We start from the raw sequence: 52,609 nt of genomic DNA, 5'->3' as shown, positions 1-52,609 counted from the left end.
ACGAGGCGTGTTCGTTCACTGCCTGCGCGCAGTTCGCACTCGTCGATCTTCTTCACGAAGAGGCGGACTCAGAGACGAGTCTCGTCCACGCCGGAGAGATCGACCCACTCGAGGCTCGATACCACCGGTGAGTTAACCAACATCAGGAGCGGTAAAGCTGCTGTTGTTGGTTAATAGTGGCGTCCGCTGGTGGTATTTTCTCGCCCCGAGAGCGGGCGCGGGGCGAGTACTCCCGCGTCTTCTGGGTGATTCGAGATGGCGCTTTCAGCACGTCCGACCAGCAGCATCGCGACTGAAATTACGGCAGCCCGGCAGGCCGACCACGTAGCATTCCTTCACCGCGTTCCCTTCGCGCTTGACGCATTCCGACTCGGGTTTCTCACGGGTTTTCGCGAGGACTGTACCTACCAACAGCACCAGTACACAAACTTGGAGTTACCAGTCGGGATGCTGGATAACGACTTTCGCAATCCTGACCTTGATCGGTACGTCGAGCGTTTCTTCGAGTACGAACCACAGGTCGGCGTGATCGGTGACGCCTACGACGTCGACGAGGTCAACGAATACGTTGCTGCCGCTCGCGAGATTCAGGGAAGCTATCCAGCGGCTGACCTCGTGATCGTCCCGAAGTGCCGTGCGGCGATTCACGCGATCCCTGATGACCTCGTCGTCGGCTACTCGCGCGGCTACGCTGATCGACTCGCCCACGAGTTCTCCGACCCTGTGGACTGGCGCGGGCGGCGAGTGGGTCAACGAGGAAGTCGTCGTCGACGAGGGACTGGTGACCAGCCGCAAGCCCGACGACATCCCCGCCTTCTGTGATAAAATCATCGAGGAGTTCGAGGAAGGTCGCCACTAACGGCGCGGTAGCGCGAAAGGGTCCATCGCCACGTCCGGCGTTCGTGAACGAGATGTGAGATTCGTCTTTGCTGCTTCTGTCTGTCCAATTTCAGATGTTAGGGGAGTTTGGCCTCCAGTACGTCGACTTCTTCTATCTCCGGCGGTTCTGCGAACAGCTCGTCCGCGTTTTCCTCCAAGGCAGCAGCGATTTCGCCCGAGAGATGCGCTTCCCGACCGGATTCATCCGGAAAGGTGTCGAAGATGCCGAACGTCGAATCGTCCATGCGGAGCGCGAACCACGTGGTGGTGTCCGGTTCTTCCTCGGCCATCGGCAGTGCCGAACGGAGGAATTCCTCGACATCGGATTCTTTGCCGGACTGTGCTTGGAGTCGAACGAGGAGGGCGACGTTTGCGTCGGTCATACCCAGTCCGTAGGTAGGTGCGCAACTCACATAACTATTTATGCTAGACGCTCAGGTGCTGAGGAGTACTCGGGTGAAACGCAGAGCCTTACCCGCTGCTTCCTCCTTCCGATTCTTACGCCGCCTGAGTTACGTGATCTTCTTTCCGGGGCGGTAGCGGCTGTGTCGAGGACTCACCCAACACCTGCTCAAAGCTAAATGAGCCGTGGCGGTGAGCGAAGCTCTCCGCCGGCTCGCCGTTTGTGAACGTCGACATCGATTCACGCAGCGCCAACAACGATGTACGCGCGCGTGCCGCATGGCACCGCGCGTACGGGACTCCAAGGCCGTATTTCAGCCGCCAGTTCCCCCCTTCGATTGCATTCGTACTCACTGGCCCATTGAACTCTTCTTCGTCCTCGTCCCAGAACGATGGGTGCTCCTCACGGAGTGTCGCCACTATCTCCTCGTACGCAGTCTCGTACTCGTCTTCGAGATACTCCCGCAACTCCTCTAACTCGCCCGCCTCGTGCAGTTCGGACACGCGCTCGTCGCTGCGAGCGCGTGTCCGGAGCTTGTGGACGAGACACTTCACCCGATCCGGCAAGATGTCGTTGTAGCAGTCGTTGTCGTCGGTGAGCCAATAATCCACACCCAAGAGCGGGAAGACGAGCGCGAGCGCCAGCGCTCGCGCGAAGGCGGTGTTCCGACACTGGAGTCCGGCGAAACAACCCAGCTGAGTCAGATAGGAACATCCGACAGTGAACCCTTCCGGCCACTTCTTCGGGTTTTCTCCCTCCTGTTTCCGGCGCATATTTTCCTCGTAGAGGTCTTTCTTTGCGCCCTTCTTCGCCGGATAGGTCTCGTCGGCGACCCCGACGAGACCGTCGATGTCCTCGGCAGCGAGTTCGTCGGCGAACTCGGTTTTGAGTTCGTCAACGGTGCTGACACCGAACAACAGCGAGAGGAAGTTCATCGAGAGGATGCAGCCGGCAATCGTGACGCTGTGCTGCTCGGCGACTTCGTCGCCGAACAGCTCGGCATAGCGTTGGATCGTATCGCGGTCAACCTGGAGACCGTACTGATTCTGAAGAATCCGTTCGCACGCGTGGAACGGATTCTTCGCCGCATGGAACAGGCAGAGATCAACGACTGGTTTGGCGTATTCACAGTCCTCGTAGAACAGCTCCCCGATATCGCCATCGTAGGAATGTCTGCACTCGGAGCACTGATACCGCTGAATCTCGACAGTGATCTCGTCGAAGCCATCCTCGGTGATGAGGATGGCGAAGAGCCGATCCGTTCGGTAGCCGTTCTTCCAGACCGTGGTTTCACCGCACTTCGGACAGGGCCGCGGGTCTCCGACCCGCTGGCCCTGAAACCCGCGAAACCAACTCTGAAACGCATGAATTAGACCGAGTGGTACGAGGCTGTTCAGCGTCTTTTCTTCGGTTTCGTGCATGAGTAGTGGCCAGTAAGAGAGGGTGGTATTTCACTCCCGTTGCAGACACCACCCCAAGAGGGGCACGAGCGTATTCTATGACAGGGTGCGACGGAGTCACTCCGTAACCCTGAGCGGATTCTTCCTGCCGGTGTGACGCCGTCGTCCAGTTTTTCGAGCCCCCGAAGAGGGCGAAGGCTCGATAACGAGTCTTCAGACTGAGGTGAATTCCCGTGAGTCAACAACAACGTGTGAACGACGTCTCGATCGATGCGATTCCAGTCGATATCACGAACACACAATCCGGCGAGGTCGAGCCCGCCGAAGTTCCCGAGGAGATCCGGTCAATCACTCGTGGACTCGCAAGTGAGCAGCCGCCGACGAACCCGCTCGTCGTCTTGAAAGCGGCTCGCTGGTGGTACATCCACGGGAAGGGCGGGACTGATCCCGCGTTCCAGTGGGCCACCGAGTGGGCGCGACACCTCGCGACCGACACGCCCAGCGACGTGGAGCAGTTCGATGAGTTCCTCGAGTACCTCGTCGCGGTCGGCTTCGCTGACGAGAAAGCAGTCCTGCGGTGACCGCCGCCGCGAGTTTTTTGTGCGCCCCAAGGGGTGCGGCGCGTCCTGAACTGACGCAATCGCCGTGAACTCGATTCGGTGAATATTATGGCTACGGCCAGTGACTCGTCGGTCTCGTTCGAGGAGACCGACGCCCGACACGACGAGATGCACAGTACCATCGAAGACTGGATCGACGACCTCGTTGCAGACGTCGAGGACGCGCAGTCCAGCTCAGAGTTCCAGGAGTGGCTTGATGTTCAATCCCGGTTCCACGACTATTCGCACCGGAATACACTCCTCATCAATCTCCAGTGCCCTGACGCGACGAAGGTCGCGGGGTACAACACCTGGCGGAATGAGTTCGACCGGCACGTCCAGGAGGGCGAGCAGGCGATCTGGATCTGGGCCCCGATCATCACCACGCAATGTCCTGAGTGCGAAAATTCGCCCAGCTACCACGAGCAAAGCGGCTGTGAGTACGACGAGACGGCGCCGGACGAGTGGTCGAAAGGGCTTGTCGGGTTCAAACCAACGGCTGTCTTCGACGTGTCCCAGACCGAGGGTGAGCCGCTTCCCGAGTTGGAGACAGAGGCGACTGGCGATGCCGACGACCTAGTACCCGCACTCGAGGATGCAGCCGCTGAGATCGACGTGACGGTCCGTATCGTCGACGCTGTCGACTGGGAGCATGGCGACGCCAAGGGCGTCTGCAAATACCGGAGTAAGCGTGATCTCCAACCAGTCGTTGAGGCGAAAGCCCGCACGAATCAGGCCGATCTCGCCGTGACGCTCATCCACGAGTTCGCTCACGCGCTCCTCCACGCAGACGTCACCGACGAGACCGAGCGGGCGAAACGCGAGGTCGAAGCCGAAGCCGTCGCGTACATCGTCGGTCGGTATTTCGATCTCGACACGAGCGGATCCGCATTCTACTTAGCCGCGTGGCAAGGTGATGAGCCGGACGTGATTCAGGATCGTCTCAGTCGGATCAGTTCGACGGCTCAGGAAATCATCGGAACGGTTACAGAGAGCTGAACGCGCGGTTCTCGCCTGTTAACCAACATCTGGACGCTAATACCGTTCTGCGTTGGTTAAGTTTTTAGCGCCCGCCGAGGGGCGGAGGCGCATTCCGGTCTCCACGAATCATGACTGACCAGTATGTAACCGCCGTCCTCGACGAGGCGGAACGAGTTGCAGACCAGCACGACCAGGTCGCCCGGTCGACGGACAATCCAGCGCACGAGTATCTCAGATACGCAATCCTTCGGTTGCTCGAAGGCGAGTCTGACGATGCACCAGCAGACGTGCCGCAGATCGACGGCGTGACCGTCGGGTACGGGGAGGACGAGGCAATGTTTGATAGTTGGAGCGCCGACGTCGAGTGGTGGGAGACGGTACCGGCGCAAGAAGCGTGTACTCGCTTCCGCGTGTTCTACCCCGACGAGCACGAGACCGTCCCGCGGGTGATCGTCGACGTGATGGGCGCCCTCGGCGCGTGGCGCGTCTGGACCGGCAGCGCTGCCGCCTGCGGCTCCTACGACCATCGCGAACGGCGCGAAATCCACTTCCTCTGGCCGGAAGGGCATCCGGTCGAAGAACTTCTTCCAGATCGCCTCCAGGGACCTGACGCCGCCGTTGCGCCGGATGGCGGACAAACAGGTGACGTGCGTGACCGGATGGTCGTCACGGAGCACTCAAGCCAGCAGGACGACCTCGAACCGCGAACCAGACGCGCCGTCGACGAAGAGATGGCCGTCTCGCTGCTCGAAAAGGGCGGCCGCTACGAGATTCACTCAGCGTCCGGGAATCGATACGAAGTGGATGTGATCAGCGAATCCTGTACCTGTCCAGACTGGACGCAACGAACGCCCGATGGTGGATGTAAACATATGCGCCGGGCGGATCACGAAATCAAGCAGGGACGTGTCCCGCGACCGGACGGTCGACTTCCCTCGGATTCCTGAGTGAATCCCGGCGATCTACTCCGCTGGACGGACTGTCTCACCATCTCGGGAGACCCGGTCGAACTCCTCGAGATACGTGACTCGCTCCACGACCTCCGCCGTATCGAGTTCGAGGTCGGCCGCCAATTCGTCAACCGTCTTTGGTTCATCGAGTATCTGGAGTACCTCGAGCCCGCGGTAGTACCGGGTCGTCAGCTCCTGGACGCGGTCCTCGATCGGCGTGGTCACCCCGTACCGCTCGTCGAGGTCGACCAGGGCCTCGTTCGCGAAGGTGGCGAACTGGTCGTCGCCGAGCCGGTCGATCTGCGCCTCGAGTTCGGCCCGGACGACGTCGTAGTTGAGTCCAGCCTGCACGAGCATATTCATATCCTCGATGTCGTCGTCGCGGCCTGCGATCAGTTTGAACAGGAAGATATCCTCGTTGTTGACTAGGCGGACCGTCAGTCGATCCGTGTTGAGGAACGGCTCGCTGCGCTTCTGCATGCCGTCGGTGAGGACGAGCTTGTTCGCGACCTGCTGATTGAAGATGTCGAGGCGACACCCATCGTCGTTCTCGACGCAACTCGTCGCCCCCAACGCCCGGTAATCCGAATCCAGCGACTGTACCTCCGCATACCCGAGGTCCATCAGGACGGCCCACAGTTGACCGTACGCGTCGCCATCCGGGACGACCAGGTCGATATCTTTCGTCGCCCCCTTGAGGTCGCGCAGCGACATCGCGCCGCCACCGATCAAGTAGACCGTAAGCGGGGCTGAGAGGCCATCTGCGATGCGCTGGAACTCGTTCTCGATGTACTCGCGTCCGAATCTTGGTCTCATTGTGGTAGTGGCACCTCGTAGTCAGCCGCCAGCTCCTGGAACTCGCCCCACTCCGGGAGCCGGTCGTCGTCGACCTCTCCGTGCGTTTCGAGATAGCGGAGCAAGGCGTCGATTTCGTCTTCGAGGTCATACTTCGCCGCTCGCTCTCGGAGGTCCTCCTCGTCGACGTCAACGTGGCTGAGCAGGAGGAGACAGTACGAGCGGTGGCGGCTGCCGTCGTCGATTAGCAGCGTGTGACAACACAGCTCCGCGGGCGAGACTGCGTCGAGCTCCTCGGAGTAGAGATAGTAGCGGTGGCCGGTGAGCAGGAACTGAAGGTCGAAGGCCGCAAACCGTGCGAGGCCGGTTTCGTGGAACCCCTCTGCGTTGATCTCCTTCTCGGCCTGCGCGAGGAATTCGTCGTAGTCCTCCCAGAGAATCGTGCCCTTCGGGGCGACGGCTTCGAGGCGTTGGCGATGCAGATGGTGTGCGAGTTCACGGGCGAACTCGTGGAGGCGGTCGAAGTCGGCGTTGAACTTGTAGTGGCCGTCGGCCGTCCCGACGAGCCCACGGTCGCGAAACCGCTTGAGGACCCGGTTGACCGTGTTGCGGTAGTTGTCGCTCCGGTCGGCGATCTCGGAGACGGTTCGCGGCTGGTCGAGGTAGTACAGCACCTCGAGTGCCTTCCCGGTCAGCAGCTCGGGGAAGTCGATGTGGGAGTGCTGGCGGACGAGGTCCTGGTAGAGCTCGACGGCACGAGCGTCTGACGGGATGACTCGTTTTCGGCGGCCGTCGCGTTCCGTGTAGACGAGTCCCTTCTCGACGAGGTCGGCGACGGCACGAGAGAGGTAACTCTCGCTGTGGTCGAGCTTCGTCGCGAGTTCGGAGATCGTGTCGCCACGGTCGACCGTAGCGAGGACCTCGAGTTCGATACGCCGGAGCACGATGTAACATAGTACGAAACTTGTATATAAAGAAGTTTCGAGTAGTGTTACAGTCAGCAGGCACGAGAGCCGTCTCCATCATCTTAACCAACAAAACTATGGATTCGTGGGCCGTGTTGGTTAACACGAGAATAGCCGATGCCCTACGAACCCCCGACCCCACCGGCGAACCTCCCGACGGAGATCGTCAACACGCTCAACGAGTCGGACCCGGAGCAGCTTCGAGACGTTGCGACGTACGCTGAAGCGCTCGCCGAGCACAAGGAACGGGAGGCCCGTCTCGAGGAGTCAGCAGATCAAGAAGAGGTCGAAGAACGGCCAGACGATCTCCCGGATGACGTTCCTGCCAAAGCGACGATCACGGTCAAGGAGATCAACGACAATCGCTACTACTACTGGCAGTGGCGGGAGGGCGATTCAGTGAAGTCCAAATATAAAGGGTCGGTCAACCCGGACGAATAGCCCCGGACATTCATCAGTGATGCCGGTTGCTAATGGGCGGCGAAAGGCCGACCCATGCCCATCGAAGTTGAGTGTGATTTCTGTGGTGAGACAATCTCAAGACCTCCGTCGGTAGTGGAGCGTGCAGAGCACCACTTCTGCGATAAGACTTGTCAGGGGAATTGGCGGTCTGAACAAAAGGACAACAGAGTCACCCTCCACTGCGACTACTGTGGGACGGATTTCAAACGATACGAGTGGAATCTCAAAGACGATCAGACAAACCAGTTCTGTAGCAACGAGTGTAGGGGACGATGGCAGATAGAAAATCGTCCACAGACAGAATGTACAAACTGCGGTGAGACAATCGGGCGGATTCAGTACGATATCGAATCAGCTGATCGCCATTTCTGCAGTCGAGACTGTCAGTGGGAATGGCAGGAGGAGACAGCTACCTACGATTGGGAATCAACCCCGAACTATGGACCGCTATGGAAAGAGCGGCGTGAACAGGTCTTAGAGCGAGATAATCGAACCTGCCAGGGGTGTGGCCGTAACGAAAACGAACTCGGATATACGCCGCGAGTACATCATATTCGGCCGTTCGCGGAGTTCGATGAGGATGAGGTCGAAGCTGCTCACGATCCATCGAATCTAGTCTCGCTCTGTGAGCCTTGTCACACCAGATGGGAAGGCGTCCCGCTTCGTCCGAAATTGCTCTTAGAATAAGTCCGGAGGAAGATACCTTGCTCAGGACAGAACTCGACGAGATGCCGCAGAGTATGGATGGCCCGATCAACCCGGACGAGTAAAACTCGATGATGGAGGACACCCACCCCACGTTTCCGTCGTAACTGGATGTTGGTGGAGGGGGTAACGCTGATTTCGAAGGGACCACACCCCCCACGTTTCCGTCGTTTCTCCACGACGGCGTAGGGAGAGGCTACGATAGTGCAATACAGCCACTAATTCTGTTGACCTAGAACCAATCTAGAGATGAACTAACTTCTGCAATACATAGATTAAAGTGGTATAGCTGAGAAATGCTCATTAAGTGTACTTCGACCAAAGAGGGGGCGAAGTACTTCGCCCCCTCAGATGAAACAATCCTTTCCAGCTGCTTCTGTAGACGGCCAGTATTGGATGGCTAGGCCGCTCTCGTCTTTGGTATCTCGTCGTAGATGTCTTCTTCGAGTCCCCTCCCCACCTGTTCGGTGATTACGACGGAAACGTGGGGTGTGTGGGTTCGGGATTCGACATCGAGGCGACGCTTCCGTCTACGGGTTTCCTCTCTCACGTCGGAAACGCGGCTATATTGTCAGCAATCCAATTCCACCGAATTACGGCATTTTCCGGCTGATATCGGACAAGGAACGTCGGAAACGTGGGATGGCGTTCTCCACTAGATTTATACTCCCCCCGCTCACACCGTGTGATATTCAATGACGCCCGACTCTTCACCCAGTTCTGTCGACGATCCACTCTTTGAATCCGGGCATCGTATCTTCGCGAACAAGGATCTCCTGAAAATCGGCCACGTTCCGGAGGCTGACCGGATCGTCGGTCGCGACGAGGAAATCTCGAAGCTCGCGAAACGTCTCAACGGTGCTGTCCACGGGTACTCCCCGGAAAACGTGATGATCTACGGGAAAACGGGGACCGGTAAATCTCTCGTTTCGAAACACGTCTGCCAACGAGCTCAGAATGCCGCTCAGGATGGCGTCGAGATTGGAACCGCGTATATCGACTGTGCTGAAGACAACACGGAGACTCAAGCAATCTCCTCACTGGCCGCGAAGCTGAACGATGAATCTTCGACTGGAATCTCCGTCCCCCATACCGGCCTCAGTACGTCGAAATACTACAAACTCCTCTGGAAGACGCTCGACGCTCAATTCGATTCTGTGATCATCATCCTCGACGAGATCGATCTGATGAACGACGACAGCGTGCTGATGAAGCTCTCGCGCGCTGAGGAGGCGGGAAAAATCGACTGTAGCGTCGGTGTCATCGCGATCAGCAACAAGATCCAGTACGTCGACAACGTGAACGAGCGCGTGAAAAGCAGCTTCCAGCACAAGGAGCTGTTCTTCAAGCCATACGACGCCAACCAGCTTCGGGAGATCATGTTCAACCGTGAGGACGCCTTCCAGGACGGCGTCCTTTCCGAGGACGTGATTCCGCTCTCGGCGGCCTTCGCCGCGCAGGAACACGGCGATGCTCGGAAGGCGATCGACATTCTTCGCCACGCCGGCGAGGTCGCCTACGAGGCCGGAGCAGAGCAGGTGACGGAGGAACACGTCCGCCAGGCACAGCAGCACGCCGAAAAGGACCGGTTCAGAGAACTCGTGAACGGCGCACCCACGCAGGCGAAAGCGGCGTTGCTGGCGCTCACGGAACTGAGTGTCAACAGCAATGACGATGCGTTCCTCACGAGCCGGGTGTACGACCAGTACGAACGCATCTGCAACCATCTCGATATGGATATCCTCTCAGTCCGTCGGTTCCGCGACATCCTGAAAGAGCAAGCCTTCCTCGGGGTTGTCGAAATCGAGAAGATCAACAAGGGGAGTGCGGGCGGCATCCACCTCCAGAACCGACTCATCGAAGATCCCCAGGTCGTCCGCGAAACGATCCTCGAGGACAGCCGGATGCAGGACTGGACTCGCGAGTAGTGACCCCCTACTACTGAGTGGGTGCGGACGACGGAAATCTGGGGTGGGGCGTGAGGAAACGACGGAAACGAGGGGGGTCGAAAATTACGTCGGAAACGTGGGGTTGGATCGAAACGACGGAAACCAGGGGTGGGGTCCACTACGACAGTTCGTTGGTGGCTCCGAACGAGCTCAAAACGGCGTCCCTCTCACCGGAGAGCTCTCGGCGAATGTCGGACCGATCCCAGCCAAGCGGTAACAACACACTCTCGACAGCTCTGACTAGCTGCGTCTGGTAGTACGAGGCGTCGTAGGTCTCGATCGCTTCGTGGGCGAGGGCGACCCGGTCTCGCGAGGATTTCTCGTCGTCGACGACCACGTACTCGATATCCTGGCCCGGGTGGACTGCTAGTTCCTGCTCGCGGGCTCGCTTCAAGGCGGCCATGTTCTGGGTATTCTGTGAGTACCCTTCAAGCGGCTTGGAGACACGATTCCGCTCGACGAGCCGCTCCATTGCTACGTTGCCCGCCTGCAGTTCGTCGATTGCTCGTTCGAGACACCCGAGCACTGCGTCCGGTGACCGCGTGGCATCGAGCCGGTCGAGACAGTCCCGCTGGACGTCCTCGATGAACGGCGGGGTCGAGCGCTGCCGGGCTTCGATGCCTCTGATCTTGAAGTCGTCGTCGCCGGCGACCTTCCCGAAGTACTTGGTCAGCGCGCCGGCGTCGCTCTCGCGCTGCGGCACGAACGCCACCCAGTCGTAGTGGGCCTCGTGTTCGAGCCGAATCTCGACGCGTTCCGTGATCCCCGTCGCGAGCGTCTCGAGGTCCTCGCGGTCCTCGTCGTCGACGACGGGGTCCGGCGTCACCCAGATGGAGTCGACGATGCCGTGGACGACGCGCCAGCCGCCGGCTTCTAGCCGCTGTTTCGCCGTCAGCAGAATCTCACGAGCGAACGCGTTAATCGCTTCGTGGCACTCGATGCGGCCGAACTTCGCGTTGCTGAACCCTTGATAGCCGAAGCAGGCGACGAGTATCCACTTTAGCGCTCCCGACCGTCCCTCGAGTTCCGCCAGCCGGTCCTCGTCGGGGTCGTCCCGTTCCTTCTCGCGACGGATGGCCGCCTTGATCTCGTCGCGAGCGTCGATGATCGGCTGTAGCACGTCGACGAGGTAGCCCCAGTCGTCGCAGATCGAGTACCCGAGGCCGGGGACGTCCTCGCGGTCGCTGTGGCAGTCACACCGGATGACGCCCGGCGAGACGTTCCGGGTACAGATGATGTTCGGGTACAACGAGGAGAAGTCGAGTTCGTGGACGTTCTCGTGGAGGCCGACCTCGGGCGCGAAGATGAAGCCGCCACGGTCGGCGTCGTGGAGCGTCCCCATCGGCTTGTAGAACTCATGGCGCCAGGAGTTCCATGGCACGAGGACGCCGCGGTCGTGGGCCTCGCAGATTTGGATCGCCGTGAGCACGTTCCCGATCGACGCCCACGCGAGTTCCTGGACGGGCTTTTTCGAGCGCGACACGAGGTCGAGGACGCCGTCGAGGTTCGTCTCCCCGTAGAAGAACGTGTTCGACTCGTCGATGATCGCCCGGCCGGGCACGTTGTACCGCGCCGGCGAGTGACCGACGCGGCCGTAGCTCGAGTACGTCGACCGGCTCGCAAGCTGCTGGTAGTCGACGTCCGGCCACCGACTCAGCGAGAAATCGTCGATGCCGGCGTCCGTCGCCATCTCGTACAGAGTAGGGACGATCTCGCTCGTCGAGCAGATCAGGACGTCCGGATCGTGTGATTCGAGCGCCCCCTGGACGGCGGTCAGGAGATCCGTCGGCGAGCCGGTGACGGCGTCACCGGCGACGGACAGCTGCCCATAGACGTCGTTGCTCGTTTCGGTCACCGGAACGCTGAGCCGGAGCGTCGACAGTTCGCTCGCCGGCGTCGGATCGGCGCCGGTCTCCAGACAGTACCGGAACTCTCGCGAGAAGTCGACGTTGAAGCAGGCGAGATCCCCGACTGGATAGGCCGACAGCTGGCGTGCCTGCCGGGCAAGTGGGGTGACGCGGTCGATGTCGCCCACATCGACCGCCAGAACTGCCTCCTCGTCTCGTCGAAAGCCCGGTCGTCGCGCAACAATCTCGGTCGCGACGACGTCCGGGTGCTGGTCGTACACCGATTGGAGTGTCGTGAGGTCGAGGTCGGACGCTGGGTCGCGAGCGGCGACGTAGAAGCGTGGAGTGTAGTCATCGCGCTCGGTCGCGACGGCGCCGTCGGCGGTTGCCTCCCACTCCAGGACGCGGCCGTCGTCCAGAAAGTCGATACTGAACGGCATCGTCACGGGTTCGCGTCCGGTGGGGCACTCTCCTGGTCATCGCTCGTTGCGACCGCGGCTTCGAGCTCCTCGAGGCGCTCTTCGTGGTCGTCGAGGCGGGCCTCCTGTTCGAGATCGATGCTGAGCAGCGCCGGCAGCAGCGGATTTTGGTGGTTCAACAGCCCGCTCGCGTCGGCGTGGTCGCGGGCGTACTCGAACAGCTGGTCAAATCGTGGCTGGTCGCGACGCCGCAGTGCCCGGCGGAACTCTGCCCACCGCTCTTCGATGGCCCGGAGCGCATCCCGGTACGTCGGGTTTGTGCGCCCCATCGCTATCGCCCTCCTGTCCCGGTCGCCGTCCACGCATCGAGCAGGGGATCCGCGGTGGCCGCCACCGTCTCACCGTCAGCGGTGACCCCTGTCCCGACACCCTCCGGGGTCGGCGTCGACGACGTCGGCGTTGTCGGTTCCACGCCGACTTGCGTGGCGCGTGCCGCGAGCAGCTGCCGCCAGTACGCGAACGTCGTCTGGTAGTACGCGCCGTCGTCGACGGGATAGACGAGCGTCTCGAAGTCCTCGCCGACGACCCGTGGGCCCATCCGAGTTTGCTCGCACTCGAGATGGTGGTCCGCGACCGTCGAGACTGGCTCGGTGAATTCGTTTCGTTCGTTTCTCGTAACGAGCACCGGTATGTCGTATCCCTCGGCGTAGGTCGCTAACCGGGCGAGAGTTCGGGCTTGGAGGGTTTTTGCGTGAGTCTCGCCAAGGGTATCGTCGGCGCGGTACTGGGCGTCGACGGCCGGCGCGACGATGAGGGCGGGCGTGTGGGGCGATGCGTCCTCGTCGTGACCTGGTGCCTGTCGACCGGCTACCCGAGCGTCGGCGGTGGATGTCTGGATCGACTTGTTCACTGCCGTCGGGAGATCACAGACGGCGCCGTAGTGCTGGTAGGCAGTGAATCCGCGGGCGACGTGAATTCGGTTGAGCAACCGTTGACTGGGCGCGATCTGGGCGAGTGTCGTCGTCGTCGCGTGTCCGTTTGCGTCGACCCAGAAGGCGGGCCCGTCGTGCAGGAGGAGATGGTCGAGCACGAGCGACTGCAGGATCGGGACGCCGCGCCCTCCTTCGACGTCGAGCAGGGTAATACCGTCGTCGAGTTGCGGCAGCAGCATTTCGTCCGTAGCCGGATCGGCCTGGTCAGCAAGGGACCGATTGCGGTCAGCCCCCCGTGTCGGCTGATCCACCGCCAATCGGTTCGACGTTGAGTGTTCTCCCATACTCCGCTAGAGGTTTACTTTACCGATAAGCCGCGGCGTGTCGTTTCCGTGTTTCATAGAAGGTACGAGAAAGATGATTATCCGTCTTCAGGCAGCTGTTTATGCGGCTATTCAACGGTTTCAAAGAATATTTCCAGAGTGGCAGTCAGCACCGTTTTCGTCTAGCGAGGGAATCTCGACCTTCAGGCTGAGCAGGAATCGCGCTACTCTCAGACGCAGCTGCCGTTAGTCGACATTGCCGGATTCCCCTCGTTTTGCATCGATACACTCTCTGACGAGGCTCGATAGATTGATGTGATTCTCGTCTATCCACTCGGCCTGTTCTTCCGTGATGGTGATGTTCTTCCGTATCATCACCACGTTCTGTGTGTTCGATGCGCATAAGTGTGTATAGTGTGTACTCATTCGTGTGTCCGAGTCGGTGACGAAAACGCTTCAGGCTACGCTCGTGCCACCCACAGCAGGCAAAGAGCAACGCCTGTCGCGTCTGCTGGACACATATCGTGAGGCCCTGCACGACGCCTTCGACGCCGGGGCTGAGACAATGTCTGCAGTCAACGACATTGTGACACCCTACGACCTGCCGTATCAAGCCAAAGACGCGCTCAAGTCCTACGTCCCCAAACTTCGGGACACGTACAACGCTTCGGAGTTGGACGACGGGCATCCGCTTCGACTCGTCAACCGTGCTGCGAAATTCGACTACTCCGACGAGCGCGAGTACGGCTACGTGTGGCAGGTTCCCCAACCCGGTCGCGGGACGAATTTCTGGATTCCACTGCGTATCAACCCCGAGCAGGAGTCGCTGTGGAACGACCTGTTGACTGACGATGGGGCAGAACCCGGTGAAATTCAACTCCAGCGACACCGAACGTCGTGGGAGTTGCACGTCACCGTCGAATACGAGGTCGAACAGACCAACTCGGACTATGCAGACCCGACGTACATCGGCTTCGACGTTGGTGAGAGCGCGTTGATTACGGGCTGTGCCCTGAAACGCGACGTGCCACGGGAGCCGATTATTGTCAGTGGCAATCGAGCACGGCATCTGCGGAAAGAGATGCACACGACGCTCAAGCGGCTCCAAAAGCGTGAGGCTGCTGAGTGGCGGATCGACGAGCGTTTCGACTACTACCAGAACGCGCTCACTGATATTGTCGAAAAAGTGTCTCGGCGGGCCGTCGAGTATGCCCGTGGGTTCGAGAACCCCGTAGTCGTCATGGAGGATCTGACCGATATCCGCGAATCGCTGGACTATGGGAAGTGGATGAACCGACGACTCCACGCATGGGCGTTCGCTCGATTGCAGGGCCGTATCGAGGACAAAGTCCGAGATGCTGGTATCCCGGTCGAGTACGTCAACGCCGCTCATACATCGCAAACGTGCCACGCCTGCGGCCACATCGGAACCCGGGACGGCGACGACTTCCGGTGTCAGAACAACGGTTGCCACATCACAGTGTTCCACGCCGATCTGAACGCGGCGGCGAATATCGCTGGCCGCGTTGACCCGTGGGGAGAGAGCCTGTCTTGGGAACCGACAGGCAATGACTCGCCTCGGGATGGGAGCGCCCGTGACAGCGCCACAGTCCACCGTGAGACGAGCGAGAAATCCTCGCAGATGAGACTCACGGCGTTTACGGACTGAAACCTCTCCGGGCTTGCCACGTCGGCGGCAGGGCCGGAATCCAACCGTGTTGGAAGCCCCGCCGTGTACCGAGGGCGAGGATGTCACACTCGACTAGTTGTCCACAGTCCCGATACGCTTCGCCGTGGCACTTCCGTGTTTCATGGAAGACCCGAAACAGAGGATTAATCGCCCTCAGTCGGCGAGTTTCTGCGGGCATCTACTGGCTTCCGCGAACGTTTCCAGAATCCAAGCTGAGCTGAACACAATTCAACCAACAAACTGGGGATGTATGTTCTGTGTTGGTTAATAGATGAGAATATAAAACCATCTGAACAGACGGGCGTGTAAGTAAGACTCAATATCAGGGACGCTTCGAAAGGTGTTGCGTAAATGAAATGAATGAGATTGCTATTGGAAATATAACGTTAAGATACTCTTACTGCTGTCAGCGCAATCTACATAACCCGTCACGAGTTATCATATCGGAAGAGGCAGCCTCCGCGTTTCATCATGGGACGGAATATTGACGATATCGCGGATGACAGAGCGCTAGGGATTCAGTCCGCTGGCGAGAACTATCACGACGACTTCCTCGTCAAGCGGCCCAAAACGGAGTGGTCGCCCTATATTGATGAGACCGCGAAGGATCTCTCGTCTGGCATCCAAATTAGCGACCTCTCACTTACGAAGGACAACTTCGGCCAAGAGTTAGGAGCCTATTACCGACGAGGTTTGAAAAAGTCCGCTGGGCGGTACGCCGATTTGCCAGCGGTACTGGAAGAGAAGGTCAGTGATGAGAAACTCGGTCTTCTGGCATACCAGCTCAATGAGCTCAGTTATGATATTTCAACGAGTGATCTCGGCATTGACGATGTGGAAAAGGCGACGGAGGCAGTACTTGAAAAATTACTCACCCGGCACGTCGGGGAGGACCTGAGTGTCTCGTTTGACCTCTCTGGTGCAACGGTCTCCGACATCACGACGCAACTGTTCAACAACGAGACCATCGCATCGAACGTCGATCTCCTGTTGACTGAAATCGAGAATAGCGCCTCGCAGGGCTTGCTTTCGCTCTTGGACGAGCCCCAGATGATGACGCCGCTGTGGGAACACCAGCGTGACGCGCTGGAAAAGTGGTGGGAGCACGACAAGCGTGGCTACGTGGATATGGCAACGGCCACTGGGAAAACGGTCCTCGGCCTCGGTGCCATCGCGCTCCGGTACGGTGAACTGCATCCAGAGGATCAAGCTATCGGTGGTGTAGCCGATCCCGTGGATTCGACCGGCAGCGACGACGTGCTCATCGTCGCGCACAGCGAACTCATCCTTGAACAGTGGCGGCGGGAGTCCGAAAAGCACCTTAACATCCCCCAAGAGCGAACGACAGGGAGCAACGATATCACGCTCGAATGGGGAACGATCCACTTCCGTACCCCGCAGTCCCTTGTCAACGAAGACCGAGTAGCCTACGACCTCGTACTCCTCGACGAAGCACACCATTACGCGACCGGCAGTGAGTGGGGATCACTCCTCGACGAATTCGATGGCAACGTCTTGGCAATGTCCGGTTCTGTTGACGACGCGGGTAGCGACAGCGAACGTATCGAGGAACGCCTTTCTAACAGTATTGGCCCTAGAGCCAAGCGGTACACCGTCACAGAGGCGAGAAAGAACGGCGTTATTCCTTCCTTTGACTGGGAAGTTCATTATGCACCTTACGACGTCGTCGGTGATGATCTCGAAAAAACCGCAGAACGAGCGGAACGATCATTCCAAGAGTTCCGGCAACGTCTCCGGCAAGGTGAACTATCCCTCGAGACTGACCGCCGACTCCGAACCTACGAAGATGTCCGCCGATTCTCCCATACGACGGAAGGGAACTCGCTAAAACAAGAAGACGACGCGTTCCGCGACTTAGTCACCCGCCTCTTCTCGCGGCGGACGAAACAGTGGAACCTTTCGCCGACATTGGATGTGGTGGTCGATCTCGTTGTTGAACATCACACGACGGAGAAGGTCGTCGTGCTTGCGGATAGCAACGCACAGGTCGAGGAATTAGAATCACGGATCACCGACGTCGTGGCGAATCCCTCCTCGGTGTATCTCGTGTCTGGCTCACAGAGCAGGGGAGAACAGCTCGAAACGATCGAGGAGTTCGACGAGCCGGAAAGTTCGGGCGTCCTCATCGGAACCGGTGACCTGCTGGGTGAAGGCGTCGATATGCAGCACGCGTCAGTGGCAATCAATATGGCTACAGGTGGCGTCAATCAGGAACTCGTTCAGCGCATCGGGCGTGTGCTTCGCAACCCTGACGATACGCCCAAGCACGCGATGTTCTACAACGTCGTCGGCGTCCCCCCGACTGAGGACGCAGCTATCCCACGGGAAGACGGTAAGCAGATAATCGAGCAAGCAGCAGGGTTCTGCTCGCTCGGACGCCGTTTCGATAAGCTACCTGGCTTTGCACTGTCCGGGCCGATAGACGGCGATGTCGTTGGAACGCTCTTGAGAGAGGGCGCACAGTTTATCGATTCGCTTGATGCTGACGGGGAATACGAGTGGGACAAGGAAATCATCAATCAGGCTGATCTGACGGCACTCCACGACGCTGTCCAAGCCGCTGACGACGATGTCGAGACCATTCTAGGCGAATGGGAAGAATACGCCTGGGAACACAGCGAGGATAACCCACCAATCACTGACGAAACAGACACGGACGGGCCGGCAGAGACGGCGGACGACGAGTCACAGAATGAGCAAAGCGTGGTGGAATCCGAGTCGAGCGACGCGGGGACGTTGTCAGCAACAAAGCGCAACCGTATCGAAGACCTCGTCCGACTCCAACCAACAAAGAACGCGGCGTTACAGGACCGGTGGGGGCTGTCATCTGGAAGCGACGTTCACGAGTACCTACAATCTGAACTCGCAGACTATCACTTCCGCGATAGCGACAGTCTCATCTGGGCCAGCGACAAAGCCGAATCCCTCGTGAACGGCGACTCACCCACTGAGGAAACCACACAGTCGAAATCGGATTCCAGTACTGAGATCGAATCCAACCAGGAACATCCCACCGAAGACGATCTACTCGATGAGATTCGCCGTCTGAAAACGGAGCTCGGGGAGGTGCCCACCAAGATCGAGATGATGAACCGGGGCGAGTATGCTATCAGTCAGTTTGAGAACGCCTTCGGTTCGTGGTCCGACGCAATTCGAGAAGCAGGGTTCGAACCCAAAGGATCGCAACAGAGCACGTACACTCGGGAGGACGTCCTCTCAGGCCTCCGTGAGGTCGCCACAACACTCGAGAAATCACCCTCAGTAAACGACATCAACGAACATGCCCCATTCAGTGCCACTGTCGTCTACAATTACTTCGACTCAATTGGCGATGCGCGGCGAGCAGCGGGCGTAGACCAACTGGACGACAGCGGAGAACCAACCGCTGACGATGAGACTGCGGCGCAAGTAGAGCCGAATCCGCTCGCCGAATACTACGAGCTCTTCCGGACCTTCGCATCGCTTCTCGAACGGCTCGTTGAGTCCGAGCGGACGGCATATCGCGTCGATGGCGATGATCCAATGAACCGCTGGCAAGCCGCAGTTACCGACGTCGTATTCGGGGACGGATTAACTGATGACAGTCCGAGCTATGGTGAACAACAGGGCTCTCGAAACCCCCACAAGATGGCGAAATACCGCCAAGCGTTCGGTGACGGGGAGATGGTCACTGAGTATCAGCTCGCACAAACCGAGCGCTTGGAGGACGAGGATGCCGCGGTGCTCATCGAACAGCAGGTCATTGATCCTGGGGAACAAATCTATCTCCCGGTCGCGCCACAATCAGAAGTACCGCTCCCGATTGCAGTCTCGTCCGACGACGAACTGGACGAAGCACTGGCACTCCTCCAAGAGTTCCCCGCAGAACCCGAACCCGCAAGCAGCGAGCGATCCAAATCACAACCACCAGAAACGGACGACGACGATTCAACGTCCGAAACAACTGCACCTGTCGAAGAGGACGAGACAACTCTAGAACAAGACGACTCTGATCAAGAGGCAGATACCAGTACTGAGACGGACAACGGTGCGCCCGAACAGACGATCTTCTGGGCACAAGATGTCGATCCAATCACCGAGTACGAGGAGGAACAAGCAGTTAGCGACGATACCGCCGCAAACGGCGATTCATTAGATAAAAAGATCGACGAGTGGAAATCCCAGCTGCTCGACCTGACCCGCCGGAACAAACTCGTCTCATTCAAACCAACGAAGACGAAAGACCTCCCGTTCGAGGACGCGAACCCCACGACTATCGCCGGCGAGATTGACGGCGACGGTGAGCTCTTCATTCGGAAGCGGCCGACAGAGGACGACGAAGACGACCAGCCTGACATCGCAACGAACGAAGTACTGCCAACGCGGGCACCGGATGAAGCGGCAAACTCGCTATCCCAGATCGCGCTCAAGAACAAGCAGTACCTTCGGGAGCGCGGGGTCGATTCCCTGTACATCTCGCTCGGGATGTTGCGTTGGTACAGCGTAGACCACAGCGACGAAGCGAACCGCTCACCACTGTTCCTCGCTCCCGTCGAATTAGAAGAGAAGACGCTTCAGGACGAAGAGAAACACGACTACGTTCTCAAACCAAAAGCAGAAGGACTCCGGCTCAATCCCGCGCTCCGCAAGAAACTCGCGGCCGAACGAGGAATTAGCCTGCCCGCGGACAACGCGCTCTCACTCGCAGAGATCGACGCCGCATTCGAAGCAGTATACGAAACGCTGCGCGGCTTCGATCGATGGACGATTCAACCGGACGCAGTGTTGGGGATCTTCGACTTCACCAAGTACAGTCTCTACTCCGACCTCGAGCGCAACCGAGAGGCAATCAAAGACGACCCAATTATCCAAGCGCTCAACGGCGAGATGGAACCGCTCCAAAAAGCCGAAGGCGACATCACGACGCCGAAAGCCTCAGAACTCGACGACGTCGTCGATCCCATCGACACGTACCAAGTGCTCGACGCCGATTCCAGTCAACAGGAAGCAATTGAGGCGGCGAAACGAGGCAAGAGCTTCGTGCTTCAAGGACCACCCGGGACCGGGAAGAGCCAGACAATTGCGAACATCATCGCGGAGAAACTCGCTGCCGGCGAGCGTGTCCTGTTCGTGAGCGAAAAGCAGGCAGCACTCGACGTGGTCAAAAATCGACTCGACGATGTCGGCCTCGGTCGGTTCTGTCTCGAAGTTCACGGTGAGAAAGCAACCAATACGGACGTCCTCGGGAGCGTCCAAACCGAACTGAAGGCCCCGCAAATCAAACCCGCGGACAATCGCGCCAAACGGCTCGGAAAACTCCGCGAACGGCGAGACACCATCAATCAATACGGGCAACAACTGTTCTACTCCCCTGACGGATGGGATCTGACGGCGTACCAAGCGTTCGGCATCGTGAGCAAACACGCAGACGTTCCCCGCATCGATGTCGGCATCACACAGCCACTGAGCGTGGGCCAAGAGACACTCGAAACCGCCATAGATGAGTTAGAGACGCTCGCGCGCTTCGGTGAGGAAATCGTCACCTACGAAACGAGCCCGTGGCGACACACCACGCTCCGACAGTGGGGTGTCGATACTGGCGACTCGATGCGCCAGTCCCTAGAGCGGCAGGTCGAAGCTATCGAGACGCTGCAAGACGTTGCAGACGAGCTTGAAGCTGAATTAGGTCTTCGGCCGGACTCTCTTGCTGAATTCCGTGAGGTGAAGCAACTGTTACAGCACGTCTCGAACCGCCCGGATATTGCCTGGCAAGACGCATTCTTCGACGGGTCGTTCGCACAGGAAGGCGGACGGTTCGAGGAACTCGCAGAACTTGAACAAGAGCGCGAATCGCTCATCGATGAGCTTTCAGACCACTACCAGCGGAGTTTCTTCTCTGCGAACGGCGCGGAGCTCAACAACGAACTCGCAGCATACGGAATGCTGAAGGTAGTCAAACCGAGCTATCGGTCGCTCAAGCGAAAGATCACGACCCACGCTCGAGACGACTACGATCCGAGCCATGACCAACTCCTCGAAGATACACGCAAACTCGCAGAGGTCCAGCGAATTGAAGACCGGAGAGAAGATTTCCGGGGCGTCATAGAGCGTCTCGGACCGCTGTACGAGGGCGGTGATACGGATTGGGAGACGCTAACCCAGGCCCAGCGGTGGGTCGCCAGGCTCGACGAGCACGACTCCACGTTCACGAACCCGATCGTCGAGTCTCTGGTTGAGAACACGCTTCCAAGCGTGGATCCGTTACTCGAGCGGACGAACGCAGCGCTCGCGGACTACGACGACGCTGCCGCGTTCTTCGAGAACGCGATGAACGTCGAAAAGATGCAGGTCAATGGTACGCCACTCCGGCAGGCGTCGTTCCCCGAACTGTCGGAGACACTCCAGGAGCTTCGTGGTGACGTCCCTGCCTTGCAGCGCCGCGTCCAGTTCGCCTCACAACTGGACACTGTCCGTGACACAGTCTGTGAGGAGTACGTCGAGCGGTTCCTCCAGGGGGACTACAAGAGTGACCATCTCGTCCCGGCGTTCAAGAAGCGATTCTACACGAAATGGCTTAACAGCGTATACGAGCAAACAGGTCTCGGGTCGTTCAACGCGGACGAGATGGAACGATACGTCGAGGAATTCCGCCGCTTGGACAAGGAACAACAGGAACTCGCAAAGATCGAAATCCAACACGAAGTGACGAAACGCCGGCCTTCGTTGGATCTTGAGCACGCCTCCAGCGCGGAGCAGGTCCTCGTACGCCGAGAAGCGGAAAAGCAACGCAAACACAAGCCGCTTCGTGAGTTGTTCGACGAAGCAGGCTCATTCATCACGCAGCTCACGCCGTGTTTCATGATGAGTCCGCTGTCGGTCGCGCAGTACCTCAAAGCGGACTCAATCGAGTTCGACACCGTCGTGTTCGATGAGGCCTCACAGATCATGCCGCAGGACGCTGTGAGCAGCCTTATCCGTGCCGATCAAGCGGTTATCGCGGGCGACACGAAACAACTCCCGCCGACGTCGTTCTTCCAATCCGACGTGGAAACCACGGAAGACGTACGTGAAGACCTCGACAGCATTCTCGAAGAAACAGCCTCTGTCCTCCGCGAGAAGAACCTCCGATGGCACTACCGAAGCCGTACTGAGGAACTCATTCAATTCTCGAACTACCACTACTACAACAATAGTCTGCGGACGTTCCCGGAGAACGACCCCGACGTTGAAACTGGGGTGGACTTCGAGTATGTCGAAGACGGCGTCTACGACCGGGGAGGCTCGAGACAAAACGCGGTCGAAGCACAGCGAGTCGTCGATCTGATCGAGGAACACGCAGAAGAACGGAGTGACAAGAGCCTCGGCGTCGTCGCGTTCAGCAGCGCCCAAGAACAAGCTATCCGAGACGCGCTCGCTGAGCGACGTGAGGAGAGCCCCGTGCTTGATGCGTTCGTCAGTCAAGACGACGTGCTCGACGAGTTCTTCATCAAGAACTTGGAAATGGTGCAGGGCGACGAACGGGACCGGATGATCTTCAGTGTCGGCTACGGGCCCGCTCAAGATGGCACGATCTCGACGAATTTCGGCCCGATCAACAAGAGCGGTGGGGAACGCCGCCTCAACGTAGCAGTGACGCGTGCGAAAGAGCACATCACGGTCGTGTGCTCGATGCTCCCCGGCGACATCGATCTCTCAGGCTCGAACAGCACTGGTGCCAAGCACTTCAAGAACTACCTCGAATATGCCCGCAAAGGCAAACAGGCGCTCGTCCGAGACGACGAAGTGACGGATACGCTCGATTTCGATTCACAGTTCGAAGAGGCGGTATACGACGCACTCGAAGCGGAAGGGTACGATGTCGTCTCGCAAGTACAGAGCTCCAGCTACAGCATCGACTTAGCAATCAAGCACCCAGAGCAGCCCGGGAAATTCATCCTCGGTATTGAGTGCGACGGAGCGGCGTACCACTCCTCGAAGACAGCCAGGGACCGAGACCGGACTCGGCAGATGGTGCTTGAGGAGTTGGGCTGGACGATTCACCGGATCTGGTCCCCGGACTGGGCATCCAATCAGGAGCGTGAGATCAGAAAGATCAACGAGAAAGTTGAGGACCTCCTCGACGGCCAGTCGTTCTCCACAGACGACCCCGACATCCCCTCGCACGAACCCGAGGTTATGGAGGTCGATTCGAAGGTTGAGCACGACGAGATTACCGAGTTCGAAGAACCCTCACTGGAGTGGGACGAGCGATACGATCCCGATAAACAGGGGATGGATCTGGCAAACAGAAATTCAATCCGGGACACCGTCGTCCAGAATGGCCCCATCAAATACGACACCGCGATGCAAACCTACCTCGATGTCTGGGGTCAGTCTCGGGCTGGACAGAAAGTCCAACGAATCTTCCGAAACCGCCTAGACGAACTCAAGAGGCAAGACAAGGTCCACGAACACGGCGAGTTCCTGTGGCCACCGCTTGATGAGCTGGAGTTTAATATCCGTATTAACACGAAATCGGCCACGAGAACGATCGACGAAATCCCTCTCGAAGAGATCGCCAAAGCAATCACTGTCGTGCTCCGCGAAGGCGGCGCGATCGAGGAGGACGATATCGTCCTCGAGACGACGCGACTGTTCGGGTACCAGCGCCGCGGGAACCGGATCAAGTCCCGAATCAGTGAAGCCCTCAGCCTCCTCAAAGAAGAAGACCTCATCACGACAGGTGACCGAGTCACCCTGAACGAAACGAAACATCCAGACACGGTTCTCCTCTCCCGAATTTATCCGTCTGTCTCACCTTCACCGCCGAGTGATGACCCATCAGGACAGAACTCAGACGACGCAGCCCCTCCATCTCAACAGAGAGCTGACTCGTTCCCCTTCCTCGATTACGATCGATCACAGTGGCAAGTCCCCTGTCCCTACTGCAACTCCAATATCAACAACACAAAAGACGCATTCGTGACTCACTGGGCAAACGCAGACCGGTGCAGTGGTCCGGGACCAACGCCACCACGAGCAATTAACCAGATGTCTCAACCAGAGTGGAAAGACATCCTCGAGACGATCGAGTCACGTACCACCGCAGAGAACACTAGTCAATCAGTTATACACTCCACAACCAACGGTGGGACGGAGATCCAACAGGCACAGCAACCAAGCGTCAATCTCGACATCGAGAGTCCTGATGGGTCGTTCCCATGGCTTCACTATCCCGACAAGGGCTGGAAAGTCCCCTGTCCCTACTGCGATAAGAAGGTCTTCAACAGTGAGGAGGCATTCAGAAACCACTGGAGCGCCTCTGAGACCTGCTCCGCGAGTGCAGGCCAGAATATAGACGGCTCAACCGCGAGTACCGGAGACAACCCCCCGAATCCCGATCGAGTCGATCAACTCTCTACGCTCTTCAAAAATCATCTGAACCGGGATGAACACTCGGACCACTGGATCAACTTGACCTTCGAGAACGACGGGCAGACAGATACCCACTACCAATATCTCGATGGCGCACACAACCTGACCCGCCTTACCCCCTCACAGAAAGCAGCACTCGAGGATGCAGTAGACCAATACGATCTCACGATCGAAGCTGAAGATGACAACTACGCCACCGTGACGAGCAACTCACAACAGCCGGATGTCGAAGCAAATCTTTGTCTCAGCCTTCTGCGCACCGTCTACGATACCCAGATTGAAGACGTGAAGCAGGCCGCCGAGCACGGTGACGGCTACGAAGCATGGTAACCGAGACAACACGGTGACAATACCGATCCCGAGTGGACACTTCACTGCAATTCAAAGGTCAGCCCCACAGTCGGGACAGTAGCTCGGATCCGGATACGGACTGAGGTCGGAACCGCATTCGGAACATCGTTTATTTTCACTGGTGCTTGTTCCCTGCTCTTCTGCCGCAGACTGAGACGAACTCCCCTCTACATTCTCAAACTCCCACTCAATCTTCTCAATCAAATCAGATTCCGTTGTAGACTGCTTGGATGCCTCCTCACCGTCAGACTCTGGCAATGGATCCAGATGACTAAACAGTTCCCGCAACGTGGATGCTTTTGGATTCACATCCTGTCGTTCAATCCGAGAAATAAGCGGCTGCGAAACATCCGCGACCTCAGCTAACTCACCCTGGGTATATCCAGTTCGTTTCCGTGCGTCCTTCAAAACAGAGGGCATCGATATCTTGACCTCTTCTTCTTCCAACTCTGAGGTCGAGCTATTGAGCACCGAAACCACACTATAGAGCGTATCTATAGTCGGATCAACATCTTCTCCCTCTATTCGAGCAATCAGCGGTTGAGACACCCCTGCACGCTCAGCAAGTTCGGACTGAGTCAACCCTTTGTTCTCACGCGCCGACCTGATATCCTCTCCCGTCGGTATCTGCATACCCCGATTTGGCACCAAGGCAGAATAATTCTTCAGGACTACTTCTGTCAATCCTGATTACCAGCCGAAGAGTCTGTATGGGTCACCTTAGGTAGGAATCCACCCGCAAGGAACTGTGCCAACCGTACCCGAAGGACGATCTGGACGCCTACGAGATCTCGACGCGAGTTAACAACCCTGGCAACGACGATCCCCAAGTCATCGAGCCGCTGGACAACGAGCAATCGGGCCTCGGCGAGTTCAGTTCCTGATAGCTGACGGGGTCACCGTTACTGCATCGGCGACGCCGCTGCCGAATCGACGAGCGAGTACTCTCGATCCCGACTCGTCCCCTCCGTCTTGAGGAGGTTCTACCGGATGTTGAGGCGACTCTCCTTGGTGCTTGACTCTGGGGCCATTCACTGCTCCATCTTCGAGAGATACGTTCGGATCGTCCGTTTCTCCCCGCGTAAACATTCCCCCACTCCCCCACGGGATAGACTTCCGTCCGCTACGTGTCACAACACGAAAAGCGCGGTACGCGGTCCCTTTCGTGCATTATAGAAGAAGGGTATCGTGATCCATTGTTTAAGATATTGGCTGAAGGAAGAATTCTGCTACGGTGGGAACCAACCTGCGAGGTCGCACACGTGGATGTCGACTAACCCCAATACAGTTCCAACTAGTATCACCCCTACCAATAGGTAGTAAACGAACAGGTCGTATGCGATAGTATATTCGAACTCGAACTTACCACGAGTCCACTCTATGCAGTCGAAGAACCACTGAAATCGAATATCGTCCACGTTAGCCTTCAGCTGGTATTCTTCTTTCTCGTCCTCGTTGAAGAACTTGCCATAGAAGTTCACTGCGGAGCTTCTATCCTCAACCAGCATATCCAACTGGTGGTGAATTCCCCTTACTCTCCGAAGGACTACCAAGCCGTATATGAATATTAACGAAAGGAGAATCGTGAAGACGGTATTCGAATCGACCGACTCTGGAAGCCTGTAATATACTGTTGCACCGATTACGAGTATGAATGCGATAGTCCTGAAGATGTCTCTCGACAAGCTGTTGATCAACTGAGAGCGGAGGTCAGAGAATCTACTGTTGGTCTCGAAAGCACTGTCGATCAACTCTTGACGAAACTCAAAGAAGTCGTCCGTGGTCTGCTCAACGTAGTACTTGTAGTTCGATTTAATAGAGCCATGAATCTCGCTTATATTCCCAATCACGTCCGACAGATCCTGAGCGAAAAGAGTGGTAACGTTTCTGACTATCGGTAGCCGTGTCTCTGGCTCGTTTCCTTTGATATACGCCCATTCGAATAGGGACTGAAAGTCCTCGATATCCAAATCTCCTATCTGGAACGTTGTCTCTGATTGGTCAGCATCACGAACCAGAATCTCATCTGAAGAGGCTTGGATACGACCCTGAATTAATTGCTTCCCGCTAATCTGGAGCTCCCACATACCATCATCCTGCTGGGCACTACTGGTGATGGAGAGGATCGAGAACAAGATAGCATGGTTTTCGAATAGAGCCACAACCCGTTCTTCCTCACTCGTGGCAGGCTCCGAGTCGAATTTGAAGAACGAGGGTGGAAGATACACCGACGATACGTTCTCGATGAGTGATTGTGTTGCGACAGAAGTAACGATATCCTCCCAGGTACTTCGACGACTCGTTATCCACTCCGATAGCTGGTCTACCGTACCGAGTCCTGTAACTGCAAAGTCGTCACTGCACATCATTGAGTCGAACTCATGAATCACGAAAGCCAGCCTATCCCCGTCATCAAGATATTTTTCTCTGAAGTTCTCAGGCGACACGTTCGAGATACGTCTCTCGAAAAAATCGAATGAGAAGTAGAACTGTAGGCTCAGGTCCTCGAAGTTATACTCCTCCTCCAGCTTCCGCACGATTCCTCGCTTCTCGATTCCAAAGTCAACAGTGAGTTCTATATCTTCTCGAGGAATCAGAACCTCTAATGCATCTATTAAATCGTGTACACTTCGAAGACGGTCATTTGATAGACTTCGAATGGCATCCTCAGTTGCCTCGTCATCGTCGTACAAGTCGCTGATATCGTATCCGTCACCAGAAGTGGGATCTGACTGGATAATGCCGAGGTTCGGATCCCAGTCCACATCGTATCGATCTTCTCCAGCATCAACGTCTATCTCGAAGGAACCAGGATCAAACGACTCTGATAGCGTCTCAACATCCTCAATTAGCTCAGGTATCTGATCTTTTTCAATTTGAGTCGAATCTATAGCATATCTGCTATTCTGTTCTGTCGAAAATTCGCCCCACTCTTCCAAGAACGTCGAAATAGCAGAATCTAATTCGAGCATTGAATCCCACGACTCTATCCTTGGAAGTCTTGGTCGAGTTCGTCCCCACGGATGGTAACGACGTACTCTCCGTCTTCGTGTTCAGGTCGCTGTATATCTATTTTGTCCCCATCCGCATCAGACATCTTTGCCTTGATTTTTATTCCGTCGATATCATACACGACGTACTTCGTGGTATTGTTTGGGTCAATCTGAACTTCGGTCTCACCTTCCTCGTAGAGCATTTCATCCACTTCACCCTCGTCGTAGTCTTCGCCAAGTGCTTGTTCCGCTGCTTCGTGGACAGTACCACTGTCCGCTACGCCGTCCGTGCCTTGGATGGTAGTTCTGGCATCCTGTACTTCATCAGGACCGAGCACAGTATCGTCTTGTTCCTGCTTGATTTCAGATAGTCCGTTCAGGATGGTCTGACTTTGCTCCCGACTCCCGCTGCTCGTTACGCACCCCATAAATTCCTCGAAGTATTCAGAGTCAGAGTCTTCCTGAAGGAACTTCACGTCTCCATCCAAATTGAACACATTGTCGTCGCTGAGGGGATCAAATATAGGGTATGTACAGCCTTTCTGGAGGTCATCTGTAGGAGGAAATGCGTTCTCAATCTCCTCATATTCTAACTGTCTGGTGTCTCGATCTAGTATCGGTCGTTCCTCACTTTCCACGACATCCAGCTTGAGAATGCCAACAAACGGCTCACCATCGTTCACAGCCTGGATTGTAAACAGATACCCTCTGGAGGTACGACCGTCCATGTGAGTGATTAGTCGGTTCTTCAGAGATTCGGATAAATCCTCGAACTCAGTATAATCAGAGCTATCCTCGTCATCCAAATCCAGATCCAGAATTCTATCTAAACGTTCCTGAGTTTGGTCTCCCGCATCGCTATCTCCATCAGTACCGTTAGAAAAATGCCCAACCGTTACTTTGCCATTGTCCTCTTTGTTGATCACACGAGTTAGATAACCGACGAAGATTCCCATGACCCGGTCATCAATATCGACTGTTCGAGTGCTCACCACCCAATCATCGTCATTTCCAGATTCAATCTCGTTTGATACAGGCGAGAAAGCGACTGCGTTGATATTAATGACCATATGTGGATCTCCTGCTGATCGGTTTTAGGATATTCGATGTCTTGACTACAATGCATTTATTTCTTGTGTTGTTCCTTACTTTTGCGAGTTTGAATCTGGCCGCCTCTACTGGTTTGATCCTGAGATCCCAATCGTCAACTGGATAATGTCATTTGGGGTTATAACCCGGTCTATTCTGTATGTGGTTTAATACCTGTGCTGAGTGTAACGAGCACAAATACATGGAAGAGGGCGGCTAATGCCGATTCTCTATTCAGCACGACCGATGAAATCTATCACCAATTGAGGGTTTTAATAAGGCCCCCCATTTTTACGCGCAACTCGACCAATCAGTTCCTTAACCAGCTACTCAGCGAGTGTGGGAGATGGGTTGTCGATTGCTGTGTATTCCCGATCTCGGCTGGACCCGTCTGCTTCAAGGAGGTTGTATTGAGTCATCTTTGACAGATATGCCCGAACAGTCCGTTTCGTCCGCGGATCATCGACGTCCTCGGAATAGCGTTCGTGGATCTCGCTCGGCCCGACCGGGCCGTGCTCGCGAACAATATCGTAGACGACGCGCTGGTGCGGTGTGAGAGAATCGAGGCTCTTCTGCTTGATCTGGGCCCGGGCATCCTCGGCGGCGTCTAGGAGAATGTCGTCGGTGATGCGCTCGTGGTTCTCACGATCCGCCTTGCCGGCGGCCGTTCGGAGGATGCCGATAGCGAGGCGGGCGTCGCCGGCGGCCGCGTCGGCGATCCGGTAGAGTTGGTCGTCGGTGATGACGTCCTCGTCGAGCCCCCACTTCGCGCGAACACTCAGGATGTCGTACAGCTGCTCGTCGTGGTACTTGTCCATCCGGACGTGCTCGCTGGAGCGCAGGCGGCTCACGAGGCGGTCGTCGACCCGGCTGAACAGCTCCTCTTCCTTGTTCGCGATGCAGATGATTGCGAACTGCGGGAGGCTGTGGAGGTCGTAGATGACGCTGGGGTCTTCGAGCTGGTCGACCTCGTCGAGGATGACGACGGTTCGTGGGCCGTCATGCTGCTGGAGGCGATCGACGAGTTCGTCGTGCGGCGTCGACTGTCGGTGGATGTCGATAGTGGCGCCGAGGTCGTCGAGGATCTGGTAGAGCGTCCGGAATCGGGTATAGTTGCGCCAGCAGTTGACGTAGGTGGTCTCGACGTCGAGGACCTCTTCGCGGAGCCGTTCGGTGACGAATTTCGAGATGCAGGTCTTGCCAGCGCCGCTGGGTCCGGTGACGATGGCTGTGTCGGCGGGTTCACCGTTCGTGATTGGCTCGAGGACGCTGGAGAGGTGGTTGACCTCGGCGTCGCGATGCTCAACTTCCCGAGGAACGAACCCGGCGCGAAGAACGCGAGCATCGCGAATCATCTGTCTCTGACAGACTGATTTCGGGTCAGGTTATAAAAGCCTGACCGGGTTGTTTCCGGAAATTCCCATAATAGTACCATCTTGAGCATCCAACCTACGCTGTATCCCGATTTGTGTTCGCAGAAAGTCGAGACTTCCGGAAACTCATCTCTCACTACTTATTGACACTAAGTGGGTGATTCTCTTCGATCTCCGAACGACAGGATGCCGGAGAAATAGTCATTATGATCGAGTGACAAGGAAGTTCAATACACACATCGACTCCGATGCCATATCTTGGAGTTCTAAACGGAACACGGGTAATCCCACCACAAGTAGCCGACGGTACGACTGTTACTTGTCCTGCGTGCGACCAACCGATGGCCGTTGTACGGTCTCACGAACGAGGTTCTGCTTTCATTTCCCGTCATTTTCGGCACCACGAACAGGAGGGTCGTTCTGAGATGGGCCAAACTGCAGGTCAGGCAACCTTTGCTGATCTTGTAGATGTCGGCGAGTGCCCTGGTGAATCGGACGAACATATGAAAATGAAGTCCATTGCGTATGCTCGATTGGAGCACGATTTCCCCGATGCGACAGTTGAGCTTGAATCCGGTATCGACGGCCGAATTGCGGATGTCCTGCTCACATTTGACACTCCCCGAGAGCCCTATGGAAGGGGTATCGCGATAGAGGCTCAGTATCGGAATCAGGGCAAAGATGTCGAGGCAGTTACTGACCACTATCTACAGCGTGACTATAGCGTTGCGTGGCTTGATGAAGATGATTTCTCAGAGTACGATGTTGATTTCTCCGGAATACTGTCCGTCTGGCCCTATGCGCTTCCGTCGCGGTCTGATATGGAAGGGTACCCGGAAGTCATCAGATGGCTCTGGCAAGAGAAATCGCCCTCTGTTTCGGTAGAGGTCCCTATACCCGGAGAATATTGGGTTTCGCTCGATAAGTCGGATGAATGGGTGACCGTTGCTCAACAAGATCTCCGACGGAAGGGGCGCGCTTGGGCGACTGTTTCTCGCTCACCAACGGGTCAGCTAACTCTTCAGCTTGGAAAGAAGGACTGGGGCTGGGACGGAGATACCCACTGTGTCACCGTTCAGCTTGAAGAATCGGATACCGAGGAACTCCGATCATTCACCGATAACTTGGAACGGCTGGCATTTGGGTCGGATCGTCCGACTGAGGCAGATCGGGAACGCCCTTGGCATGATTTGACAACGGCTTGGTTCGCCGGCTCCCCCCGTGTTACCTCCTGGCTCTCAGCTTCCCTCTCCCCCGATGATGACGTAGTCCTCTCGTTAGGAAAGAAACATCCGAAGGAAACCGATCGCGTTAGTGTGCAAATTGACGAAACTGCGACTCGGGCTCTAAATGAGCTCACTGATCTCCTTGAGAGGGCTTTCGAATTGGAAGCTTAATTGTGGTTAGAACGGTTGGTTCTCGAGAATGTGCTCCATAATGAGCTGCTCCCGGGCATCCACGAATTCCTCAAAGGTCATCTCCTTGGCGTCCTCCGGGATATGGTGAGTCTGCTTGTAGTCGTCCGTTCGGGAGTTCATCCAGTCCTCGAAGTCGTCATCGGATTTCATCTTGTTCGTCTTGTCGATCAGCAATTGGAGGTTCCCCACTCGGTTGGCATCTGCCTCCTCCGGGAGGACCGACTTCGGGATAATGTGGTCGATATCGTAGTCTTTGCCTCGGGCCGGTTCATCGGGATAGTGCGACAGCTGGAGGAGGAACTCGATATCGCGTTTGCCGTACTGAAGCTCCTCGAAAAGCGTGGTCAACTTTTCTTCGGTGAAACGGAGGGACGTCCCGTAACTCGACGCCACTTCATCACTAATCCGCTCAAGTGGGAATTCCGAGGTCTCCTCTTCTCGGATAACGTCCCGGACGAGATCGGCGATCTGGTTCGATGATTGGCTGGTGAATCCATTGAGCCGGGCCGCACAGATGTAGTAGAGAATGTCACGGCGCCGCCCGCGACCCTTGATGGAGGTCGAATCGAGCGAGGGGTTCTCGTTCTGGTAGAGGTAGTAGGCGATAGGCGTGTAGAGGGCGGGACTGAGGATGTAGGTCACCGTTGGATAGTAGCTGTTCAGGAGTTCAGCGAGTTGCTCCATCGTGTTCGGGAACGTATCTGAAAGCCAGATCTCCTTCAGATTCCGCAGAAGGGCGAGTGTGTAGTTGTCGAACCGATACTGGATCTCGTTGCCGTTGATCGCGAGCAGTACCTTCTGGATATGCTTCGTAGCAAAGGGCGCGTTTCCGCCGTCGATGATTCCGTTCAGTTCGTCGACCATCGAGTGAACCTCGTCACGTGCGTTGATCTCTGGGGGTTCCTGTTGCCAGCTACTGGTCATCAAGGAAAGGAGGATTTCGGCGCGATTCGGTGTCACTCCACCTTGATTGATCCGAACGAAGACGTCGCGAACACGGGCGATGTCGTTCTCGTCTTCGGTGAAGAAGTGGAGTTTCTCGTCCTTGTGGACCGCTCGATAGAGGTCCTCGAAATTGCGCTGGGCGTTGAGAATCAGACTATCCGAGTTCTCTATCTCCGGGTGTTCTCCGATCAGCTCTTGAATCTCGCTCTCGATTTCCTGGCGCTCTGCATAGAAATCGTCGTTGTCCGAAATGGACATAATCCGGTTGACCGGATACCAATAGACATTCGCAGTCGCCGACTGCTCGGACCGGAAGGAGAAATCGTACTTATTGCCAAGTTCCGAGTCTGCTGTCTGCGGGTCCGAGAGGAGGTTGAGATAGAGGCGCTTCTGGACCCACGAACTGGCCTTGTTTCGGGGATGATTGTGTTTCCGCTCGTAGAACGATCCGGTGAGGCCGATATTGAGCGCGGTCAGCCGCTGCTGACCGTCGAGAACAAGCTTCACCGGTGAAGGGAGTGGATCTTCGGAATTGTGCGGGGGGTTTCGATGGGTTGGCGTTGTGAGTGATTGGGGGAAGTTCGGTTCGTCGACGTAGTGGGTGACGAACCGATATTTGGGCTGAGCTTGAGCTTCCTCCGCAGAAAGATTCCACTGGAGAAGCGCCCCGATTGGATAGTCCCGTAGTAGGGAATCAAACAGATCGACGATATCGCTCGTTTCCCAGACGAACTCGCGCTGAATCGCTGGTAAGAGATAAGAATAATTTATGTTTTCCACGACCTCAGCGATCCGCTTGGTTTCCATATCCGACCTGTGGTGTGCAGGTTTTATATATCTACATAGACCGACTCCATGGGCGTCGCGGAACAGTTGTTGAAATCATTTCTGACGATGCGGGGGCTGTAACCGACGATGAACGTGAGGGGTATCTCTTTCGCGTCGAATTTGATGATAGCGAAACTGTTGATGTGCGCTGGCGTGATCTCCGGCCTGTTGATACGATTTCGGTGCTCCTATTCGTATCAAACAGGACAAGATAGTCTAAGTAAAGACTATATAATGGGGGTCAGTTGGACAAAGCATCGCGAATGACTCGAAAAACAATCGCCCGGAATTCAGGCAATTCCGGGCGGGTGAATATCTCGGGTTCTGAGCTCGAAATGCTCGAAGCCGGAATCGGCGACGATGTCAACGTCGACGTTGCCGATACGAAGGAAGTCGCTCACGCTATCATCGACAGCAAGGACACGGATCGGTTCTTTATCGTCACTCCACTATAACGTATGCAAACGGCACTCACCTACCGGACGAACCGCGACCTGTTCTCGAACTACTACCTGGACGAGCACCTCCCCGAAACCGAGGCGTGGGACGAGCTTAGCGACGACGAACTCCGCGAGGCGAAAGCGGACATCATGGACCTGTGGGAGCGGGAGAAGGAAACTGCTCCCAAGCGCAACGAGTCCCAGCTCGAGGAGAAGTTCATCCGGCCGATGTTCCGGAAGCTGGGTATCCCCTTCGAGGTCGAAGAAAGCACCAGCCGGACCCAGCGCCGTCCCGACTATGGCTTCTTCGAGACCGAGGACGCCGCACGCGGTGCGTTCGAGCGCCGCGAGGAAGGTGGCGATTTCTACAAGGACGCCGTCGCCGTCGCGGACGCCAAGCGCTGGGGTCGGCCACTCGACACCCGTGGGAGTGGGGAACACGAGCGGGACTTCGAGAACCCGAGCTACCAGATTCACGTCTATCTACAGGAGACGCCGGCGCGGTGGGCCGTCCTCACTGACGGGAAGAAGTGGCGGCTCTACTACGGTCCGACGAGCCATCGCCTCGACTCCTACTACGAGATCGACCTGCCGACCGTCCTCGAAAAGGGGGATCTTGAGGACTTCAAATACTTCTACCTCTTCTTCAGGCACGGCGCATTCCTCGAGGACTCCAGCGGCGAGTGCTTCCTCGATGAAGTCTACGACGAGTCCAACGTCTTCGCTCAGGAGTTGGGAGAGGACCTCCAGGACAACATCTACGAGGCGATCAAGGTGCTCTCGGAGGGATTCATGCAGTACCCGGACAACGACCTCTCTGAAGAGGATCTCGACCTCATTCACGACAGTTCGCTCATCTACCTTTACCGGCTCATCTTCGTGCTCTACGCAGAGAGTGAGGGTCGTGACCTGCTCGATACGAACAACGAGATCTACGAGGAATCCTACAGTCTGAATACACTCAAGCAGGACGTCGCTGAAGAACTCGACAGCCCGAATCCGAAGTATCGCGACTGGCAAGACAACCTCTGGGACCGACTGGAAGAGCTGTTCAAACTCATTGACCAGGGGAGTAAGTCCCGCGGTATCCCGGAGGAGGACCTCTACATCCCGGCGTACAACGGTGGGCTGTTCAGAACCGATCCCGACGAAGACGACAGCGTCGAAGCCCAGTTCCTCGCGAACCACCAGGTGGGCGACGCGTACCTCGCTGAGGTAATCGAACTGCTCACCCGGAGTCAGAACGGCAACGGCGGAGGGAAGATCTTCGTCGACTACTCGTCGCTGGACGTCCGCCACCTCGGGAGCATCTACGAAGGGCTTCTCGAGTATCAGCTCGACGTCGCCGACGAACCGCTCGCTCTGGAGGACGGTGAGTACGTCCCCGCCGACGAGGGTGACGAGGTGATCGTCGAGAAGGGAGAGGTTCACCTTACGACTGGGTCTGGCGAACGGAAGGCGACGGGCTCATACTACACGCCGGAGTACGTCGTTGAGTACATCGTCGAAGAGACGCTGGAACCGCTCGTCACTGACATCCGGAACGACCTGATGGCACAGAGTGCCCGAGGTGAGCGTGGCTTTGCAGCGGAATTCGCAGAGCGCATCTTCGATCTAAAGATCCTCGACCCCGCGATGGGAAGTGGCCATTTCCTGACGAGTGCTATCGACTACTTGGCCCGTGAGATCATCGACGCTCAAGAAAAGCAGGCCGCACAGCAGGGCATCGAGACCGTCGACGAAGAGCACGACATCAACTGGGCCCGCCGGCAGGTCGCCCAGCGCTGTATCTACGGCGTCGACCTGAACCCACTCGCTGTCGAGCTCGCGAAAGTGTCGCTCTGGCTTCGGACGCTCGCGGCTGAACAGCCGCTCGCGTTCCTGGACCACCACCTGAAGACGGGGAATTCGTTGGTCGGGAGCGACATCGAGGAAATAGAGGAACTGGAGTCCGATGCTGGTGGTGACGGGCAGAACGCGACACTCGCTGACTTCGGTGTGGCTCGGAAGGGGACCATCGAACAGCTAATGCGGATTTATCAGGACTTCATCGCCATCGAGAATCAGGACCTCGCTGATGTCAAGGAGATGGAGGCCAAGTACGACGAGTTCGAGCGGAACAAGCTTCGGCAGCGGCTTGAAGCGATGACGAATGTCCACACTGCCGAAGAATTTGGTCTGGATAATCTCCCATCCGATGCCTATCAACGTATGGCTGCGGCCTTGGAAGATGATGAAAAGTGGGCCGCAATCGAGGGTCTACAGTGGTTCGAAGACGCTCAAAAATGGGCAGATGAGAATGATTACTTCCACTGGAAGCTGGAGTATCCGGAGGTCTTCTACGACGAGGACGGGAACAAGGTATCTGACCCCGGATTTGATGCAGTTATTGGGAACCCTCCGTACGTCCGGATGGAACAAATCAAACCGCTAAAGCCGTTCCTCTCTGCCAGATACGAGGTTCATGATAGTCGTGTTGACCTATATGCCTACTTCTTAGAACGTAGCCTTGAGCTCTGTTCTTCGAAATATGGGGTTATCGTCTCAAACAAGTGGATGCGTGCTCAGTACGGCGAAAACCTTCGAAGTCTCCTTACTGGATATCAGGTTGAACAAATTCTTGATTTCGGAGATCTGGAAGTCTTCCCAGGCATTTCGACATACCCTGCTATCCTTATAGTAGATACACAACAGGAGTTTACTGACGATGTTAGCGTAGCGCAATTCGAAGATCTGGAGTTCACCGATTTGTCTGACGAGTATGATCACATTTCGATTCAGCTGTCAGCGGAATACTTTGGTGAAGGTAAATGGTCAATGGGTTCAGTGGAGGAAGAGCGAGTCAAAAGGATCTTAGATGGACGGTCTGATTCTCTTTCTGAATTTATCACTAACTCATTAGACATTTCAGGTGCCTCAGATGGAATTGGATGGGGGATTAAGACTGGAGGGAATGATGCGTTTATAATCGATGAGGGAACCCGTAGGGAGCTAATTGACAAGGATCCTCGCTCAGAGGAGATCATCAAACCACTCCTCAAGGGTAAAGACCTTGAGAAATATCGTATTGACTTCCAGAATCGATATCTAATATATGCAAAGCAAGGGATCCAGATTGATGATTATCCTGCTATCAAGAGCCATCTAGAGCAATACAAGGAGCAGATCGGTAGTACTGCGACCGATGAAGAGTGGTATGAATTGATGCAGGATCAAGCTGAGTATGAGAGGTTCTTCGAAAACGGGAAGATTTGCTATCCCGATATTTCGAAAGAGTGTAGTTTTGCGATGGACGATGAGGGCTTCTATCTAGCAAACACTTGTTATTTCATTCCGTCCGACTCATACGCCCTACTTGCAGTTCTTAACTCCACGCCAATCAACTGGTACTACCAATTCGTCACTTCTGAGTACCGGGGTGGGTATCAACGTTCATTCACCCATGCGATCAAGAACCTCCCAATCCCGTCTAATCTACTCAAAAGTGATTCAGAAAATGAGTTGTCGAAACTCGCCAAGGAAATCACGGCTACGAACCAGCAGCTAGGCGAACTGAATCTCTCACTCCTAGATTATATCGAACCATACGAGGACGGTCCCAGCCTTGCTGAGCTTCCCTCCTATCAGCCTCCATCTGAAGTGTCTAATACGATTCTATCCGAAACTTCGGAATCGAGAGACAATTTACGGGTGGGCTCTGTCCGGGTTGAGGAAGAGCGCTCAAAGCTGGTTGTGCTGGTTAGTGCCCGGTACAAACCTGAAAACGAGGATGAGTATGAGACTGATCGATGGGGTTACACTGAAACAGATTTCATTCCTGCGATAGAATTCATCGGAATGGATGATCAGACACAAGCTCTGGCTACTGAATTCATTGAATATGCTGTTGATGAGGCGGACGGATTCGCTAACTTCCGCGAAAATGCTACCACGACGAAATCCCTGATTGACCGTTTAGAAGCTCTTACTCTCCCCAGGATTGACGATATTGAGGATGATCTCAATCGATATCTGAATCGGAAAGAACAAGCTGAGGAGTTAAGTGCCAAAATTGAACGTCTCAGCCGTCAGATCGATTCAATAGTCTATAATCTGTTCAATTTGGAAGAAGATGATATAGCAGTGGTTGAGTCTACCTTAGAAGAATGACTAAATTTGAAGTCGGCGATCATGTCAAGTTCGCCGGCGGGCGTGGAGAGATTACGAAAATCGAGGAACGGCCCAACGACGGTCACCTCCTCCACGTCTACACCTCGGAGGGCCAGCTCCGCAAACTCCCTAGTGGCCTCCCTCACATCGAGAAACTCGATTCGCTCGTCGACCGCCTCGCGGCCGGCCAATCCGACGCCCCACTCCACTATGACTTTCGAGAGCGCGCGATTCGACTCGATCTCGCCTACAAATACGACCGCTTTCTCTCCCTGACCAGCAACCGCATCGAGATCGAACCGTACCAGGTACAGGCCGCCTATGAGATCCTCAACTCCTACGACCACCGCTACCTCATCGGCGACGAGGTCGGCCTCGGGAAGACCATCGAAGCCGGCATCGTCATCGAAGAGCTCATCGCCCGCGACCGCGCCGACCGGGTGCTCATCGTCGCGCCGGCCCCGCTGACCGTCCAGTGGCAGGAGGAGATGCGCGAGAAGTTCGACCGCAACTTTGTCATCTACGACCGCGAGACGGTTCGTACACACCGGAAGTCCCACCCCAACCAGAACGTCTGGAAGCAAGAGGACCTCATCATCACCTCCATCGACTTCGCGAAGCAGACCACCGACGACCCCGAGTCGGACCGCGTCTCTGTCCTCGATGCCCTCCAGAATCTCGACGAGGAGTGGGACGTCGCGGTCTTCGACGAGGCTCATCACCTCACAGCTCGCCGGTCGAGCGACGACTCAATCGAGCGGACACAGCGGTATCAGGTCGGTGAGGCCGTCGCCGACAACTCCGATGCGCTGCTGCTGCTCACCGGGACCCCGCACAAGGGGAAATCAGACCAGTTCTACTTCCTCGTGAGCCTGCTCGACCCGTATCGCTTCAGCCACGAGTCGCAGATCAGTCCTGAGGCGCTTGAGGACCTGATGATCCGCCGGCTGAAGGATGATATGTACGAGACCGACGGGACCCGAATGTTCCCCGAGAAGAACATCGAGGCGCTCCCGGTCGAGATGACTCGCGAGGAGCGGAAGCTGTACGACGATGTCACCGAGTACATCCGCGAGTACTACAACCTCGCCCAGCAGGAGGAGAACCAGGCGGCGGGGTTCACGATGGTCATCTACCAGAAGCGGCTGGTCTCGAGTATCTACGCGATCCGGAAGTCCCTCGAAAACCGGATGCGGGCCATTCAGAACGACGCCGTGGCCGAAGACCTTCCCGACGAGGTTCAGGACCTCATTCCGCGGTATAGTACCGAACCCGAGACGCTGACCGACGCAGAACGCGCTCGGGTCGAGGAGGCGCTTGAGACGGTCACGATTACGCTCAATCAGTCGCAAGTCCAGCAGGAACTGGACCGCGTGAAACAGCTCTGGCAGCAGGCCAAGAACATCGAGACGGACTCGAAAGCCCGATTGCTCCGGCAGTTCGTCGACCGTATTCTCTCAGAGGACCCCGACGAGAAAATCCTGATCTTCACCGAATACACGGACACGCTAGAGTATCTACGTGACGAGGTCTTCGCTGACCACGACGTCGCGCAGGTATACGGCGACCTCGAGCAGTCCCGTCGACGGGAAGAGATGAGCAAATTCGAGGAGGAGGCCAACCTGATGCTCGCGACCGACGCCGCCCAGGAGGGACTCAACCTCCAGTTCGCCCACATCATGGTGAACTACGACCTCCCGTGGAATCCCATCCGGATCGACCAGCGGATGGGGCGGCTCCACCGCTACGGCCAGGAGCACACGGTCGAGATTCGCAACCTCTTCTTCGCCGATACCCGCGAGAGCGAGATCCTCAACCTGCTCATCGAGAAGACGAACCAGATCGAGTCGGACCTCGGGATGCGCTCGGATGTTCTCGGTCGCGTCCTCGAGGACGTCGACTTGGACGAGACGATCATGGCGGCTATCGCTGAAGGGGAGCCAACCGAACGTGTCGTCGCCGATATCGAGGCGACCATCGAGGAGAAACGCGAAGCGATTCAGACTGTCGAAAACGAGTTCCTGATTCGCGATCGCTTCGACCTCTCCGGCGAGGACGACGAGATTCTCGATGTGATCGAACGCAGTCAACACGGCGAGGTGTCTGAGGACGATATCGAGACGCTCGTGCGAGTGTTCTTCGACGAATTCGGCGGCTCTATCAAGGGTGTTCGACCCGGACCGGCGCGGATGGAAGGTGACGTGTTCCAGTTGGACGTCCCTGAGGTCTTGAGTGGAAATCAGGTGGCACGACAGTACCCACGGGCCACGTTCACCAAGGATATCGCGATGAAGGCGGATGATGTCGAGTTCATCTCGCTTGACCATCCTCTCGTCGAGTCGCTCATCGAATTCTGCCTAGACAGCGACCGAATCCAGGGTGAAATTGCGACGAAGGTCGCTGCGACGGCGTCTCGAACGCCTGGCATCCTGTTCAATTACCGCCTTGGCTACGTCTCCGGTGCCGGGGATGTGGTGACCGAGAAGTTCGTACGCCTCTATGCTGGCCCGGATGGCAGTGTAACGACGGATGTTCCGGAACTCTCGAAAACGGCCGCTCCCGACGATATCTCATCGTCTCACGAGGTTGATCGGCTCTCGAGTATGGCTGAGAACCTCTACGAGGCTGCAGAGATGGAGGCGTGGGCGCACGTTGAGTCGTTTGCAGAAGAGGCCCGAACCGAACGAGAACGGGAGATCGAAATCAAACGCGAGCACGCTGAGCGATACTTCGAAGAACAAATCGAAGAGTGGGAAGAGCGGTTAGAGCAGTACCAACAGCGGGCTGAGCAGGGTGCGGATATGTCCGCGCCGATTGGGAACGCAAAGCAGAAGCTCGAGAGTCTGCGACGAGAACGTGAAGAGGAGCTGTCCCGGCTTGAGGAAGAGAAACACGTCACGCCGCAGGAACCAGACCTCGTGACTGCGGCGTTCGTTGTGTCACCGTCGTCTGGAGGGGACTAAATGGTCGAGATCGCGAACGCCGTTGGCTCGGGCGACGTCGGTGTCGAACTGGACATTGCGGAAGTCGAAGCTGATCTCCCAGTTCCGTACACCGAATACGATCCCGAGAACTACCACGGTCTCTACGTACGGCTCGTCGAGGATGGGCCACTCATTACCCTCTACCGGAGTGGCAAGTACATCATCAGCGGATGCTCCAGCTTCGATGAATTACACGAGACAAACCGTGCGTTCCTGCAAACCCTAGCCGAGCTGGACATCATCAATACATCCATCGAGACCGGGTTCACCGTCCAGAACGTCGTCTGTACGGGAGAGTTGCAGCGATCGGTGAACCTCAATGCGCTGTCGATCGGGCTGGGACTAGAAGCAGTCGAGTACGAACCTGAGCAGTTCCCTGGTCTCATCTATCGGCCGCCGGACTTCCCAGCCGTGCTGTTAGTCTTCGCGAATGGTAATGCCGTTATCACTGGCGCAGCAGATGTGGAGACTGCGGAGGAGGCATTCGACCACCTTCAGACAAAGGTGGAGGGCCTTCTCGCCGACTAATCTTACCAAAATATAGCCAAGGAATATAGCCGAATCGTTTGGTAAGATGCGGCGAGTGATCTCCAGCTGACAACGTCTCCAAAAAGAGGCGAGACACCACCTCAGTCAACGAGAACCGACCGACTGATCCCGGCGACTCTGCTCGACCTAATTTTCTTTAGATTGGTCATCAGAGACCTCAACGATTTTGAGTTTGACATCTTGTTGGTGGCTAAGCGAGAGGTCCTGATCGGCAAGTACATCTGAGTTTACGCGGAACAAGACGAGATCTTCCTGCCGCAGAACGGTGCTGGAGATTGTGTTCCCGTCGTCTGAATCTATCTGGGCGGGGAGGCTGCTGATGTCTGCTTCAATATCGTCGATCCGACCCTCTAACGTGTCGATTCCGCTCGTGACGGTCTCCTCCGTCGGGATCGTATCTCTGATATCGTCCAGTACAGCTTCAAGTGCATCCAGTCGTTCGGTGATGTCCGTCCAGAGTTCCATATCAATCGACGGTGGTTGATTCGAATCCTCGGCATCGGAATGGACACCAGGCGATTCCTGTTCTTCCTCTCCACTCGCTGATTCATCGCTTGTGGCTGTTGGATTGACTGTATCGACTCATAGCGGTCTTTGAATTGGGTAATTTCGACGCCCTCTGGCGACAGTTCTGGGGATTGCCGTGTCATGGAGACCGTTGGGAGCTCATCGATAGGGCGGTCGATCAGGAGGCGAGAGCCACTCTGCTGGTAATTTCGCCGCCGAATTCTGCTTGCGGTCCCGTCATCCACCCAATGTGAAGCCGGCCAGTCACCGTCATCATAGAGGATGTGGGCCTGCGTATCGTCGTTGCTCCAGTGAAACAGATTATCGAAGTTCGCCCCGATTTCCTTGCCGTGCTCCGGTCGGACGTGTTTTAGAATCAGGTGCCGAGGAAGGTTTTCTTCAACGGTGTTGATGAATTGTTGCTTGGTCGGGTGGTTTGCGAGTTCGGCGTAGTGCTTGGTACACTCACCATCATTAACAGCCTCTACGCCTGAGGTCGAGAGCTGGACGAAGACGGCGTCTGGATCGTCCTTGATTACCCCGTAAAGACGGGCGATGCTTCCTTGTGTCGGAGCCTCGGGCCCGGCGATAGTGATCGCACCGGAGGCAAGTACCTCGTCGGTGTGTTCGAACTGAGGATGAACAGAGACGAAGGGGACATCGTAATCGAGCGTAGTGTAGAGCTTCGCTGCTTGGCCAGCGAGGTGGATCGGAAGTTGACGGTCAATCTCGTCGAGGACATGTCCAAGGAGGTATGCATGTGAACTCCGGTCAGGGCACTTGCCGCGACAAGTGTCGTGGCACCACTGAGTCCCCGTTCGAGGAGGACTTCGAGTGCATCGTTGAGCTTGTCTTCGAAGTGTGGCGAAGTAGCGGCGTTCGCGATCATAATATCAATATCGATCGATTCGGGGATCGTCAAGCTAGGATACCCCCCGACTGGTCGAGTTGTGAAGTCACCCGTCGTGAGTACTGTCACGGTTTCATTGTTCTGTAGATCATCGATTCGGAAGAGAAAGCCGGCTGCGCCTAGCGTGTGCCCTGCAGGCACCGGGAGGACAAACACACCATCATTGAGGGATGTCCAAGTATGATCGGAGTCAGTGCTTCTGTGATGTGGATGACATCGCCGAGGTCTTGGTACCGATCGGCCTCAGTGTAGACATCTTCAAACATAGTCGCCGTTCCAGGTGACGTATAGAGTTGCGTATCGGAAGCTGTCGAGAGAATTTGACTGAGGCTTGCATAGTGGTCGGTATGGGCGTGCGTTAGGAAGACGCCATCCAACTCGGCATCCGTGTCCAAAAACGCTGTAGAAGAGACACTTTCGCCAGCATCAATAAGATAGCTGTAGGTATCGTCATCCCGTGTAGACACATGCAGGAGTGTTGATTCGTGCCCTGCGAGAGAATTCGTGTGTTGAAACGAGATCTCCATTCGTTCCAGAGGTGTTTGCGTCCTCCCTAAAAATAGGTGGTTGAGAAATTTCAGCAGCTACCAATATAATGTGTCAATCCCCCTCATTCATGAATTCCTCGAAGGTTTCGGGAACCTCCTCGTCCTCCGTCTGTTCTTCGTAGTCAAGCGAGTCGGCCTCGAGAACTCCAAGAAAGACCGGCCCCTCATCGGAGACGGTGATCATGTGGTCGGCATCATTGATGATGATGCGACCGCCGCCGCGGAGGCGGTGGACGTACTCAGCCACTTCTTCGACTTCCGGAGTCGTGATATACTGACGGCCATCGGCTGTGTCACGAAACGGACGTCCCTGCGTGTCGACGCTCACAGTCCGCCCACGACGAGGCCCCTCATATGGATCCCCACGTTCGAGGTCGGACGGATCGGGGATCTCCGGTTGCTGATACACAGAGACGTCCGGTTCGTGTTCCTTCGAAGGACCCTCCAGTTCGCCCTTGATGATTTCGTCGCTGGTCTCCCACTTGTAGTAGTGATGGGTACCGCCGATTTCGGCCTCCCAGTCGACTTCCTCGAAGATTCGTTCGTCAACTGTATCCTGGGCATAGAGCACGTATAGCGTCGAAGGCTTGTCCGGAGCGTGTCCGGTTCGTAGGATGCGCCCGAGTGTCTGGATGCGATCACGGACATTTCCAGACGAGACACGAATAATCCCGACATCTGCCGAGGGGACGTCAACCCCTTCCTTGAGAGCCTGGACACTCAGCATCACGTTCGCAAACCCTTCGTCCCGGAACCATTCGATCCCCCACTCGTTCCACTCCGAATTGCGGTGCCCGGAGTGGTACATCACGGGTGCGTAATCGCGACGGAAAAACAGGTTTTCGAGGTCGCGATTGATATCGTCGAGTTCGTCCTCGTACTGCTGGTAGAGACTCGCCCGTTCGCTCTCCTTCGAGCCATACTTGCCCGTTTGGGTCTTCTCATCCCGCTGATCATACGGGGCGACCATCTGCTCCAGGTGTTTGATTCGTTCCTGGAATACGATCGTCTTCTTGTCCTCTTCGATTGCGTCCTCGAGGAGGCGGTGCGTGATCGCTTGTCGGGAGACCGCCTCGGCGATCAGCTCACGCCGCCGTTTCGTGTACTCGAAGAAGTCGGCAATCGCCGGCGTCGGCGAGTCCGTCGACTCGCGAATCGTCTGTAGATTCTGTGAATAGTTCCCCCGCAATTCGGCGAGTCGGTGGCCGTGGCGCGCTTCGATATCCCGAACGGCAGATGACACCTTCTTCGAGAACTGTTCGTAGGTGTGACGTTCGGCCGGCGTTAACTCGAAACCGACGTAGTTGATGGTGAACTCGGAGATGAGGCCGCGGTCAACCCCCTCGTCGTAACTCAGCCTGTAGAAAAGCGAGCCCAAGTTCTCGAGGAGGAACTCGTCGTCGTCGGTGAGTTCGTCGTTCTCCGGATCGATCGTCGACAGCGGGGTCGCAGACAGCCCCATCGTCGCTGTGTTGGGATATTCGAGGACTTTCGAGTGGACGTCCCCCGTATACCGGTGGCACTCATCGGCAACCAAGAGGTGCTCATCGGTATCGGCAGCGTCGAGCGACCGGGCCAGGAAATCGTCCTTGACGGCGGAGTTGACGATGCTCACGATGATGCGACGGTCACTATGATCGTCCTTGTGACCACCGCCAGCCCAGCCGATCTCCGACGGAGGGACGTTCAATTTCTCGAGGAATTCGCGGAGCCACTGGTGCATCAACACCTTCGTCGGCACAACAACCGTGACGACGCCGTCGGGATGCTTGTCCAGCCACTCGTCGATAGCACCAAGCGCCATCACCGTTTTACCGGCCCCCGTCACCACCTGCGCGATACCGCGTTCAGATGGGCTGGCCTCGTTGTCGAACCACGTGTCAATCGCTTCAGACTGCCAGTCGTAAAGCGAAAATCCAGCAGGGAACGTGTACGGTTCTCTCTCCTCGTCAAACGCATTTCTGACGTCCCGGCGGGAGATACCGGGGCTCGCCGCTGAGAGGAGGTCCTTGGCTTCCGCCTCGGTCTCGGCAGCGAGGATGTCCTCGAGTGTCTCGGCATAGAGTCCAGCGAGATCGCGGCCGTCGATATCATCGAATTTCGCTTTGATTTGTTCGCTGAGGGTGTCTCGAATGCGTTCATCCTCCTGGTATTCTTCGGACAGATGAATCTGGGGATGAGCCACGTCGCTCTCACGCGACGTCTCACGAACATAGTCGTCGAGGAAGCGGTTGTACAGGCTGCGGTGCCGTCCCCACCCACCGGACTCCCGGTACATGTAGTACTTTACGAGCGCCTGTTTGATGTCAGCAGCTGGGACATCGAACGTCGGGCCTCGATGATGGATCCACCGTTCGAGGTTGTGGAAGATGTCGACATCCCGCCACCGACCCTCGTAGGTGCTCGATCTGGGGCCAGGAACGTAGCCGTCGTCGGTTTCCCGGAGCGCACCGAGCTGGGTTAACAGTTCCGGATAGCCGCGTATCCCAGCATCGTTGTACTCGTATCCAAACTCGTCGGTCAGCCGTTCACGAATCTCTCCCGCTTGTAACGGCCGATCAGCGTGTCGAACGACGTAATGCGCATCCCGGAGCCCCTCAATTCCTTCCGGATAATTACCCCGGAGAACCCAGCTCTGTTTGATGCCACGCCAGAGGAACTCCGTATACTCGATGTCGCCGTCGTGGAACCGGCGCGCGAACTCCCAGACGGTGATCTTATCGTCGCGTTCTCTGAGGACACCCATCTGGATGAACGTCGACAGCGTTCGTTCGATGTAACTCGGCGAATACCGGCTGCCGTCTGGTTTGCGCAAGCGCTCACGACAGCGCTCCTCGAACTGATCTCGAGTGAGTTCGTCGTCGTTCTCGATAGCGATCTCTACCAGTGTCGGTACCCATTCCGGTCCGCGTTCAATCCCGAAGATCGGTGTTGGAAAACGCCGTCCCATGATGTTAGTCGGCAGTCATTATTTGAGGTGCGCTACTGATCCGGGTCCATCGCACTGTCTCCGAAGTAGCTGTTGTCAGTGACCACTGGTTTCGGAACGATCCCTCCGTCGAACTGTGAAATATGACCGAGATACACGGGGAGGAGACCGTTCGCAGCGGCCTCACTCTCAGTACGGTTCAGTCGACGAGTTACAAGTCGGCGTTCAGCATTCGACGCCGTTCGTTCCCACTCGTCGAAAGCGTCGCGGATCCGTCCCCGTTCGCTTGAGGGGACTGTATCGCGATCGACATTCCCCCAGATGTGACCGTGTTCGTTGATATAGATCCGCCCGCCCTCTGGACGGAGAGATTTGTACGCCGCAACAAGTTCCGGATGATCAAAGGCCGATTCAAAGCGGTAGTCCTGCCAGCTCCATCGGAGCACATCATCTGTACAAACCGCCCAAGTCTCGCCGTGATTGAACGGGAGGCCCGTCCAGATTTCCACGACGTTTGTGTCGCTGGGTGGCGTAGGGTCGTTGGAGATCTCCTCGAAATCAAAGTCGCCATCGAGCTTGCCGACATAAACGGGGATATGACCACGGTTAGCACGGGCCTGCGAAGTCCGTTGGTACTGGTCAGCTGGGACTTTTGTCAGTACTTCCCCGGTAGCGGTCAGCCGAAAGCTCCCACGCCCGTTGGTTTTCCCGAGTTCGGTGAGGGCAGTTTTGAGTCCGCCCGGCCGTTCGGTCATCGCCTGGATGTCGCCCATGTGGCTCCACTGGGCCACATCACCGAACTTCCGGGACGAAACGATACTGTATTTCGAACCGCGATATGCAGAGGGCCACGGATGTCCCGGTTCAACCGTCAGCTGTCGCCGGTTGACGGTCGGGACCTGGGTCGGCTCCTGCCTGAGCGACCCGTTTCCCTCAGCGCTCATCGTGACCCCTCTCCTCGATCGTCGCGGCGGTGGTCGTCTTCTGAGAGATCGCTCTCTTCGTAGGACCCCATCGCGGCGACCCAGGCCTCTAACGAGGCTTCCTCTTGCTCAGAGAGCGGATCGGTCAGCCGGGTCGGCTCTTCGACTTCGATCGGCCGCTCGTCAGCGGAGAGATGGCCAACGTAGACGGGGACCATATCGACGTTGCCGCGGTCGCGTCGAAGCTGGAGGAACCGTTTCACCGGGCGAGACAGCTCCCGGAATTGCGCTCGGATATCGGGAGGCGTTTTCTCGTTGGGGATCTGCGTGATGACGTCACCACAGGGCGTGATCACGAACCGACCGCCGTTCATCCGCAGCCGTTTCAGCTCGTCGGTGATCTCTTGGGGCAACGTATCGGCAAATGAGTGCCGAAGCTTCGTTTCGCCGTCCTGCCACCAGAACCGCTCGCCACTGAACGAGTACGTCGCTCCATCATAGACGCTCTTCCAGAGGTCGCCGGGATTGAGTCCGTTCGGACTGATCGGGACGGCGTGCCCCGGTTCATCACGGGGGACGAGCCGGCCGTCGAGGTCCATTTGACCGACGTACACGGTCTTGTACGCGTCTGAACTGCCGTCTCCGGTCTCGATTCGCGTGATAACGGCTCCGCCTTCGGTAACCCGTAGCGCGCCGCCGCTCCGTTTCAGCTCAAGGAGCTCGGTAATGAGGCCGGATGGTACCGGCTCCAGGTCGAAGCGGTCAGTTCCGTTATACGCCTGCCACCAAATGTCGCCGTCCTGGTTTATGCTCAGCCCGTAGCCACGATAGTGGAACGGCCACTCATCACCAGGACTCAGCGCGTCGATCGTCGATTCGGGGGTGGATGTCTCGTTATCGGCCATTGGTGTTAGTCTATTGAGGTTGTGTGGATTCTGTGTCGTTGGATCGGAACGTCTCGCCGGCAGCTGTTAGTTCATAGGCAATACCTCGTTGACCGACCTGGCTCCGGTCGACCAGTCCCAGCTCGTACATTCGACTCGTGAGGCCAGAGCGAATCGTCTCAGCCTGCGAGTTCGACCACTCCGGATTCAGATAAGCTACCCGCTCGGTCAGCGACGTTGGCCGGTTGTCTCCCTCTTCGATTGCTTGAGCGACCTTTTGCATCGCCGTATATTCTTCTTCTCGCACGCCCCGTACGTGCGAGATGTAGAACTGTCGCTCCTCCTGTGAGAGAGACGTGTCGGCGTCGACGCCGTCATCGAGAAGTGGGTTCGAGAGGCTTGCAAACTCCTGGCCAGCGTCCGTGAGCCCGATTTGCTGGGGGCTTTCTCGAACGATGTCGACGAAGGACAGGTGCGGTAGTGCCCCGGTTAATTCATCGTCATGCTCGACGCGTCCGATGAAATGCGTCTCGAATCGATCCATCGATTTGTCGGGATCATCACCTGTGGGCAACGCGGCAGCAAGCTTCTCACCTCGTTTGCGCCCTGCTCGCTCATCGTGAGTTGCGATTTCAGTCCCGATCTTCCGAGCCGTCCTCGCGGCGCGTCGCTGAAACGGCTGGAGATCAAGCCACGGACCGTCGGGGAGCCCCTCGGACGAGTCCAGCAAAGCATTCGCTAATCCCCGAACGACAAGCTTGACGGGGAAAATACGATTGTACTGTCCCCAGAGAGGACCTTTGTCCAACCGCGACTCGTCGGGCGGTGCGACCGTCGGAATGTCGTCGTACTGGTGTCGAGCCAGCGACAGCGTTGTCTTGTTCGTCCGATCAGCCGGCGCAGCATCGTCGGACCGGCGCTCTTGCGCCTGTTCGTGAGCCGAATCGTCGGGCTGGGTCTCCTCAGGCGATGCTTCTATTTCGGACTCTGGCTCTACAGAATTGAGGGCTTCGTCGAGTGATTTGACCTCCTGGGAAGTCTCCTCCTCTTCGAGCTGGATCTGATTCTCGATTGCCGTCCGAACGAACTCCTGCGGGTCATCGTAGTTGCCCGCAGCGACAGCGCGTTTCATCCGGCCGACGAGTGAATCGGGCACGTCTATTACGATATTCACCCTTTGTATCCCCTCGTACCCATTACCATACTCTATGAGTATTTATATTTTTCGTGGGTCTGTATGGGTTTGTGTGAGTGCGAAAGAGACCCCTTGATACTACCATTCCGGTGTTCCAGATGCTTTGCTACCTCCACCATTTCCGAGGCTTCTGCTGGAAACCCACCCGTTTCTTACCAAACATTAGCGGCGAGTACTGAACAGTAGTTTGGGAAGACACACTCAACACCAGATCGTCGAGGCCAAGCAATTAGAACGTGAATCGAAACTCCCCGCTATCCATTATCGAATCGATGGCGTCTTCTCGAAGGTTGTCCCCAGCCCCAGTGATGCGTTGAGCACCCGGAGGGAACTCCCATCCGTTGCGCTTGTAGACGGCTAAGTAGTCAATCTCATCAGAACTGAAGGTTTTCGAGTTCGCATATTGAGTACCAGGACGCCGGAGTTGAACCGTCGTTTGACGTGTCCGTTGCCGGACGTAGTGGAGAAGTCGCTTCGGGGACTCAAGAACCTCTGTAAGGACCTGCAGATCATAGATATCACAGACGTACGGGACAGGCGATATATCCAGTATCTTCGCGAAGTCTCGAGTCGCGATTGACCCATACGATTCTCCAAGTACAAGCCACCGATGTGCATCCGCAAGAGTGGAGGGTTCCAAGCAGATCGTCGTCCCATCCGACGTTTCGATCTCAGTAATCTGGCCAGATTGAACGCCCGTCACCAGCCGATCAGCCTGGTGGTACGCGTCCCCGATTCCCCGTTCGATGTCCTCCTTGATCGCGTCGATGCCCCCGAAATTTCCTTTCCGAGTCTCGGCGCGGAGCTTCTTTCCCTTACATTCGATTATAATGGGTTCATCGTCGTGGAGGATCAGTATATCACCCTCCACTTCCTCTCCGTCGTACTCATAGGTGTAGTTCCGAATGATCTCGTCTTCCGAGAAGACCTTCGAGAGACAGTCCTCAGTCCACTCCTCGAGCCAATCACCGAACCGCAGCTGAAATTCGCCCTGGTACTCCGAATCGATCAAATCGTAGTAGAATGTGTTGGCGAGAGCATAGAGAACGGTACGGGGAAGCGGAAGCAAGTACTCATCATCAGTTCGAACGAACGGCGCTCGTTCTAGTGGATTCACATCTACCGGCGTTCGAAATCCGGAAACAGTGCCCGGTTCGATGGCCAGTCGTTCGAGGAAGTTCTGGAAACGTGGACTGTCGTCGCACCAGTCCACAAGAGTCTCGTCGGATACCCATACCGCCTCGTCCGTGAGATCAATCGCTTTCTGAGAGAAATCTAGCAATGACGGCGACCACCTTGCGACCTCCGTATCCTGTCCCTCTAATTTCGGTGTGATCCAATCCGTGAGTTCACGGGTATAGTAGACGGCATCCTCAATGGAAAAGCCGAGTAGCTCCTCCATTTCCTGCTCCCAGGGTTTGTATGCCCGGTACGCTCTGTCGAGCATCTGAAAACCATCTGCGTGACGCAGCGTCGTGAGTTCACGCCACACCATTCCGAAGCACGGATCCGCCATCGGTGAGTCGAGCGGGAGGTGTGAGTTGCCCTGCCGAGCGTACCAGTTCTTGAGTTCGAGGAGATATGTCGCAATCTGCTCGAACGACTGTGGATCGGTCGTTTCAGTATCCGTCTGGAGGGTAATTCCGACGCCGAACTGGACGAGTCGCGGTGGGAGACCAGGATCCTGCTCCGGTGAGAGCTCCAAACCAGTCGGATTTGATTTTGCACGACTCTGATCAACCTCTCGCAACAGTCTCATCCAAAGTAGATTATGGACATAGAACTGTGTTAGCGTCCGGCGAGTCCCATTCGCGCGAATGATCTGAAGCAAAGAGGAGAGGATCTCATCGCGGTCGGCGTTTGCGAGTGAGTGGTTCCCACGCTGGAGTTGTTCATCTCGACGATGAACCTCAGAAGGGTCAAGATGTTTAGGAGAGTTCGCAAAGGGCGGATCCTCGTTCACATCCATTATTGAATAGTGTTGGGATGGTCTGCCGAAAAATCAATGCTTTCCATTTCTACTAGACAATTGGTAATTTTTGGCACTATTTAGTTCAGCATCCCCCTCCGCTGGCGTCTTTCCATCGAGATCGACGTGCTGTCCTCGAAGTCTGCGGATCAATCTGGGTGACTTCCTTTCAAAGCTGTCGGAACCACCAAGAGTAAAGTGTTACCGATATCTTTGTGAGGGGTGTTCGATGGATTCAACGCTTCTTACCGGCCCGAAACATGTCCGATTGGAACAGAAGTCGTTTCAATTGGCTGATGATATCGCCACCGATTCGCTGGGAAGTGTTCTCTACCTAACTCGGAATGACGCACGCCGAAGTGCGGTTGAGGACAGCTGGGCCGCGTCGCACGACCCACTCCGCCTTCGCGCTGAGACGCTTGATGCGGTCGTTCGTGAGTGGTACGAGCATCTCCACGGTCCGGTCCAACCACTTTCTGGACAGTTGAACCGCCGCCTGGCGGAGTACGCACTCGACAGAACGACAGCCAAAACAGATGGCGCTCTTGCTGGCGAACCGGCCTCGCCCGTTCTCGCGGATTCGTTCAGTAGTCGTTTCTCACTCTTCGATGACGCCGGCGTCGGGACCGTCGACGCACTGGCGGCGGAGTTCGAGGGCTCAACCCTCGATGACCGTATCGCGGCAGCTACTGTCGACGCGTACCGCCACTATCAGGACCTCCATGCTGACTACGTTGATGAGTGGGTCTGTACCCGAGGAGAGATGTTCGACGCCGTCGCGACGGCGGACCAGTCACTATCGACGCTCTCCCCGGAACTGGATGTCGTCGTCCTCTCCGGGTATCACGAGTTCCGCCCCGTCGAACTTCGCCTCATCGAACGCCTCGTCGACGAACTTCCGATGATTGCACT

Annotated in this window: 34 protein-coding genes and 3 pseudogenes (1 of these 37 running past the window's edge); 17 read left to right on the top strand and 20 right to left on the bottom strand. The window is 56.6% G+C overall.

What is annotated here, in order from left to right:
* Positions 1 to 255: 255 nt before the first annotated feature.
* Positions 256 to 747, top strand: a pseudogene (locus DPQ64_RS19915) (DUF6610 family protein); the annotation flags it as partial.
* Positions 707 to 859: pseudogene (locus DPQ64_RS19795) on the top strand (DJ-1/PfpI family protein); the annotation flags it as partial. The pseudogenes DPQ64_RS19915 and DPQ64_RS19795, both read left to right, overlap by 41 nt.
* 97 nt (positions 860 to 956) lie before the next feature.
* Here DPQ64_RS19795 and DPQ64_RS10470 read toward each other — a convergent pair.
* Both DPQ64_RS10470 and DPQ64_RS10465 read right to left on the bottom strand, forming a co-directional pair.
* Positions 957 to 1,262: a putative quinol monooxygenase gene (locus tag DPQ64_RS10470; protein ID WP_004054295.1), complete on the bottom strand. Its 306-nt coding sequence runs from the start codon at positions 1,260 to 1,262 to the stop codon at positions 957 to 959.
* A gap of 115 nt (positions 1,263 to 1,377) precedes the next feature.
* Positions 1,378 to 2,703, bottom strand: a complete 1,326-nt coding sequence (locus tag DPQ64_RS10465; RefSeq protein ID WP_049987710.1) for a hypothetical protein — start codon at positions 2,701 to 2,703, stop codon at positions 1,378 to 1,380.
* Positions 2,704 to 2,915: 212 nt separating this feature from the next.
* On the opposite strand from DPQ64_RS10465, the gene DPQ64_RS10460 reads away from it, so the two are divergent.
* The 3 genes from DPQ64_RS10460 to DPQ64_RS10450 all read left to right on the top strand — a co-directional run bounded on the left by DPQ64_RS10460 (position 2,916) and on the right by DPQ64_RS10450 (position 5,209).
* Positions 2,916 to 3,263, top strand: a complete 348-nt coding sequence (locus DPQ64_RS10460) for a hypothetical protein (protein WP_049987709.1) — start codon at positions 2,916 to 2,918, stop codon at positions 3,261 to 3,263.
* Positions 3,264 to 3,350: 87 nt separating this feature from the next.
* Entirely contained in the window at positions 3,351 to 4,280 is a 930-nt protein-coding gene (locus DPQ64_RS10455) for a M78 family metallopeptidase domain-containing protein (protein ID WP_049987708.1), read from the top strand.
* 110 nt (positions 4,281 to 4,390) lie between these two features.
* Complete coding sequence (locus tag DPQ64_RS10450; RefSeq protein ID WP_115864276.1) at positions 4,391 to 5,209, top strand: hypothetical protein; 819 nt, start codon at positions 4,391 to 4,393, stop codon at positions 5,207 to 5,209.
* Between the two features lie 15 nt (positions 5,210 to 5,224).
* Here the strand turns inward: DPQ64_RS10450 and DPQ64_RS10445 are convergent, their stop codons facing one another.
* Together DPQ64_RS10445 and DPQ64_RS10440 are read right to left on the bottom strand one after the other, a co-directional pair.
* The gene (locus DPQ64_RS10445; protein WP_115864275.1) at positions 5,225 to 6,028 is read right to left on the bottom strand and encodes a DUF6036 family nucleotidyltransferase; all 804 of its coding nucleotides are present in this window, start codon (positions 6,026 to 6,028) and stop codon (positions 5,225 to 5,227) included.
* Positions 6,025 to 6,951 (bottom strand): helix-turn-helix transcriptional regulator, encoded by a 927-nt coding sequence (locus tag DPQ64_RS10440; RefSeq protein WP_115864274.1) that lies wholly within the window; start codon positions 6,949 to 6,951, stop codon positions 6,025 to 6,027. The genes DPQ64_RS10445 and DPQ64_RS10440 overlap by 4 nt, the downstream gene beginning before the upstream one ends.
* 138 nt (positions 6,952 to 7,089) lie before the next feature.
* On the opposite strand from DPQ64_RS10440, the gene DPQ64_RS10435 reads away from it, so the two are divergent.
* The 3 genes from DPQ64_RS10435 to orc4 all read left to right on the top strand — a co-directional run bounded on the left by DPQ64_RS10435 (position 7,090) and on the right by orc4 (position 10,067).
* The gene (locus DPQ64_RS10435; protein ID WP_115864273.1) at positions 7,090 to 7,413 is read left to right on the top strand and encodes a hypothetical protein; all 324 of its coding nucleotides are present in this window, start codon (positions 7,090 to 7,092) and stop codon (positions 7,411 to 7,413) included.
* 54 nt (positions 7,414 to 7,467) lie between these two features.
* Positions 7,468 to 8,121, top strand: coding sequence for an HNH endonuclease (locus DPQ64_RS10430; RefSeq protein WP_115864272.1), 654 nt, complete (start codon positions 7,468 to 7,470; stop codon positions 8,119 to 8,121).
* A gap of 713 nt (positions 8,122 to 8,834) precedes the next feature.
* Positions 8,835 to 10,067, top strand: a complete 1,233-nt coding sequence (gene orc4, locus DPQ64_RS10425; RefSeq protein ID WP_049908454.1) for a DNA replication protein Orc4 — start codon at positions 8,835 to 8,837, stop codon at positions 10,065 to 10,067.
* A gap of 139 nt (positions 10,068 to 10,206) precedes the next feature.
* Here orc4 and DPQ64_RS10420 read toward each other — a convergent pair whose 3' ends face one another.
* The 4 genes from DPQ64_RS10420 to DPQ64_RS19790 form a co-directional block, all read right to left on the bottom strand.
* Positions 10,207 to 12,375, bottom strand: a complete 2,169-nt coding sequence (locus tag DPQ64_RS10420) for a type B DNA-directed DNA polymerase (protein ID WP_198662091.1) — start codon at positions 12,373 to 12,375, stop codon at positions 10,207 to 10,209.
* Positions 12,376 to 12,377: 2 nt separating this feature from the next.
* Positions 12,378 to 12,683, bottom strand: coding sequence for a hypothetical protein (locus tag DPQ64_RS10415; protein WP_049908475.1), 306 nt, complete (start codon positions 12,681 to 12,683; stop codon positions 12,378 to 12,380).
* A 2-nt stretch (positions 12,684 to 12,685) separates the two neighbouring features.
* Entirely contained in the window at positions 12,686 to 13,630 is a 945-nt protein-coding gene (locus tag DPQ64_RS10410) for a hypothetical protein (protein WP_368276049.1), read from the bottom strand.
* Between the two features lie 225 nt (positions 13,631 to 13,855).
* Positions 13,856 to 13,984 carry a hypothetical protein gene (locus DPQ64_RS19790; protein ID WP_269814481.1) on the bottom strand — a complete coding sequence of 43 codons (129 nt, stop codon included), beginning with the start codon at positions 13,982 to 13,984 and terminating at the stop codon, positions 13,856 to 13,858.
* Positions 13,985 to 14,039: 55 nt separating this feature from the next.
* Between DPQ64_RS19790 and DPQ64_RS10405 the strand changes: the two genes are divergently transcribed.
* Together DPQ64_RS10405 and DPQ64_RS10400 are read left to right on the top strand one after the other, a co-directional pair.
* Entirely contained in the window at positions 14,040 to 15,278 is a 1,239-nt protein-coding gene (locus DPQ64_RS10405; protein ID WP_115864269.1) for an RNA-guided endonuclease TnpB family protein, read from the top strand.
* Positions 15,279 to 15,770: 492 nt separating this feature from the next.
* The gene (locus DPQ64_RS10400; protein ID WP_115864268.1) at positions 15,771 to 25,043 is read left to right on the top strand and encodes a DUF5797 family protein; all 9,273 of its coding nucleotides are present in this window, start codon (positions 15,771 to 15,773) and stop codon (positions 25,041 to 25,043) included.
* Between the two features lie 51 nt (positions 25,044 to 25,094).
* Here DPQ64_RS10400 and DPQ64_RS20020 read toward each other — a convergent pair whose 3' ends face one another.
* Positions 25,095 to 25,697 (bottom strand): helix-turn-helix domain-containing protein, encoded by a 603-nt coding sequence (locus DPQ64_RS20020; protein ID WP_232820555.1) that lies wholly within the window; start codon positions 25,695 to 25,697, stop codon positions 25,095 to 25,097.
* Positions 25,698 to 25,798: 101 nt separating this feature from the next.
* Between DPQ64_RS20020 and DPQ64_RS19575 the strand changes: the two are divergent.
* Positions 25,799 to 25,948, top strand: a pseudogene (locus tag DPQ64_RS19575) (SOS response-associated peptidase); the annotation flags it as partial.
* 345 nt (positions 25,949 to 26,293) lie between these two features.
* Here DPQ64_RS19575 and DPQ64_RS10380 read toward each other — a convergent pair.
* From DPQ64_RS10380 to DPQ64_RS10370, 3 genes are all read right to left on the bottom strand, one after another.
* Positions 26,294 to 28,036, bottom strand: coding sequence for a hypothetical protein (locus DPQ64_RS10380; RefSeq protein ID WP_157971663.1), 1,743 nt, complete (start codon positions 28,034 to 28,036; stop codon positions 26,294 to 26,296).
* 14 nt (positions 28,037 to 28,050) lie between these two features.
* On the bottom strand, positions 28,051 to 29,127 hold the full coding sequence (locus DPQ64_RS10375) for a nucleoid-associated protein (RefSeq protein ID WP_115864266.1): 1,077 nt from the start codon (positions 29,125 to 29,127) through the stop codon (positions 28,051 to 28,053).
* A gap of 345 nt (positions 29,128 to 29,472) precedes the next feature.
* Positions 29,473 to 30,501, bottom strand: a complete 1,029-nt coding sequence (locus DPQ64_RS10370; protein WP_115864265.1) for a Cdc6/Cdc18 family protein — start codon at positions 30,499 to 30,501, stop codon at positions 29,473 to 29,475.
* Positions 30,502 to 30,944: 443 nt separating this feature from the next.
* On the opposite strand from DPQ64_RS10370, the gene DPQ64_RS10365 reads away from it, so the two are divergent.
* On the top strand, positions 30,945 to 31,916 hold the full coding sequence (locus DPQ64_RS10365) for a competence protein CoiA family protein (protein ID WP_232820554.1): 972 nt from the start codon (positions 30,945 to 30,947) through the stop codon (positions 31,914 to 31,916).
* A 6-nt stretch (positions 31,917 to 31,922) separates the two neighbouring features.
* Here DPQ64_RS10365 and DPQ64_RS10360 read toward each other — a convergent pair whose 3' ends face one another.
* Positions 31,923 to 33,689: a DUF262 domain-containing protein gene (locus DPQ64_RS10360; RefSeq protein WP_115864264.1), complete on the bottom strand. Its 1,767-nt coding sequence runs from the start codon at positions 33,687 to 33,689 to the stop codon at positions 31,923 to 31,925.
* A gap of 284 nt (positions 33,690 to 33,973) precedes the next feature.
* Between DPQ64_RS10360 and DPQ64_RS10350 the strand changes: the two genes are divergently transcribed.
* The 4 genes from DPQ64_RS10350 to DPQ64_RS10335 are packed head-to-tail and all read left to right on the top strand — an operon-like array spanning position 33,974 to position 41,811.
* Positions 33,974 to 34,165: a hypothetical protein gene (locus DPQ64_RS10350; RefSeq protein ID WP_115864263.1), complete on the top strand. Its 192-nt coding sequence runs from the start codon at positions 33,974 to 33,976 to the stop codon at positions 34,163 to 34,165.
* A gap of 3 nt (positions 34,166 to 34,168) precedes the next feature.
* Positions 34,169 to 38,299, top strand: a complete 4,131-nt coding sequence (locus tag DPQ64_RS10345) for a class I SAM-dependent DNA methyltransferase (protein ID WP_115864262.1) — start codon at positions 34,169 to 34,171, stop codon at positions 38,297 to 38,299.
* Complete coding sequence (locus DPQ64_RS10340; protein ID WP_115864261.1) at positions 38,296 to 41,262, top strand: DEAD/DEAH box helicase; 2,967 nt, start codon at positions 38,296 to 38,298, stop codon at positions 41,260 to 41,262. Before DPQ64_RS10345 ends, DPQ64_RS10340 begins: the two co-directional genes overlap by 4 nt.
* Positions 41,263 to 41,811 carry a TATA-box-binding protein gene (locus DPQ64_RS10335; RefSeq protein ID WP_115864260.1) on the top strand — a complete coding sequence of 183 codons (549 nt, stop codon included), beginning with the start codon at positions 41,263 to 41,265 and terminating at the stop codon, positions 41,809 to 41,811.
* Between the two features lie 147 nt (positions 41,812 to 41,958).
* Here DPQ64_RS10335 and DPQ64_RS10330 read toward each other — a convergent pair whose 3' ends face one another.
* The 7 genes from DPQ64_RS10330 to DPQ64_RS10300 form a co-directional block, all read right to left on the bottom strand.
* Positions 41,959 to 42,297: a hypothetical protein gene (locus DPQ64_RS10330; protein WP_115864259.1), complete on the bottom strand. Its 339-nt coding sequence runs from the start codon at positions 42,295 to 42,297 to the stop codon at positions 41,959 to 41,961.
* 1,071 nt (positions 42,298 to 43,368) lie between these two features.
* Entirely contained in the window at positions 43,369 to 43,776 is a 408-nt protein-coding gene (locus DPQ64_RS19910; protein WP_115864258.1) for an MBL fold metallo-hydrolase, read from the bottom strand.
* Positions 43,777 to 43,849: 73 nt separating this feature from the next.
* A complete protein-coding gene (locus DPQ64_RS10320) occupies positions 43,850 to 46,747 on the bottom strand; it encodes a DEAD/DEAH box helicase (protein ID WP_198662090.1) in 2,898 nt (965 codons plus the stop codon).
* 32 nt (positions 46,748 to 46,779) lie between these two features.
* Complete coding sequence (locus tag DPQ64_RS10315; protein ID WP_115864257.1) at positions 46,780 to 47,670, bottom strand: hypothetical protein; 891 nt, start codon at positions 47,668 to 47,670, stop codon at positions 46,780 to 46,782.
* Entirely contained in the window at positions 47,667 to 48,554 is an 888-nt protein-coding gene (locus tag DPQ64_RS10310) for a hypothetical protein (protein WP_198662089.1), read from the bottom strand. Before DPQ64_RS10310 ends, DPQ64_RS10315 begins: the two co-directional genes overlap by 4 nt.
* Positions 48,555 to 48,564: 10 nt before the next feature.
* On the bottom strand, positions 48,565 to 49,707 hold the full coding sequence (locus DPQ64_RS10305) for a ribbon-helix-helix domain-containing protein (RefSeq protein WP_198662088.1): 1,143 nt from the start codon (positions 49,705 to 49,707) through the stop codon (positions 48,565 to 48,567).
* Between the two features lie 250 nt (positions 49,708 to 49,957).
* The gene (locus tag DPQ64_RS10300) at positions 49,958 to 51,697 is read right to left on the bottom strand and encodes a hypothetical protein (protein WP_115864255.1); all 1,740 of its coding nucleotides are present in this window, start codon (positions 51,695 to 51,697) and stop codon (positions 49,958 to 49,960) included.
* 229 nt (positions 51,698 to 51,926) lie between these two features.
* Here DPQ64_RS10300 and DPQ64_RS10295 point away from each other — a divergent pair, with 229 nt between their 5' ends.
* Positions 51,927 to 52,609, top strand: the beginning of a protein-coding gene (locus DPQ64_RS10295; RefSeq protein ID WP_232820553.1) for a PD-(D/E)XK nuclease family protein. It continues 2,506 nt past the right edge of the window; only the first 683 of its 3,189 coding nucleotides appear in the window; the start codon lies at positions 51,927 to 51,929; its stop codon lies off the right edge, out of view.

This window comes from Halorussus litoreus, assembly GCF_003382685.1.
In the GTDB taxonomy this organism is placed as follows: domain Archaea; phylum Halobacteriota; class Halobacteria; order Halobacteriales; family Haladaptataceae; genus Halorussus; species Halorussus litoreus.
This window is presented reverse-complemented; position numbering and strand designations above follow the sequence as displayed.

What these genes read in the sequence shown, in the direction of transcription:
- DPQ64_RS10350 (WP_115864263.1), top strand. Translation starts at nt 33,974, where the DNA reads ATGACTCGAAAAACAATCGCCCGGAATTCAGGCAATTCCGGGCGGGTG.
- orc4 (WP_049908454.1), top strand. Translation starts at nt 8,835, where the DNA reads ATGACGCCCGACTCTTCACCCAGTTCTGTCGACGATCCACTCTTTGAA.
- DPQ64_RS10420 (WP_198662091.1), bottom strand. Translation starts at nt 12,375, where the DNA reads ATGCCGTTCAGTATCGACTTTCTGGACGACGGCCGCGTCCTGGAGTGG.
- DPQ64_RS10365 (WP_232820554.1), top strand. Translation starts at nt 30,945, where the DNA reads ATGGGCCAAACTGCAGGTCAGGCAACCTTTGCTGATCTTGTAGATGTC.
- DPQ64_RS10465 (WP_049987710.1), bottom strand. Translation starts at nt 2,703, where the DNA reads ATGCACGAAACCGAAGAAAAGACGCTGAACAGCCTCGTACCACTCGGT.
- DPQ64_RS10410 (WP_368276049.1), bottom strand. Translation starts at nt 13,630, where the DNA reads ATGGGAGAACACTCAACGTCGAACCGATTGGCGGTGGATCAGCCGACA.
- DPQ64_RS19790 (WP_269814481.1), bottom strand. Translation starts at nt 13,984, where the DNA reads ATGATACGGAAGAACATCACCATCACGGAAGAACAGGCCGAGTGGATA.
- DPQ64_RS10345 (WP_115864262.1), top strand. Translation starts at nt 34,169, where the DNA reads ATGCAAACGGCACTCACCTACCGGACGAACCGCGACCTGTTCTCGAAC.
- DPQ64_RS10430 (WP_115864272.1), top strand. Translation starts at nt 7,468, where the DNA reads ATGCCCATCGAAGTTGAGTGTGATTTCTGTGGTGAGACAATCTCAAGA.
- DPQ64_RS10445 (WP_115864275.1), bottom strand. Translation starts at nt 6,028, where the DNA reads ATGAGACCAAGATTCGGACGCGAGTACATCGAGAACGAGTTCCAGCGC.
- DPQ64_RS10310 (WP_198662089.1), bottom strand. Translation starts at nt 48,554, where the DNA reads ATGGCCGATAACGAGACATCCACCCCCGAATCGACGATCGACGCGCTG.
- DPQ64_RS10470 (WP_004054295.1), bottom strand. Translation starts at nt 1,262, where the DNA reads ATGACCGACGCAAACGTCGCCCTCCTCGTTCGACTCCAAGCACAGTCC.
- DPQ64_RS10335 (WP_115864260.1), top strand. Translation starts at nt 41,263, where the DNA reads ATGGTCGAGATCGCGAACGCCGTTGGCTCGGGCGACGTCGGTGTCGAA.
- DPQ64_RS10370 (WP_115864265.1), bottom strand. Translation starts at nt 30,501, where the DNA reads ATGATTCGCGATGCTCGCGTTCTTCGCGCCGGGTTCGTTCCTCGGGAA.
- DPQ64_RS10320 (WP_198662090.1), bottom strand. Translation starts at nt 46,747, where the DNA reads ATGGGACGGCGTTTTCCAACACCGATCTTCGGGATTGAACGCGGACCG.
- DPQ64_RS10340 (WP_115864261.1), top strand. Translation starts at nt 38,296, where the DNA reads ATGACTAAATTTGAAGTCGGCGATCATGTCAAGTTCGCCGGCGGGCGT.
- DPQ64_RS10330 (WP_115864259.1), bottom strand. Translation starts at nt 42,297, where the DNA reads ATGGAACTCTGGACGGACATCACCGAACGACTGGATGCACTTGAAGCT.
- DPQ64_RS10375 (WP_115864266.1), bottom strand. Translation starts at nt 29,127, where the DNA reads ATGGTCATTAATATCAACGCAGTCGCTTTCTCGCCTGTATCAAACGAG.
- DPQ64_RS10315 (WP_115864257.1), bottom strand. Translation starts at nt 47,670, where the DNA reads ATGAGCGCTGAGGGAAACGGGTCGCTCAGGCAGGAGCCGACCCAGGTC.
- DPQ64_RS20020 (WP_232820555.1), bottom strand. Translation starts at nt 25,697, where the DNA reads ATGCAGATACCGACGGGAGAGGATATCAGGTCGGCGCGTGAGAACAAA.
- DPQ64_RS10360 (WP_115864264.1), bottom strand. Translation starts at nt 33,689, where the DNA reads ATGGAAACCAAGCGGATCGCTGAGGTCGTGGAAAACATAAATTATTCT.
- DPQ64_RS10435 (WP_115864273.1), top strand. Translation starts at nt 7,090, where the DNA reads ATGCCCTACGAACCCCCGACCCCACCGGCGAACCTCCCGACGGAGATC.
- DPQ64_RS10450 (WP_115864276.1), top strand. Translation starts at nt 4,391, where the DNA reads ATGACTGACCAGTATGTAACCGCCGTCCTCGACGAGGCGGAACGAGTT.
- DPQ64_RS10455 (WP_049987708.1), top strand. Translation starts at nt 3,351, where the DNA reads ATGGCTACGGCCAGTGACTCGTCGGTCTCGTTCGAGGAGACCGACGCC.
- DPQ64_RS10400 (WP_115864268.1), top strand. Translation starts at nt 15,771, where the DNA reads ATGGGACGGAATATTGACGATATCGCGGATGACAGAGCGCTAGGGATT.
- DPQ64_RS19910 (WP_115864258.1), bottom strand. Translation starts at nt 43,776, where the DNA reads ATGGAGATCTCGTTTCAACACACGAATTCTCTCGCAGGGCACGAATCA.
- DPQ64_RS10380 (WP_157971663.1), bottom strand. Translation starts at nt 28,036, where the DNA reads ATGCTCGAATTAGATTCTGCTATTTCGACGTTCTTGGAAGAGTGGGGC.
- DPQ64_RS10415 (WP_049908475.1), bottom strand. Translation starts at nt 12,683, where the DNA reads ATGGGGCGCACAAACCCGACGTACCGGGATGCGCTCCGGGCCATCGAA.
- DPQ64_RS10300 (WP_115864255.1), bottom strand. Translation starts at nt 51,697, where the DNA reads ATGGATGTGAACGAGGATCCGCCCTTTGCGAACTCTCCTAAACATCTT.